This is a genomic window from Streptomyces sp. AcH 505 (assembly GCF_000818175.1).
Lineage (GTDB): Bacteria > Actinomycetota > Actinomycetes > Streptomycetales > Streptomycetaceae > Streptomyces.
In genome coordinates this window covers 1158284-1213553 of record NZ_JTIY01000002.1, presented here as the reverse complement: position 1 = coordinate 1213553, position 55270 = coordinate 1158284, and the positions used below count along the sequence as shown (strand labels likewise).

The window sequence follows — 55270 nt, the reverse complement described above, 5'->3', positions numbered from 1 at the left end:
GCTCGCGCCGCCGCTGATGCCTCGCGGCTCCCCGCCGACCGTGCCGCCGTGCTCCTGGCCGAAGCGGCGCTCGCCCCCGACCGGGACGCGATCCCGTTGCTGACGGACGTGGTCGAACAGCACGCGCACGACGGGTCCCTGCTACTGGAATGCCGTGTCCGGCTGCTGCTGGCCCGACGGCTGATCAGCACGGACCACCTGTCGGAGGCCGCCTTCCACACCGGGCTCACGAAGCGCCGCGCCGAGCAGTGCGGTTCGCAGTACCTACGGCACCTGGCCGTCGACGTCCAGCGTGCGATCGGCGCCCGTCATCCGCGCGTGTCAGGTGACACGGACGGCGAGGACGCCCCGGAGACCGGTCTCTCGCAGCGCGAGCGCCAGATCCTGCGCATGGTCTGCCGCGGCCTGTCCAACCGGGACATCGCGGGCGCCCTGTTCGTCTCCGTCAAGACCGTCGAAGCCCATCTCACCCGCGTCTTCCGTAAGACGGGCACCCGGTCGCGGGCGGCACTGGTGGCCACGTTCGCAACGGCGCGACCGGCCTTGGCGCTGTCCGACAGCCGGGGTCCTTCCGACCCCGCTCTACGTTCCGCGCCCCGCGGTTGATCGCTGTCCCGCTCTGCTCGGGCCGCCCACTCCAGCCCTCACTCCGGCCGCTCTGCCGGGTGCGGCACGGTGGCGAGTACGGGGCGCGGGCGCGGAACGTGCGGCGCCGTGCCGTCCCAGTGGCCCACGAGCGCGGCATAGCCGGGCTCCGTGCCCAGCAGTTCGGCGTGCGTGCCGCAGACCACCCGGGTGCCGTCGAGCAGCAGTACGCGTCGCCCGCGCAGGGCCGACGCGAGGCGGTGGGCGACGACGACGAGCGTGCCGGGCCTGGCGGCGAAGGCCGCCTCCACCACCGCCTCACTCGCCATGTCGAGGTGGCAGGTGGCCTCGTCGAGCAGGACAACGGGCGCGGTCGACAGATAGGTACGCGCGGCTGCGACGAGTTGCCGTTCGCCACTGGACAGCGAGGCCGCCGGATCGTCGAGCAGCACGTCGTAGCCGCCGAGCCGGTCCACCACGGGCCTAAGACCCACCGCGAGTGCTGCGGCGTCGACGGCCGCCGTATCCGCTTCGGGGGCGAGATAGCGGAGGTTGTCGCGGAGGGTTCCGCGGAAGACGTACGCCTCCTGCGGCAGCAGCGCGACAACGCCCGGACGCTCGGTCTCGGGGAGGTCGTCGACCCGCCGCCCTCCGATCAGGACCTCGCCGCCGGACGGCCGTTCCAGACCGGCGAGCAGCCCGGCCAGGGTCGACTTGCCGACACCGCTCGCTCCGACCACGACGAGGTGGTCGCCCTCCGCGATGGTCAGCCGCACGTCCTTCAGCACCGGTTCGGCGTGCGGCCCGTAGGCGAACGTCAGATTCTCGACCCGCACGGCGTGGCCCGTCGGCGCGTCCGCGCGTACCTGGTCCGGCGACGGGTCGTCGGACGGTTCCGTCACGGCGGCCAGCCGTTCCAGTACGACGTGGAGTTGGCTCCACAGTCCGGCCACCGTACCGGTCAGCATCTGAAGGGCGGGCACCAGGCTGCTGCTGACGTACAGCGTCGCTCCGACCACCTCACCGGCGCTGGCCGTCCCGCCGGTGACCAACGCGGGGCCAACCAACAGGAGCAAAAAGAGTGGGAGTTGGCCGCCGAGCAGGACGATGGGAACGCGCGCTGCGGCTGCCCAGGCAACCGCGACGGACGCCTGGGCGCTGGCCCGGACGCTGTGCTCGGCGCTCGCGCAGGCGAATTCCGTCGCGCCGATGGCAGCGATGTCCCGGCCGGCGGCCAGCACGGCCCCGGTGGACGCTGCCACGTCCTCCTCGGCGACGACCGCCGTTCTCCTGCGCCGGCTCACGGCCCTCATGGAGACGAGGAAGGCGACGAGCGCGGCGACGAGCGGCAGTACGACCACGGCGGCGAGCACAGGGGCGAGCGCGGCAAGACCGATGAGGGTGGCGACCAGGGTGACCGCGAGCGGACGGGCTGTCCGCATCAGCGCGCCCACAACCAGCCGCACCGTGTCGACCTGGCTGGTCATCCGCGACACACCGGCCGCGTCCGCGCCACTGCCGTCCCGGACGGCCTGGCGGAGTGTCGCGCCGACCACGGTGGTCACCAGCGCGTCCCGCATCGGCTCGATGCAGGCGGCCAGCGGGTCGAAGAGCGCGCGCTCCGCCACGGCCCTGGCGACGTACAACAGGGCGAGAAGCCCGATCCACATCAGCCCCTCGGCGGGTTCACCCGCGAGGAACCCCCGGTCCAGCGCTGCGGCGAGCGACCAGCCCGATCCCAGGGCAGGGCCTGCCTCCAGCACCGACCAGCAGGCGATACGCCGCAGGGGGCGGCCGGAGCCGCGCAGTGACTGCGCCAACAGCTGTGCCGCGGGGCTGCGGAGCGCCGTCGCGCGCAGTCTCGTGCTCACACCGGTGAAGGCCACGGCACCTCCCGCTCGGTCGCCGGATCAGCGTCGGCCGAGAAGACCGCGCGGTAGTCCGGGTGGTGCCACAACTCGCGGTGCGGTCCCACCGCGCGGATCCGTCCCTCGTGCAGCCAGGCGACGGCGTCACAGCGTGCGGCCGTGGTGACGCGGTGCGCCACGACGAGCCGGGTCCGCCCGGACAGCGCGCCGGTCACCGCCTCACTCACCTCGGCCTCGGTGACCGTGTCGAGCCCGGAGGTCGCGTCGTCGAGTACGTACACCCGGGCGGGCCTGACCAGCGCCCGCGCCAGCCCGAGCCGCTGTCGTTCGCCGCCGGACAGGGGCGCGTGGGCCGACGGCGTGTCGTAGCCTGCGGGCAGCCTGCGGATGAAGCCGTCGGCCCGCGCCGCCCTCGCGGCCTGCTCCACCGCCCGGCGGCTCACATCCGGTCTGCCGTAGGCGATCACGTCATGGACGCTCTCCCCGATCAGCGCCGGGCGCTCGAAGGCGTACGTCACGGCGTTCCGCAGTTCGTCGAAGGTCAGGTCCCGCACGGGTACGCCGTCGAGTACGACTTCTCCCTCGTCGGGGTCGCCCAGCCGGCCGAGCAGCCCCGCCAGTACGCTCTTGCCCGCGCCGGTCCTGCCGACCAGGGCCATCGACCGGCCTGCGGGCAGGGCCAGGTGTGCCCGGTCGAGGACCAGGGAACCGCCGGCGGAGCGGACGGTGACGTCCTTCAGCAGGACGGTCCCCGGCCCCGTCGTACCGGTGACCGGGCCGGCGGCGGGCAGGGGATGGCCGAGGGCGCCGGCGATCCGGCCGGCGGCCGCGCGGGCCTGCGCGAGCGACAGCAGGGCGTCCACCTGCTGGAGTGCGCCGATGGCGAGTTTGACGTAGCCGGCCACGGCCAGGAGCTCTCCCGGGGACAACCGGCCCTGTGCGACGCCGAGTCCCGCCACGGCGAGTGCCAGCGCTTCGGTGAGCGACACCAGTAGCCCGAACTGCCAGACAGTCGACTTCTGCAGCCGCCACATCGCGTGTCCGGCGGCCGACACGGCACCCAACGGGGCCAGGACGCGTTCGGTCTCCGTGGCCAGTGTTCCCGAGGCGCGGATCGTCCTCGCCCCGGTCAGCGCGCCGAGCAGCCGGGTCGCAAGGTCCGCCTGCGCACCCAGATAGGCGCTCTGCGCCTCGGTCACCCGGCCGACGAACCGCCGGGCTATCAGCACCGACAGGGGCACGCCCAGGGTGAAGGCAGCCGCGGTCCGCAGGTCGATCGCCCAGAGGGCGCCGAAGCCCGCGAGCGCCCCCGCCAGTGAGACCGCGGACTGCGCAGCCGCCGCGGGCAGCGCGCCGGCCTGCGGTGCGGCCTGGGTGATCTGGGTGACCGCCTCACCCGGGGGAAGCGGCGAACGTGGCTGGAGCGCGAGCAGTTGCCTGATGATCCTTCCGCGCAGCAGGCGCGTTCCACGCCCCGTTCCGGCGGCTCCCAGCGGGCCCATCACCGCGTCGCACAGCGCGATGGCGGCGACGGCGGCGCCCCACAGGAGCGCCCGGCTCCCGTGCCCTGCGCTGTCGCCGTCGAGCACCGCGTTGACGGCCGCGGAGAGCAGCGCCGGGACGGCGATCGAGATCCCGACGCGGGTGACCATCACCAGCACGAGCAGCGTCAACGGCCGCCGCGTGTCGTGTGCGACGTCCTTGAGCAGGCGCCCGCCATGGGTGGCGGAGTCACGCTGTTCGAGGGTGGTCACCGCTCGCCTCCCCGGTGCGCGCGGACAGCATGCGTGCGGCGTACCGCAACGTACTCAGCAGGGAGGGCATGCCGGCGGAGACCGGGGTGCCGTCATGTGCGGAGACCGCGGGTGCCATCGGGACGACATGATGACCGTCCTGCTCCAGCAGTTCCAGGTTGCGGCGGACCGACGGGCGGGCCAGGGCGCCTTCGGGGATCGCGGGGGCGAAGAAGGTGGGTGCGGATGTGCAGATGACCGTCGTCAGGGCCAGGCTGTCGGTCATCCCCGCAGCGCACTTGGCGATGAAGTTGGTGGTCGCGGGAGCCACGATGACCAGGTCGGCCCACTCGGCGAGCTCCTTGTGCGGCACCACGCCCTGCGAGGTGTCCCAGTCGGGGCCTTCGACCGGCGACTGCGCGACGGCGGCCAGCGCCTGACGGGACACCAGGGACGCCGCGGAGTGGGTCAGGCATACCCGCACCGACCAGCCGTACCGCGTCCGCGCCAGCATGACCCACTCGGGCAGGGCGGTGACGGAGATGCCGCCCGCCGCGACGAACAGCAGATGCCCACGTGGCAGGACGAGCGGTGGCAGCCCGTCGCGTCGTGCGCCGCGCAGCTGTGGCGTGGGGTCGGTTGTCACCGTTGCTCTCCGCTCTTCTCCGGTCCGGTGACCGGTGCGCTCCCACTGGCCGCACCGGTCACCGGCCTCACGTCAGGTCAGTTGGTGACGTTGCAGCTGATGGCACAGGTGCTGCCACCGTTGCAGGTGTGTCCCTCACAGAGGATCAGCGACTGCTCCTGGGCCTCCTCGCCCGTCAGCAGTTGCAGGGCATCGAGGTCGCTCTCCATGTCTTCTCCTTCTGGGATGGTTCTCGGTGGTTCTCGGTGGTTCTCGGTGGTTCTCTGTCGGTGGGCGTGGGTGCCCGTCAGCGGGTCAGCCGGTCAGCCGGTCACTGAGCAGGTGCCGCCCGGAGAGCAGGAAACCCCGCAGGTCACGGTGCAGGCGATGGCGGTTTCCTCGGCCTCGGCCGGCAGTAGTTGCAGCGCTTCGAGCTCTGTTTCCATGAATGGTCTCCGTTCCGGTGGAGGGCACCGCGGACGCGGTGCCCGGATCGACGGGCCAGCCGCTCCCAGCGGCTCAGCGGGGGGTGTGAGCGGATTCGGCAGGCAGATCGGCCATCCACGGCCGTGGTCCGCCGTGCGTGAGGCGCAGCAGGAAGGAAACAGCGCCGGCCAGGCCGGTCTGCGCGTCGGGGCGTACTGACGTTCCCGACTCGTCCGGTACGACGAACAGCCCGTCGCGGAGCACGGCGCGCAGCCGCAGGACCGAGGCCAGGTCGCAGGCCCAATCCCGGTAGGGACCTTCGGGTACGGCGTCGGCGAGATCGAGGAGGAAGTCCCCGTCGCCGGCGATCCCGTGGCAGGCAGCGGTCGAAGCGGTCGAGCGGACGGCGTGCACCGCCGCACCGGCCTGCTCCGCGAGGCGCAGGTGAGCGCTGTCGCCCGTCGCGCGCCACAGGCGCAGCAGAAACGTGCCGATCCCTGACGCGCCGGAACACCAGTGGTACAGCAGGCCGGTCCCTGGCTCATGATCCAGGTCGGAGCGCCAGCGCGCCCCCCACGGGCCCAGTTCGGCTTCCGCCGCGAGGGTGGCGCCGGCAGCGACGGCCAGATCCGTGTACTCCTGGCGCCCGGTCGCCTGACCCGCCCCGAGCAGGAAGGAAGCCACACCGGCCACGCCGTGCCCGAAACCGAGGTGCCGGATACCGGCGAGGACCGAGTCGAAGTCCTCGGGTACGGGCCACACCGTCCGGCCACGCACCGTCTCGGCGCGAGCGGTCAACCCGTCGGCGCAGGTGATGATGCGTTCGAGGAAGGCGGGCTCGCCGGTCGCCTGCCAGAAGTGCAGCTGGGCCAGGCCCGCCCCGGCGGCGCCGTGGCACACATCGGGGTTGGGCCACTGTACGGGCACGGCCAGCGCCAGGTCGGCCGCCCTGCGGGCCATCGTCGGATCGTCCAGGCGGCGCGCCGCGTCGTACAGCGCCCAGGCCGTCCCCGCTCGGCCGAAGTACAAGCCTGGCAGCAAGCGCGGCACGTCTTCGCGCCGTTCGTCGGTCCACTGCGCCAACCGCTCCAGGGAATGCCGCAGTTCGTCGCGGTCGACGAGTTCGGATGCCCGGCCCAGCACGGCCAGCACGCCCGCCGAACCGTGCTGGACGGCACACGGGTCGGTGGTGTCTCCGAAGGAGCCGCTTTTCCAGAGCCGTTCACCGGGGTGCGGACGGAGTGCGTGGACCAGGTAGGTAAGGCCGTCGTCCACGAGTCTGCGTACGTCGGGAAGGGCGCCGGCGGGTTCAACCGCTGGGCGGTCAGGTGACGCGGCGGTTGCCCCTGCTGTCGGCGTCCGACCGGCCAGGTAGTCACTCACCTGCTCTTGATTCCAGCGCAGTTCGGGGTCCGCCACCATCAGGCCGAGGATCGCGGGCGCCAGTGCCGGCACGGCCGGGCGCTCCGAGCACATCAGGGCCAACAGGGCGCTGACGCGCTCCTCCGGTGAGCGGGCGGCGCGGCTGCCCTCGGCCCTGTCAGCCGCGTCGTCGTCTGCTGTGTCGTCATCCGTCGTGTCGTCGTCCGCAGCGAAGGCCGGGGCCACACCGGTGGTGAGGTAGCACAGGACAGCGCCCAGTGCGAACAGGTCGACGGCGGGCCCGTGGGCGGGGCCGATGCGCGGCACCGCACACTGTTCCGGCGCTCCGAACCCCGGTGTGTAGGCACGATAAGTCCACTCGTCCGGACGTCTCGCCCATTCGGGGTCGATCAGCCAGAGCCGCTCGTCGTCGCCCACCATGATGTTGTTCGGGCTGAAGTCCTGCAGGACCAGGCCGCGTTGGTGCACTTCACCCAAGAGCCGGACCAGCCGGGCCGCCATGGAGAGCGCCGCCGCCGGGTCCACACCGGGCGCGGCGTCGGCGTACCGGTCCCGGACCCACCGGGCGAGCGTCTCTCCGCTGATCAGAGTCTCCACCAGGAAGGCGTGACCGTCCTTCTCGAACTGATCGACGACATCGGGACAGAGCCCGTTCAGCGCGGTCAGCATGGCGGCTTCCCTGCGGAGCTGATCCCGTGCGTCACTGCCCGTCAGCCCTCCCGCGACGTGGGCACGGGCCTGCTTGACGATCACCTCGGCCCCGGTGTGTTCGTCAAGCGCGCGGTACACACCGCCCCGTGCCGAGTGCCGAATGGCTTCCTTCACCACGAACCGGTCGGCCAACAGCACCGACGAGGGCGCCGCCGGCGCCGCCGAAGCACGACCGGGCGTGCCTGCCAGAGGCAGTTCGGCCCAGGGCGGCGGACAGAACCACGGCTTGCGCGGATCAGGTACGGCGGCCCCGCCGGGCTCCCGCAACCGGGCCTCGAAGGAGCCGTCGTTGGTGAGCACAGGAACGCCCCGGAAGGCGCCGTACCGGTAGTGCACGAGACTGCCCTTGCGCAGCGGCCGGTCGGAGAGGATCGCCGGTCCTGGCAGTCCGGCGGTCGCAGCGTCGATGCGGTGGGCCAACTCGCGCAGGTGGGCGTCGTCATCAGGGTATGCGGTGAGGAACTTGCCGCACTGCGCGCGGTCGTAGGACGCCGAGGTCATCTCCTCGACCAGCTCAAGACTGCGGGCGTATTTGAACGAACAGCCGCCCGCCGCGAGGATCCGCGCAGCCCGGTCGAGGACGTGCGGCGCGGACAGCGCGGTCGCCGAGACGTGCAGCTTCCACCCCTGGACGCGCTCGGACGCCGAGGGCCGCGTCACCCGGCACCAGAAGTCCTCTTCCTCGACCGCCCATCCGGCCGCACCGACATCGTCGAGAGCCGCTCGCACCAGATGCCGGAGGGAGAGGGACGACACGGCGCGGCCTCCTGTCTTCTGCTTCGACGGTCCCGGGGAGACCGGGCCGTCCCACAGTGGCCCTCGACGCGGGAGACGAGCATTGGGGAAACCCCTACATTGCGGCGTGCGGCGCTCCGACCCGGTCGGTCAGCGGCTCGGACCCGGCTGGTCGATCCACACCCCCGATGTCACGACCTCAGCCCAGCGGCCGGGGAAGACCCGCTCAAGGAGGAAGTCGTGGACGTCCTTCTCCGGGTCGGCGCAGGCGTCGCATTCGGTGTCACGGACAGCCTGGGCGCCTACGGCGGCGCCGGGGTGGTGGCCGCGCCAGGTGCGGTCCGCGCGGGCTGGGGCAACGGCCGTCAATCCGAGTCTCCAGCGCCCAAACCTGTCTCGTCTGCGCTCATGACCCCACGGGGCGGCGCACCGGGCCGACGAGGGTGGTACCCGTTTTCCTACCGAAAGGCCCTCTCTGGTTGTTCCCCGCCTGCGTGCCGATGCTGGATCCATGAACATCACCTTCATCACCGGGGCCAACAAGAGCCTCGGTTTCGAGACCGCCCGGCGCCTCACCTCCCTGGGCCACACCGTGCTCCTCGGCGCCCGGGACCCGGAGCGCGGCCAGGCCGCCGCCACCGAGCTCGGCGCCCGTTTCGTGCAGATCGACGTCACCGACGACGCTTCCGTCGCAGCGGCCGTCGCCGACATCGAGGCCCGCGAAGGGCGCGTCGACACCCTCATCAACAACGCCGGCGTACCCGGACCGGCTGTGCCCGCCGAGCAGCTCACCACGGCCGACGCCTCGCACGTCTTCGAGACCAACGTCGTCAGCATCGTCCGCGTCACCACCGCCTTCCTGCCGCTGCTGCGCAAGGCGCAGCACCCGGCCGTGGTGAACGTCAGCAGCGGCATGGGATCACAGGCCCTCACCCACGACCCCGAGCGCGTGGAATCACAGTTCTCGATGCCGCTCTACACCGCCTCCAAGGCGGCGGTGACGATGCTGACCACCCAGTACGCCAAAGCCCTGACGGACATCCGGGTGAACGCGGCCGACCCCGGCTTCACCGCCACCGACTTCAACGGACACCGCGGCACCCAGACCGTCACGGAGGGCACCGACGCGATCGTGACACTCGCGACCGAACACCCGGACGCCGGAACGGGCCGGTTCATCGACCGCCTCGGCCCCGTCAGCTGGTAAGGAATACGACCATGACACTGATCAATGACGCAGACGTCAGCGTCCCAGTCACCGTGCAGACCCGCACCACGCTCTCTCCGCGAGAAGCGTTCGACATCATCGTGCCGATCGACCTCTCCCGCGTCTTCACCGGCTGGGGCCCCTTCCCCGGCGTCCGCGGCGCGAAGAACCAGACCGGGGCGTGGGACGCGGCCGGCCAATCACGCAACCCGGACCTCACAGACGGCTCCACCGCCGTCGAGCGCCTGACCCAGTACACGGCCCCGCACTCCTTCGCCTACGAGATCACCGACTTCACCAACGCGATGCGACGCCTGGTCAGCGGCGTGCGCGGTGAATGGACCTTCAGCCCCGACGGAGACGGCACCCTCATCCGCTGGACCTACGAATTCAAGCCGCTGCCAGGACGCGCCCCGCTCCTGCGCCGGGCCGTGGCACCACTGTGGCGGCGCTACATGATTGACGGCGTGAACAAGGCGGCCCGGGTGGCGGAAGAGATCGCCCACCGACAGTGACTCACCCGCGGTCGGTCCGCACAAGGTCCTGGTTGAGGCGGGCGATGTCCTCGGTGAGGAGCTCGGCCCTCGGCTAGGAGCAGCTCGACGGCGGCGTCGATGTACCTCGTCGCCCGGAGCACGAGGGCGCCTGGGGCTGTCCCTGCTGAACAATCCCGGCTGACGCCCGCCGTGGCTGATGTGTGAGGGCAGGGTCCGGCGGTCAGTCGATCCCGAGTTGCTCACCCCGGGCGGCCGTCGCCTTAGCATCGCCACGAACCGGACGGGCCCGTGACCTCTTCCTCCGCACGCGCTGGCTGGCTGGCCGGGCCAGGGTGCGAGCACCGCCCAAATCACCCTGCTGTCCGCCGAGTTCAGCGAACCCAGGTGTGTGCGACAGGGTGGGAGAACTGGGTCTTGTCAGAGGCAGCGGGTAGAACCGAGTAACTGACAACCCACGGCGATACTCGCGAGGCCCCCTGATGCGTCCTGCCCTGCCCCTGCCCCCGGCCGATGACGGTCCGCGAGTGTCCGGCATGTTGTTGATCCGCACCCACCACAGCGACGACGACGCGTGGCGTGACGTGCTCTCCCGCATGGGTGAACTGCCCGGTCTGGTCGCACCGCGCGGGGGACACGAAGCCCGCGCTGTGCCGCGGGAGCCCATCCCCCGGCGCCTGATCGTCGTGGACGACCGCGCTTGGCAGGGCGCCACCCCCGAGGAGGTGCGCGAGATCCTGGCCGCAGACGGGAGGTGGATACCTGATCTGGTCCTGCTCGCCAACGACAGGACCACGGCCAACCCTCACCTACGTCCGCTGCTGGCCTTCCGCACCACCGATGGGGACACGTTCCGGATCACGCCCCGTCAAGCGGCCCTGACCTACCTGGTGCTGCACCGCCCGTACCAGGAGATGACCCTGGAGCATTTCGAGGAGAGGGCCCCCGCCGCACCCGAATGGGAGCCCGAGAAGGACGAGACCGCGGAGGACTGGGAAGACGACCTCCCCGATCCCATAGGCGCCAACCTGGAGTCGCTGAATCGTCCACCGCTCTATGAGCCCCCGACCCGCGCCCTGCCCGTGCTCACCCAGGAGAACTTCGGTCTGCTCGTGCGCACCGACTTCACCGATGCCGCCGCCTGGGCTTCACTCCTCGACACCACGTACCGCCCAGGGCCGGGCTATGGCGACCCCATCGACGACTTCAGCGACTACATCGACACCGTGGACGACCCGACGTTCCAGGACTCCAGCCCGGAGCAGCTCATGGCGCTGGTCCGCGACAGCCAGGACCCCGAGCAGCTGACCGCGGACGTCGTGGTGATCGCGGACGGGACCACCATGCGCGATCCCGGCCACCGCGTGCTGGTCGTACCCCTGGAGGGCCCCATCGGGCACGCCTTCCGGATGGACCCCGAGCAAGTCGGGAGCATGGTCGGCAATCTGGCGATCGGCAACATGGACATCGAGGACTTCATGGGCGACTAGGTCCTGTCCGCGATCAGCGCCGTGGGGCGGCGGGTCATGTCGTGCCGATCAGGAGGGACCGTGACGAAGCACTGAACATCGGCGTCGATGGAGACCTCACCGAGAAGGACCTGGCTGACGGCCACGGCGACGCGTTCCTCGGCCTTCCGCTCCTCACTCTCCGCTCTACCGGAGGCACGTTCCGTACGCCATAGTGGAACAGGGGAATCGACCCGGGGGGATCTTCATGATCGAGCAGGCGTACGTCCAAGCCGTCGACCAGACCACACCGACGATCCAGGCCATCAGGGCGCGGATCTCGCAGGCGGTGGATGCGACGCCGGGCCCCGCCCTCGACCGCCTCAAGTTCTGGTTGCAGATGCCGACAGATTCCATGTTCATGGGAATGATGGACAACGACTGTCAGGTGCGCGCTCGAAGGGTGGGCGCTCTGTTGAGCCCCGGAGCAGGGGGGTTGTACGAGCCCTCGGACCTCTCGGTGCCGTTGACGACAGAAAGCAAATGGGCCGCTGTCAGCGAAGCCGTGAAGGCCGACCGTGCCGTGTTCATCAACGGTTCGGCCGGGCACGTGGGCGGGAGCGAGAGCAAGTTCAACAACAAGCACAACACAGGTTTTCATGTGATCGTCTTCTTGGCCGTCGGGCAGGAGCCCTCCGCACGCCCCTACTATCTGGGCTTCGACCCGGACGTCAGCGCCACAGTGGAGTCTCGGGCGAAGTGGAAACCGTTGGTCGTCGGCGGCACCGAGACGGCGGCGCGAAAATTCGATGACGCGAAGAGCGTTCAGGTCCTCAAGGCCATGGTCCTCGGCGACTCGCAGGACGGCTTCGGCCCGCTGGTCCGCAAGTACTACGTCGACACGGACAAGGCCTTCCCTAAGATCGCCCGCGGCTGAGCGCGCCCCAGGCAGCGACCCGCCGGCGCAGCCTTCGGCGCGCTGCGCACGCTGCCGGGCGTCGGACCCCTCCCCCGCAGGCGCGGAGTGCGGACTCGTTGAGCTGCTGGTTTGCACCAGTCCGGGTCGGTGTGAGTCTTATCGGAGTTGGCGTTACTCATCAATGTCTGCCGCGACCGATGAGTCTTGTGCGGATCCGTGGTCGATACGGCTGCATACACCGACAGCGGTGGGCCCGTGCTGGGACGTACCAGTACGGGAGAAAGCAGATGGAGGCAGTGATGAGCGTCGACGACACCACCCCCGGGCACGCGATCCGGACAGGCGGGCAGGGGACGCGGGTGAACGGTCCCCGGGTGTTGGTGGCGGGGGCAAGCATCGCGGGACCCGCGCTGGCCCACTGGCTGCGCCGGTGGGGAGCTGAGGTGACCGTGGTGGAGCGGGCTCCCGAACTGCGTCCCGGCGGCCAGGCGGTGGACGCCCGCGGGATCGCCAAGGAGGTCATCGGGCGCATGGGGTTGGACGCGGCGGTGCGCGCGGCGTGCACCGACACCGCCGGCGCGCACACCGTGGACACGGAGGGGCAGGTGCTGGAGACCTTCCGTGCCGACGACGACGGTGGCGACGGGTTCATCGCGGACATCGAGATCCTGCGCGGGGACCTGTCCCAGGTCCTCTACGACGACACCCGCGACGGCGTCGAGTACGTCTTCGGCGACCGAATCGCCGGGCTCGCCCAGGACACGGACGGGGTCGACGTGGTCTTCGCGGGCGGCAACCGGCGGCGCTTCGACCTGGTGGTCGGGGCAGACGGGCTGCACTCGGAGCTGCGAGCGATGGTCTTCGGGCCGCATGAGCGGTTCCTGCGCCACCTCGGGCACGTGCTGGCCTTCTTCAGCGTGCCCAACGAGTTCGGGCTGGACCGCTGGCTGCTGGAATACCAGGATCAGGAGTCCGGGCGCTCCGCCCTCCTGCGACCCATCCAGGACGCCACCCGGGCGATGGCCATGTTCTACTTCGACGCGGCCGACTTCGCCGTCGACCACCGTGACGTCGCAGCCCAGAAGGCCCTGCTGCGGAAGCGGATGGCGGGCATGGGCTGGTTGACCCCGGACATCCTCGCGCACCTGGACGACACTCCGGACTTCTACCTCGACCAGGTCGCCCAGGTGGCGATGGACCGCTGGTCGAGTGGACGGGTGGGGTTGCTCGGGGACGCGGCGTTCAGCTCGTCGCCGATGTCCGGGCAGGGCACCGGGCTGGCACTGGTCGGTGCCTACCTGCTGGCCGGAGAGCTGGCCGCCGCCGGCTGGGACCCCACCTCAGGGTTCGCCCGCTACGAGGCGCGGATGCGCTCGTTCGTCGAGGCCAACCAGGAGATCGGCCGGCTGAACGCCCGCAGCCGCGACCTCCCCGGGCCGGACGCCGAGCCGCGCCCCGATTTCGCCGGCGAATGGTTCACCGAGTTGGTGGGGCGCGCGATCAACGGCGCCGAACTGCCCGACTACGCGGGAGTGGCCGAACTACACAACATCCCCGCCCAACCCCCAACAACCCACTAACACCACTCCGCACACGACACCCCGGATGCCCCCGGCGCCTGGTCGTCAGCGAGGCTCACGGCAGTGAACTGCCAGTTCTACGCAGGCGTTTGCCCCAGCGACCGCTGTCCGAGGCGGTAGGGTTCGTTCCCGGTCGGTGGGTGGGGGGCACGCTATGTCCGGTGTAACTGTGGCCGACGTATGGCGCGCCAGACTTCTCCTTGGGATACGGCCCTGTGCCAACGGCAGGGCAGTGCCCCGCGCCGGCTGATCGGGGACGACCCGTACGCGACCTCCAACTGCTCGGTGCGGAAGGCCGTCGACCGTCTCCCCAAGTCATCGTCCGGCAGCGTCTCGGCCGACCTGAACCGCCGGATCGTCATTTCCCAATCGGCGGGAAACCGCCCGGCCCTGCGGATGACTGCCGAAGCCCCGGCCGGGAGGCACATCCCCCAGCCAATACCGGCCACAGCGCTCCCGAGCCCGCCCGACGGCAGCTGCTGAAGGGCTTCAGGCGCTCGCATCGTATCGCTCGGGGGGGGCGAGCACCGTGGCGAGCGGTCCGAGAACGACGCGAGGAACGGCACTCCTGCAGTGACTTAAAGCAATGATTCAGTTTCAGTGAGTTACGATTACGTCGGCCAGCTGGTCGTTGCCGTCCTGGCGTACTCGCAAGGAGTGTTCGTGAAGCTTTTCCACCGTCCCCTTCAAGCTGCCCTGGCGGCAGTGGCGTCAAGTGCCGCACTGGCCATGATGGCGCTCCCGGGGCCGGCTCACGCCGAGTCCGGTCGCGGTCCGGAAGCACGTCAAGCGGCCGCCGGCTCCCTTACCCAGTGCGGTTTCTTCCGGTACAGCGTCCGCGAGTCCCAGTTCGCCGGATACAACCACTGCGGCGAGACAACAGTGCGCGTACATGTCGACGTCAGAGGGCATGGCAGCACGAATGACTACCACCTGTGCGTCAACCCCGGCCGCACCCAGCTGCCTGGCGCGGGCCCGAACTATCTCAACGTGTACTACATCGGCGGAGCCGGCTGCCGGGCCGGAGAGCGCACCGCGCACACAGCCCACTGAATCCTTAGGTGTCAAGCATTTCAATCCTCGCTGAAATTGTTTGACGCTGCCGGACGCCTCGGCACATGTTTGCCCTTCACATCAGCGTGGGGAGAGGCACATGACCGAGTGGGTACTGGCATTTGACGCCGACTGCCGATTCTGTGAAGAAGTGGTAGATCGGGTTCGGGCCTCCGTCGACGGCATGTTGACCACTGCGGGCCTTACGGAGCCCCGTATTCGCGGCCTGCGGGCGCGTGCCCTGGGGGAAGGGGCCCCATGGGCCCCGACCCTGTTGGCGGTCAACGGCAATCAGGTGCGAGCCTGGACCGGAACCGCGCTGTCCCTGCGCCTGGCGCGGCTGTTGGGGCCTGCGGACTCGCTGCGGGTGGTACGTGCACTCCGCCAGCTCGATGTGCTGCGGCCCCCGAGCCGTCGAGGCATCCTCAAGGCCGTGCCAGGTCTGGCCCTGGGAACGTTTCTGGTCACCGGCGGCCTGGCCGCGTCACCCGCGCAAGCCATGACCCGCGCGAAGGGCAGCAAGGCGTCGCGATGGGTGAAGGCCCATCTCGACCGACTGCCCTCCGGCTACGCCGAGTTCGTCTCCTACCCCGCCGACTATCGGCGCGCCATCTACGGCGCGCTGTCGGCTTCGGCTCGGAGCGATCTGTGGGTGGCGCACTTCGCGAACTACCGCAAGACACACCCCGGTCTGACGGCCGAGCAATCCGCCGTCCTGGACGACGCGACGCGGACGGCACCGCAGATCATCGCGGGGCGGCGGCAGGGAGAAGCCGCCGAAGGCCTGGAAGGAGCGGCTCTGGCGGTGTTCGGCGAGAGCGAGGCGCGGGCGATTCTCCGGGTGTTGGGCCCTGCCGACACGCAGAGCGTGTCGCCTCGGAGCGATCAGAACGTCCAGCTCGTCGACTGCAATTCCCAGTGCGCGGGAACTGGAAGCTGCGACACGGTGTGCTACGCCTCACCGTATTACTGCAACTGGACGGATTACGGCTGCGGTCCACTGTGGCTGGGACCATGCAGCGGATTGTGTAACTGACGCCCCCTGCTGGGAGCTTGCGCCCGCCCAGGAGCGGCTGGTCGCACCCTCGCGGCAAGTTGGTCGGGGGGCGATCGTGGCCGTGGCGTGCCGCTCCCGTCGTCGGTCACATGCTCGACGCGCTTCTCGCCGTGCGCGACGAACTTCCCTGCGTCAACGAGGTACCCGCGGTGACGGTCGCGTCCACTCTGCCGCCCTGGGCGACCAGGGTTCCAGCAGGCACGGCTCGCACCGAGAGCGCCTACCTGCTGGCCGGCCACGTCGGCGCCCGTTGATCGGGCAGACCCCGTGATAGAAGCCCCAGGCCCGCGATCCGGGGCTTCTCCCGGGGCTTCTTGCTGTGCGGGCCTCTCTCAGAGCCTGCGCAGCGGGAGGTTCAGTGCCTCTGCCGTGAAGCGGGGCTTGCCCGAGGGCAGTGCGCGGGCCGGCCAGGAGAGGGTGACGGTGCGGCTCTCCCCCGGCAGCAGCCACAGGTAGTTGTCGCTGTAGCGGGTCGGGAGCACCCGGGTGTCGCCGCGCGCGTCCCGTACGCCGAGGCGGACCAAGGCGGCAACCGAGGAGCCCTCGTTACGGAGGGTGATCGCCGCCTCGTCGCGGGCCTTCCGGCGGACCGTCGTACGCAGCCGGGCGGGCGCAAGGTCGTTGACGGCCCGTACGTCGGAGGCCGCGCGGTAGCGCAGGTAGGAGTTGTCGGAGACCTCAGTACCGTGCCGGTCCGTGAGCGTCAGCCGCAGCAGGTGCGGGGTGGGCAGCGCTGCGGAGAACGGCACGGTGAACGCGGCCACCGAGGAGGACGCGGGTACGTCCAGGGTGCGGGTCTGCGCTCCGGCGAGCCGCTTGCCGTGCAGGTCGACGAGTTGGGCGGTCACCTTCGCACCGGTCAGGTCGGCGGCGGTCTGGTTGACCGCGTGCACCTGCCAATCGGCCAGGCTCGCCTGGACATGCAGCGGCTCGCACGCCTTGCGGGCGCCGTAGTAGCTGCCGTTGACGTCCAGGTCGTAGTCGTAGGTCTGCCAGACGGTGCTGTGGTGCGCCGGGTGGGACATCCACAGCAGCACCCCGGAAGCGTCGTCCCACATCTGCGCGTTGTACGCCTCGAAGATGGCGCGCATGCTCTCGTAGTTGACGAACTGCGCGCGGGCGCAGAAGTCGTCAAGGCTGTCCGATGTGCCGAACCGGTCCTCGATGGCGGCGCGGTACGTGTCGGGGTTCTGGCCGCCGCGGGTACTCCAGTCGTGGTGGTACCAGACGTCGCCGATCGGCCAGGACGGCTGGTCGGCAGCCAGGTGCCGCATGCTCTCGGCGACCGGCACGGTGGGTATGCCGATCTCGGAGTGGAAGCCGTAGCTGCCGATGGAGTAAGTGTCGCCCGAGAAGTATTTCGCGGGGTCGATCCAGGAGTACGGGCCGTGTCCTGTGACGATGCCGCCCGCGGAGTTGCCCTGGTAGAGGATGCCCGGATGCACCTCGATGACAGCGGCGCGCAGCCCGGCGTCGATGGCGGCCGGCGGGTCGCTCTCGTTCGTGGCGCACCACACCGCGAGGCAGGGGTGGTGGCGGTAGCGCAGGACGGTGTCGCGGGCGATGTCCAGGAACAACGGGAGGCCCGCGTCCGGCGGGAAGATCGCGTCGCCCTCCCAGAAGTCGTTCCACACCAGGATGCCGTTGCTGTCGCAGGCGGCGAAGAACTCCTCGCGGTTGCTGGAGCCGATCCAGTTGCGGATCATCGTGAAGTTCATGTCGCGGTGCATTCCGACCGCGTCGTCCATCCGGTCCGGCAGCATCCGGCGCAGCAGCTCGTCGAAGCCCCAGTTGCCGCCGCGGGCCAGCACCCGTGTGCCGTTGACCGCGATCTGCAGCTGGGTCCCGGTGTTGCTGACGGACTGCACGTCGGTCCAGGCCGTGCCGTCGTCGGAGACCTGCACGGTGAACGTCAGGGCGTAGGCGCTCTCCCAGGTGACGACGACCTGGTCGAAGGCGGCGGAAGCACCGAGGTCGACCTGGATCCACTGGTCGTCGGAGTACCCGGAGGACCAGCGGGTGGTGTCACTGCCGTCGACGGCGTTGGCCGGCTGGTCGGCGTCGTTGTCGCTGGAGGAGGCGGTCGCCGTCCTGTGCAGGGCGAGGTCGGTGCCCGGAGTCGCACTGTCCACGACCGACAGGGTCCACATCGACACACCGAAACCGGTGGCGCGCTTGCCGCACTGGACACGCACATAGCGGGCCTGCTGCTTCGGCAGGTCCACGGTCTGGGGCGCGGAGTGGCCGTTGGGCTGGATGACGATCGGCTGCTCGTAGTGGTAGTCGAACTGGCGCAGGCCGACCTTCACGGTGCGCCGGTCGGAGGTGCGGCCGACGGCGGTGGCGGTCAGGACCAGGTCATGCAGCGTCGGGGCGCCGTAGCCGTTGGGCCACCACAACTGCGGCTTTTTGATGCGTAGTTGCGGGTAGCGCGCGGGAGTGAAGGTGATGTCGCGGTGCTCGCCCGCCGCCAGGGTGACGGTGCTGCTCACTCGCGCGCCGTGCAACGTCGCCGAGACGGTGGTGGTACGTGAGGCACTGCTCGCGTTGCGGACCGGGACGACGACGGTCACCTCGGCGGTACCGAGCACGGACGTACCGGACGGCACAGACGACCCGGCGCCGGCGGGCAGGCCGGGCAGCGCCGTGTCCACCCGCGGGTCACCGACCACCACGTCCCCGGTCGAGCGGAGGCGCACATGGTTCCAGATGCCCGCCGCGCGGTCGCGGACCGCCGGCATCCAGTCCCAGCCGCTGATGGACAGGTACGTGGGCGAATCCGCGGCAGCGGCGGTCGAGTTGAGCGTGGAGATCCCGGAGGGCCCCTTGTCGCCCGGGTTGCCGGGGTGCGGCATCGGGGCGATGCTCACGGCGACGACCTGCTCACCGCGGACCAAGGCGTCGGTGACGTCGAAGGTTGCGCGTGCGACCGGCGAGGTCACCTCGCCCACCTTGTGGCCGTTCAGCCACACCTCGGCCTGGTGATTGATCCCGTCGAACTCCAGCCAGACGCGGCGGCCCCGGCCGGTGGCCAGGCCGGACGGCAGCTCGAAGGCCCGTCGGTACCACCAGTCGTGCCGGGACAGGGCCTCGGGCGCCCGCATATTGTTGAAGCCGACCGTCGGCTCCGGCAGGTGCCCCTGCTCCACCAGCGACGCGTGGACGGTGCCGGGCACCGTGGCCGGCAGCCAGCCGCTGACGTCCACGCCGGGGCCTGACAGCCGTGCGCCGTCGGCCGAACCTGCCCAGTCATCCATGGTGAGCGTCCAGCCGGACTCCAGCGGTACGGTGCCGTCGGCGGCGGTCTTCAAGGCAGGCGCCTCGTGGTGGCGGCTGCCCCAGTCGGTCCAGCCTGTCGCCGGCGGCCGGTGCGCCTCGCACCTGCCGTAGACCTCGAAGCTGTTCAGGCCCACCGGGTTGTCGTTGGCCCGCTTGGTCGAGGTCATCCGAATCCACCGCGCCGTCACCGGCTTAGGCAGCGTGATCGTCACCGTCCCGCCGGCGCCGGACGTCGTCTCGTACACCGAGCGCCAGGCCTTCCCGTCGTCCGACACGTCGAGGGAGAACGCCACGGCGCTGCTCGACAGCGCCTCGAAGCCCGTGGTGTGCAGGAACGGGTTGACGCCGTCCGCCGGGGTGAAGCCCGGGTCGGAGCTGTCCGCCTCGAAGACCAGCACCACCGACTCGATGGTGCTCGGCGCCTGCAGGTCGACGCTGATCCACTGAGGGTCGCCGGCTGTCGCGCGCCAGCCGGAGCCCCGTACGCCCGGCTGTCCGAGACCGTCCACCGCGAACGAGGCGGGGGTGGGCGCCCAGTCGGTCGACGACGCCGCCACCGGGCGGTACCGGGCGAGGTCGACCGACCCCTTGGCACCTGCGGACGGGGCGGCGCCGGTGTTCGCCTCCGTGGCGTACGCGGCGGCCGCGGGCAGCGCCGCTGACAGACCGAAGCCGGCCAGCAGGGTGGCGTTGGCCCGCAGGAAGGTGCGGCGGGAGGTGTCGGGGTGCTGCTCGGGCATGTCGGCTCCGATGTGCGGGATGCGAGGTGGCCTGCGAGGTGCGGGGGCGTCCGAGGGCAAGAACCGAGGGGGACGCCTCGGGGGACGCCGTGGTGGTCGTGGTGCGTGAGGGGGCCGGTGGCGCCGGGCTCACCGGCCCCCGAGAACCCCGCCGGAGGGCCGGGGCAACCAGGGTCAGCCGCCCAGGAGTTCCACCTCCGACAGGGTCGTCGCGCTGTCACCTGACGCGAAGTCGACCCGGTAGTAGCGGTGGCTGCCGGTCGGGGCGGACGGGGTGAATGCCCTCGTCTGCTGGCGCCAGTTGAACTGTTCACCACTGCGCGTATCGGCGACGGTCCAGTGCGTACCGTCGTCCGAGGTGCTGAGTGTCCAACTGGACGGATCTGCGCCGGTCTTGGCTCCGCTGGTCAAGGTGTACTGATCCAACTGCCGGCGCTGGTCGAACCGGTACTGCACCGAGGACGGTCCGGCCGCCAGGGTGGTCTCGGTGGTGGAGGTGTTGTCGAACAACGGGGCCGGGTCGGTGCCGCCACTCGCGGTGGCCGTGCCCTTTCCGGTACCGGTGAGGTCGGCGGGCGGGACGGCGGCCTTCGATCCTGAGGTCAGTGACGGCGGCGCGTCGGCCGCTGCCGTACCCCAGTTGGACGGGCGCGGGCCCATCTGGAAGTCGATCCGGCCGCCGTGGGTCAGGTCGGCGTGGTCCAGGTACGTCTTGCCGTACTTCTTGCCGTTGACCGTCAGCGACTGGACGTAGATGTTCCGGTCGGAGTCGCCGTGCGCCGTGATGGTCAACGGGCGGCCACCGAGCGGGTGGATGGTGACCTGGTCGTACAGCGGCGACCCGATGGCGAAGGTCGGCGAGCCCGACTGCAGCGGGTACAGGCCGAGCGCGTTGTCGACGTAGAAGGCCGACATCGAGCCGTTGTCCTCGTCGCCCGGGTACCCCTGGCCGACCGTGCTGCCGGTGAACAGCCGGCCCATGGCGTCACGGACGTACTTCGCCGTCTTCGCCGGCTGGCCGACGTAGTCGTACATGTACGGGACGTGCATCGACGGCTGGTCGTTGAACGCCCACTGGCCGAGCGCGTCGTCCCTGGACTCGAACATCTCGTGGTACGGGCCGCCGAACCCGCCGCCGTACTGGGCGGTCTCCGGCGTGGTGAAGAACTCGTCGAGCTTGTCGGCCAGTTTGGTGCGGCCGCCGTACAGGTTGGCGAGGCCGTTGCCGTCCTCGGGCGCGGCAAAGGCGTACGTCCAGCCGTCGCCCTCGGTGTAGTCGGTGGAGTTCCAGTCCAGCGGGTTGTACGTCTCCGGGGTGTGCTCAAAGGTGCCGTCGGCGCTCTTCGGCTGGAAGAAGCCGGTGGACTTGTCGAAGAGGTCGACGTAGTGCTGGGCGCGGTCGTAGAAGTACCGGTAGTTGTCGAGGTATTCGCGGTGGTGCGGATCGCTCGCCTTGGTGGTCCGGTACAGCTTCTGCGACATCTGCGCGATGCCGTAGTCGGCGAGGTAGTCCTCCAGGGACACCGAGGCGCTGGAGCCGGTGGTCTGCGGGGTGTAGCCGAGGAACGTCGAGTGCTGGACGTCGGGGCGCCCGGTCAGCCCGGACGACGGCACGGTCGCGTCCTTGACGGCGGCCTCGTAGGCGCCGCGCACATCGAAGTTGGTCACGCCGCGCAGGTAGGCGTCGGCGATCGCGACGTCGGAGTTGGTGCCGCTGAAGCCCAGGTAGCCGGGCGCTGTCCACTGGCCGATCCAGTCGGCGTCCCGGTACTGCTGGACGAAGCCGTCGATCATGTCCCCGGTGAGGTCGGGGTAGAGCAGCGAGTCCAGCGGCCAGGCCGTCCGGTACGTGTCCCAGAAACCCTCGTTGGCGTACGGGCGGCCGGACTTGACGACGGCGCCGGTGGCCACGGGCGTAGAGGGGCCCGCGGCCGGCGAGTAGGGGCTGGCGTACTTGTAGACGGGCTTCGCCGTGGTGCCGGTGTTCTCGAACAGTTCGTTCGGGTAGAGGTTGAGCCGGTACAGGCTGGAGTACAGCGAGGTGAGCTGGTCCTGGCTCGCACCACGGACGGTGATGACGCCAAGTGCTGTGTCCCAGGCGGCCTGCGCGGCGGTGTGCACGGCGTCGAAGCCGCGCTGCCCGACTTCCTGTTCGAGGTTGCGCTCGGCCTGGTCGACACTGATGAAGGAGGTCGCGATACGCATGCTGAGCTGCCGGTTCGCACCGAGGTCGAACGAGGTGTAGCCGCTGACCCCGGCGCCGCCGCCACCGGTGAGGGAGCCGGTGCCGGTCATCGGCCGGTCGAAGGTCGCGTAGACGAACATTCGCGGGGCGCCCCAGAAGCCGGCGACGTCCGAGTAGCCGGTGACGGTGCCGCTGGCCTTGTCGACGGTCAGACCGGCCTTGTCGTTGACGTTGTCGAAGATCAGGCTGTCGTCACCAGTGGGGAAGGTGAACCGCACGACCGCCGCGTGGTCGGTGGGCGTCATCTCGGTACGGATGCCGTTGTCGAACGTCACACCGTAGTAGTCGGGTTGCGCGGTTTCGTGGTCGTGGCTGAACGCCAGTCCGCGCTTGGTGCGGTCGGCTGTCGTCGGTGTGGCGGTCCCCGACGGCATCACCTGGAACGTCTGGTGGTCCTGTACCCAGATGCTGGGCTCGTGACTGACCCCGAACGCCTGGATGACCGGCTTGTTCGCCGCGTTGTTGTCCTGCTGATAGGTGTAGATCGAGCTGGTCGTGCCGGCGTTCGTCTCCGGGGTCCAGAAGTTGAAGCCGTGCGGGAGCGCGGTGGCGGGGATGTTGTTGCCGCGCGAGTAGTCGCCGGAGGAGTCGGTCCCACGGGTGGTGGTCACACATGTCGCAGGGTGCGCGCAGTCGTTGTCCGGCGGGGCGGCGCCGATCTCGATGTCGTCGAGCCAACCCGTGAAGTGTGACGGGCCGTTGGGGTTGTCGTAGGCGACCAGGACGCGGGTGATCGTCTTGCCGGCCGCGACCTTGCCGATCTCGGAGTCGACCGCGTTCCACTGACCGGCGTGCAGGATCTTCGCCTTGCCCTGGTCGGCGGCCGAAAGGCCCTTGCCGTACTGGTCGGTGGCGCCGTACCGGCTCAGCCGGGTGCCGTCGCTGAAGGTGAGGTCGACCGACACGTACGTGCTCGGATACGTCAGGTCGTTGCCGGTGCGTTCGGGAAAGAGCTTGTACGACAGCCGCGTCTCGCGCTTCACCGGGATCGACACCTGATAGATCTTGTCCTCGGCGGAGCCGTGGTTGGCGAGTTGCCAGCCGGCGTACTTGAGGGCGTGGGTGCCGGTGAAACCGACGTCCTTCTTGATGGTGGGGCCGGCCGCCGGGCCGCTGCCGACGGAGGTCGTCATCCCGGCCTTGCCGCCCTGGCCTTCGGCGAGCACCAGTTCGGCGAGCTGGGTGTGGCTGTCACCGTGATTGGCGCCGACGGCCAGTCGGTAGCGGCTGTACATTCCCGGGTGGCTGACGGTGAAGATCCTGGTCTGCCCTCGCTGGGCGAAGTCCTGGCCGCCGCGGCTGTCCACGGCGTGCCATTGCCGGCCGTCGTGCGAGCCTTGCAGCACCCACGACTTGGGGTCCTGGGCGGGAGAGTCGGGCGCCGACGTCATCGCGTAGCGCGTGACCCGCGACGAGCCGCCGAGGGTAACGGTCAGCGCCGGAGTGCTGCCGTCGGCCTGCCAGGAGGTGGCCGCATCACTGTCGGCGGCACGCGCCGCGACATGGTCGGGCGGCATTTCGGAACTGGCGGTGACCGAGGACACCCGCGCCATCACCGAGCCGGGCAGCCCGCCACCCGAGTCGGGCACGACCCCGGTCACCGAGAGGTGGCCGCCGGGGCCGTTCTCGGGCGTGCTCCCCCAGTCGGGTGCCCGGTCGGTCGTCTCGAACGACGTCGAGAAGGTGCCGCGAGCCGTGCCGCCGCCGGGAGCCGCCTGCGCGCCGACCGCGGGCAGCACGGCCAGCACCATCCCGGCGACCGCCACCGCGACAGCCGATGCCCGGCGTCTGGAGGCGAACGGACGGGCCCGGGACGGGCGGTCAGGGACAGTCATAGCCAGGCTCCTCAGCTGGGCGGATTGCTTCAGACACACGTGGCGGGCAACTGTCATGGGGAGGAGGGCACTTGCTGACAACGTTGCCATCGCCGGTAGTCTCAGCTCCGATGGCAACGTTGTCAACATCTACGGAAAGGCTTAGCAGCCGAATTGCGGGCGACGATGACGGCCGACCGGTGGCTACTACACGGACCGTTACCGCAGCCGGTGCAGCTGATCGACGACGTCACCGTCACCCTGGTCCGGCCCCGGGAGAATGACTGGCCTTCAGCGAGTCATGGGTGCAGGCGCATGAAGGCGGTGACGTGGTCTTCGCGCGGAAGTGCGGGCGGCTCCGTGAGGAGCGACCTGCCGTCCGCGACCGTCTCAGCGTGCAGTCGGGGCACCCAACTGCCGGGCCCGGCGTTAAGGACAGTTCGGCTGGAGGGTTCGGCCGACTCGGCCCTTGTCCTGTCTCGGGATCTAGAACACGTCCCGCAGGGTCTGCAGAAGGCGGGCGATGTTCGTCTCGTCGCGGCGGTAGTAGGTCCACTTGCCCCGCCGCGTGGCGACCACCAGCCCTGCTTGCCGCAGCATGGCGAGGTACTGCGAGGTGGTTGACTGCCCCAGACCTGCCCGCTGCTGAATGTCGGTCACGCAGACACCGATCTCGACGTCCTCGGGCTCCTGCCCGGCGAAGCTCATGGGCTCCTTGAGCCACACCAGCATCTGACGGCGGGCCGGGTTGGACAGGGCCCGGAACACAGCCAGCAACTCCGCCTCCGAGAACACATGATGATCGTAACGCATATACATATTGGTGATTCGCGATATCTCGATCTAAGCTTACGGCATGTCGACTTCGATGCGTGTGATGGAACTCGTCCGCTTCGGTGACGCGGACACCGCGTTCGCCGCCCGAGAGCTGCCAAGGCCCACTCCCGGACCTGGGCAGGTGCTGGTGCGCGTGCTGGCCACGTCCGTGAACCCTCTCGACCTGCAGACCCGGCGCGGCGACTACCGCGACCAGGTGGCGCTGCCCGCCGTGATCGGCAATGACGTGTCCGGCGTGGTGGTCGAGACCGGCCCTGGAGCAGACGACTTCCAGCCGGGCGACGAGGTCTGGTACCTGGCACCGACGTTCGCCGGGCAGGGAACCTACGCCGAGTTCCACGTGGTCGACCAGGCCCTGGTCGCCCGCAAACCCGCACGGTTGTCGCACGTCGAGGCCGCCGCTCTCGCGCTCGTCGGCGTGACGGTGTGGGAGGCACTGGCCGAACGCGCCGGGGTGCGGGCCGGGGAACGGGTCCTGGTGCACGGCGGAGCGGGCGGGGTCGGCTCGGCCGCGATCCAGGTCGCCGGCGCGCTGGGAGCCGAGGTGGTGACCACCGCGCGGGCAAAGGATCACGAGTTCGTCACCGGACTGGGAGCCGACATCACGATCGACTTCTCGGCCGGCGACTACGTACCGCAGGTCCGCGCGCTGGGCGGAGTGGACGTCGTGCTGGACACGGTGGGTGGGAACACCCTCTCCCGCAGCCCGGAGGTCCTCGCCGACCGAGGTCGCGTGGTATCCATCGTGGACATCCCCGAACCTCAGAACCTGCTCGCCGCGTGGGGCGTGAACGCGACCTACCACTTCCTCTTCGTCAGCCCCGGCCGGGCGAAGCTCGATGCCCTCGGACGGCTGGTCGACCAGGACAAACTCCGTCCGGTGATCGGCGCCGTGCTACCGCTGGCCGACATCGCACAGGCGCACACACTGATGGAAGGCGGCCCTGCCGCCGAGGGCCGCAGACGCCCACGCGGCAAGATCGCCATCGCTGTGCACCCCCTGGACGAGGCACCGCGCCGGACACCCCCTTTGCCTTGAGCGGCTCAACCGTCCCGGCCCGGGGCGACGGCCAGCCGCTGGTGTCGGCTGATCTCCTCCAGCACAAGGTCGAGAGGCATCAGACGCTTTCGACAACGGCCACCGGCGAGCGGAGTCGATCACCGACCTGGTGCAGTCCATTGACCGCTTCAGAAGGCATAGCTGATGCGAGCCATGCGTACCGGGCACGACCGCCCGGTGCCCGGGTAGCGAGGCAGGCACCGGTCGGTCTCCGTTACGTGGTCGCCTGAGCGTCCAGGGCCATGGCGGACTCCAGCGAGACCCTGCGTGCGTTCTCCAGCGTCGCGATCTCCCAGCGGTCGTTCTGCCAGACCAGCGCGAACAGCTGCAGGAAGTACCGGGTCGGCGGGGGGTCCTCTTCACCGGCCATCACCATGCCGAAACGGTGATGCACCACGGCGCAGCCCGGCCCGATGAGCCGGGCGAACTCCACCTGGCCGTGCACGAGCCGCGAGCCCTTCAGGACCGTGTCGAAGGCCGGCTGCTGAAACGCGATCACCGTGTCGCGTCCCTTGTGGAGCGTGCCGTCGAAGTCAATGAGCTCCGCGTCGTGGGCGAAGTCCGCGGCGAACGCGGCCGCGTCACCACGGTTCCACCCCTCGATCATTCGGGCAGGGACATCACGCAGGGTGTCGAGCGACGGATCCATTGTTCAAGGCGCCTTTCCGATTGCCGTCTTGTCAGCCACCATCCTTGCCCGCTCCGGCGAGGTGGTCATTGACGATCGGCGCACCATCATTGGACACGCGTGCCCCCGGGCTGTGCCCGAAGGTGGCCTTGAACAGGCGGCTGAAGTGCGCCGGGTCCGAGAAACCCCACGAAGCGGCCACCGCGGCGACCGTGGTGGTCCTGCGGGCCAGATCCGCGCGGCACCGCTCCAGACGCCGCCGGCGGATCAGGGCAGCCACGGTCAGGGGCTGGTCCTGGAAGAGCTTGTGCAGCCGGCGCAACGACACATGGTGTGCCGCGGCCACCTTGGCCGGGGTGAGATCCCGGTCGGACAGTCTCGCCTCGATGAAGCCGATAACTCTCGTGCGCAGTACGTCGTCGTCGACCGGGCGGACGTCACCCAGGCGGGACGCCAGCGTCACCGCGATCAGTTCGATCACCGCAGCCGCCGACCGGTCCGCCTCGTGCGCACGGAACCCGTCCACGCTCCGCGTCATGTCCCGGACGAGCGAGGACACCAACGCTCCCGGGCCCCGGTCACCACGAATCCCTACACCGACCAGCCGCGCCGCGTCGTCCGCCCCCAGCCGCAACAGGTGCCTCGGCATCAGCATCGTCACGTGGGTGGTCGCGGAACTGGCGAACCGCACCGGCCGCACCGGGTCGATGAGGACGAGGTCTGTGGGGCCCAGCACGGCGGTGCTGCCCCCCTGCTCGGCACGCACATGCCCCCGCGTCACCACCTCGACCTGCCACAACTCGCTGTCCCGTGCGCGTGCGGAGCGGGCGTCGCGGAAGCACTCGCCCTCCGGCGTCACCAACTCCGTCAACCGCAAGGGGCCCAGGTCACGGCTCAGCACCTCGGCCCGGAAGTCCTCGCCCGTATGCCGATCCCCGCGCAGCGGCGGCAGATCGCTGCGCTCAAGCTTCTCCAGAAAGCCCTCGGCGCTTCCCAATCCGGCCTCGGCTCGCGCCACGCCGCTCACCCGCGCCCCATCACCGTCCATTAGGGCAGTCTTCCACCTGCACCACTGCCGTACTCCAGTCACGGCGACCGGACGTGGGACCTGGTCTTCCACCTGCGGCTGACCGTCCTTCCACGACCAGCGCTACCCCGCCCGAACTGGCGGCTTCCGAAGCGCGCACGAGCCTGATTACGCAGTCAACAATCCCTGGCCGTGCTCACATTGCCGGTCACGGTCAGCGGATTTACGCTTGCACCAAGGGCAAGAGGCTTGAGCCGGCGCTGTCAGATCAGCGGTCCGCCACCGCGCAGCCGCCGCTTGAGCACCCGCATCACAGGCGATCCGGGTGCTCCCGCAACGCAATCCCGCATCCCCAGTGACAGCGACAAGGTGCGGCGGGAAGGACTTGACCATGGGAACCTTGTCACCCGGCTTCCAGGGACGTCCGAGATCTTCCGACGGGCGGCTGCCGCCCGGACAGTACGAGGCGTACGACTTCCCGGTACTGTCCGCCGGACCCACCCCCCGGGTCAGCCGCGACACCTGGCAGTTCACGGTGACCACCGAGACGGGCGCCGAGCAGACCTGGTCCTGGAAGGACCTCATGGGGCTGGCATCCGAGCGGCCGACCGTGGATCTGCACTGCGTCACCAAGTGGTCCAAGTTCGAAACCCACTGGCAGGGCGTCTCGCTCGACCTGCTGCTCGCCGACGTCGAGACGGCCGCCGAGTTCGCCCTCGTCCACGCCTACGGCGGCTACACCACCAACCTCCCCCTGGAGGACCTGCTCGACGGCCAGGCGTGGATCGCCTACGGCTACGACGGCGAGGACGTACCGCCCGAGCACGGCGGGCCGGCCCGGCTGCTGGTGCCGCACCTGTACCTGTGGAAGTCGGCGAAGTGGGTGCGCGGGATCCAACTGCTCCTGGAGGACGAACCGGGGTTCTGGGAGAGCGCCGGCTACCACGACTACGGAGACCCATGGCGCGAACAGCGGTACCAAGGCGACTAGGCGACCGGCTGCGCTGGCGGGTGGCCACACTGACGCAGCGGCGGGCGGAGACTCCGGGCGCGAGCACCCTGCTCCTGGACGTTCCCGGCTGGCCCGGACACCTCGCCGGCCAGCACGTGGACGTGCGGCTGACGGCCGCCGACGGCTACAGCACCCAGCGCAGCTACTCGATCGCCTCCCCACCGGGCGCGGAGCAGGTCGAGCTGACGGTCCAACGTGTCACGGACGGAGAGGTGTCGCCGTACCTCGTCGACGTGTTCGGTGTCGGTGACGCGGTGGAGCTGCGAGGGCCGGTCGGCGGCTGGTTCGTGTGGCGCCCGGAGCAGACCGAGCCCGTACTCCTGGTCGCCGGGGGTTCCGGACTCGTCCCCCTGATGGCGATGATCCGCGCACGCCGTGCGGTCGGCGGCCGGTCGCCGTTCCGGCTCATCTACTCGGTGCGCACCCCGCGGGACCTGCTCTACCAGGACGAACTGCGCCACACCGACCCGGGGTTGGACGTGGCGTACGTCTTCACGCGCACCGCTCCCGACGGATCGCGTCGCCCGTCCGGGCGGCTGCGCGCCGAGGACCTGGTGACGTCCGGGTGGCCGCCCGACTTCGAGCCGACCGTCTACGTCTGCGGGCCCACCGGCTTCGTCGAGTACGCGGCCGATCAACTGGTCGGGCTCGGCCACGCACCCGGACTCGTCCGCACCGAACGCTTCGGTCCCAGCGGAGGATGACATGACCACGCTCCCCATCGACGCACCGTACGACAGCTACGAAGACGACGCATACGAGGACGGCAACGTCCTGGCCGGACCGCTCTCGGAGGTATTTGCCGTCGACCTGACCGCGGCAGTCACCACCTGCACCGGTTGCGGCAGCACGGGGCCCCTCGCCCGGCTGCGGGTCTACAGCCGTGGGCCCGGACTGATCGCCCGTTGCCCGCACTGCACTCACGTCGTGCTCCGGCTCGTCCGCAGCCCCGGCACCGCCTGGCTGGACCTGCGCGGAACCGTCAGCCTTTGCATCCCACTGGACGGCGGCTGAACAAACTGAGAGCGGCCGCAGCCCGGAGCCGAGTGCGGCCACCGCTCGACGCCCGCACGAAGCAGACGTCCGGCTACCGCTCGTCCGGTCCCGGATCGGCGACTGACCCGGGTCGGGCGGGTACGCGATCCGCTGGGTAACCCGTACTGGAACGCCGCTTCGGCGACTCGGAGTTCACCAAGGCTATGGAGTACGCCCAAAGCGCGGCGAGCCCGAACTCGGACACCCCGCTGCCCGCACTTGCGCGATTTCTGAGGTCGATGGACGAGACCGTGACCTGTGAGGCTGGGCCACGATAGTCTCGGAGGGTGACGGTGCGGTACTACCTGTACATCAGCGACGCCAAGGTCGACATGCTGCTCGGGCAGATCGACCCCGATTTCGAGCGACGGAGCACCACTGAAGCCGGCCTGAGTCTCAAGCTGTTCAACGTAAGGCGCAGCGTCGAAGCGCGTGTGCCCGACCGGACCGCCAAGTTGGAGCGTGTCCTGCGGCACCTCGACAAGAGCGGGCAGACCGGTTCGGTTGACGAGCCCGGACCGTATTTCCGCGGCAGTCTGTCCATGCAGTGGGGGCCACTGCCCAGCGAGAGCGGCGGGACGCTGGTGTACTTCGGCGGCCGGACCGGTCAGACGATCCTGGGTCTCGGCGGAGCCGGCAGCCACGTCCTGGGGTCCGGCGCCCCGCAGACCCAGGACTTCGCGCCGTCCTCGGCGCCGACGCTGCTGGCCGGTCTCGCCTCGGCATTGGCGGCGGACGGTGCCGAAATGCCCGCCGACCAGCCTTCGCTGGCCTGGGTGCACACCGCGGGGCGGCTGCTCCGAGGCCGCCCGCAGACCGTGGAGTTCGTCGCCCGGCGCCTGCTGACCGGGCCCAGCCCGTACCCCGAACTCGACGCCCGCCCCGGTATGCGGGTACTGCTCGGCAGCCCCCTGTACGTGGCCCTGGCCGACTGACGGCGCGGCGATGGCATCCACACTCTGGCAGCCCGGCGAGGTGGTCCTCGATCTGTACGAGGTACTCGACGACGTGCGAAGCGGCGGCATGGGGACGGTCCAGCGGGTCCGGCACCTGGGCTGGAGCGTGGACCTCGCGGTCAAGACACCCCGACCGGAGCAGGTCGCCTCGACGAGCGGCAGGCGCCGGTTCGAGGCCGAGGCGGGCACCTGGGTGGGCCTGGGCCTGCACCCGCACACCGTCAACTGCGCCTACGTCCGCACCGTCGGCGGCGTGCCCCGGGTTTTCGCCGAGTGGATCGACGGCGGCGACCTCGCCCAGGCCGTGACCGGCGGCCGCCTCTACGAGGGCGGGACCCGAGCCGCCCTCGCGCGCGTCCTCGACGTCGCCGTCCAGACGGCGTGGGGCCTCCAGCACGCCCACGACACCGGGCTGGTCCACCAGGACGTCAAACCCGCCAACGTCATGCTCGAAACCGACGGAACCGCCAAGGTCACCGACTTCGGACTGGCCGGGGCGCGCACACCGGACGCCGACGGGGCGACCGCGTCCGGCGTCACCTTCGGCGGCATGACGCGCCCGTACTGCTCGCCCGAGCAGGCGCGCGCCGCCGCCGGGCACCGGGAGATCCGGCTGACGTCCGCGACGGACGTGTGGTCGTGGGCGCTGACGGTGCTGGAGATGTTCACCGGCCACCGGCCGACCAACTACGGCCAGGCCGCCGCCGAGGCACTGGACGCACTGACAGCCAACGGTCCGGAGGATCCGCGGGTGCCGCCCCTGCCGCCGGCCGTCGCGGGGCTGTTGCGCCAGTGCTTCATGACGGCCGAAACGGCTCGGCCGTCCCGACTCGACGAGGTCGCCGGCATCCTGAGCGAGGTGTACGGCGACGTGCTCGGCACGCCGTACCCGCGGCCGGTCCCGAAGGCGGCCGCTCTGCTGGCGGACGGGCTCTCCAACCAGGCGCTGTCCCTGCTCGACCTCGGCCGCACCGAGGAGGCCGAACAGCGGTGGCGGACGGCGATGGCGGCGGACCCGCACAGCCTGACCGCCACTTTCAACTTCGGCCTGCACCAGTGGCGCAAGGCGCGCAAGACCGACGCGGAACTCCTCGCCGAGCTGACGTCCGCCCGTGAGATCGGCGGCGACGACGCCCTGGGCGCGCGGCTGATCGGACTGGTGCACCTGGAGCGCGACGACCGCGAACACGCGGCGGAGCTGCTGGGCCCGGCCGCCCCTGGTGAACCGGTACCGGCCGAAACCGCGGAGGCACTGGCGGAGTTGGCACGAGATCCGGGGGCCCGCGCGGTGGTCCTGACCGGCCACGAGGGGACGTCGGTGAGCGCCGTGGCAGTGACGGCCGACGGAGGTCTGGTGCTGTCCGGGGACTACCAGGGGGTCCTCCGGCTGTGGGACACGGACAGCGGCCGCTGCGTGCGGGAGCTGACGTCCGAGGGTTCGCACGTCGTGGCAGTCGCGGTGGACGGCGAAGGGCGAATCGGTCTGGTCGGCCGCGAGGAGGGCCTGCCGGAGGCGTGGGACCTCTTGCGCGGCGAGCGGCTGCCTCTGCCGACGGGCCCGGTCGCCGAGGGCGTCACCTCGGTCGCACTCAGCGCTGACGGGTCGATCGGCACCACCGCGCACACGGACGGCACGCTGTGGTTCTGGCACCTGGACACGGGACGGCTTGTGGGCCCGGTCCCGAGCCGGACGGAACACATGACCGCGCTCGAACTCGGCGACGGCGGTGCCATCGCCGTGACCGCCGGCGGGCTGGGAGAGACGACGATTCGCCTGTGGGATGTCGGTGCGGGCGTGTGCCGGGCCGCTCTCACCGAGCCGCGGTCCGATCCGCTGCGCTCGGCGTGGGGCGGCTTCGTGCGAAGGGCCGCGGTGGCCCCGGGCGTGCGATACGCCCTGCAGATGTGGGACGGGCCGATGGTGCTGTGGAACGTGGCAACCCGCCAGATCGCCACGCAGGTGCCCCACGACGTGACGGACGTCTCCACGCTCGCGCTGACACCCGACGGCTCGCTCGCCGTCGTGGGAAGCGGTCAGCCGCTCCGCGTCATGCAGACGGCGACGGGCCGCTGCCTGCGCACGTTCGACGACGGCATGTCACGCCACACGTCCCACCTCGCGATGAGCGGCGACGGAAGCCGTGCCGTGCTGACCATGCTCGACGGGCGGATCAAGGTGCAGCCCCTGCCGGTCCCCCGCTACCGCGCCCCGTGGGCGTACGCCCGGCCCCGGGCCGCCGGTGAACTGACCGATCACGCCGGGCGGTTCCGGGCCGCGATGCGCGAGGGCGAGCGGCTCTTCGAGGCAGGCCACTACGCGCAGTCGGCCGCCTGCCTGCGTACCGCGCGGGCCGTGCCGGGCCACGCGCGCAATCCCGATCTGCTCAACGCCTGGAGCATGCTCGGGCAGCACGGGCGGCGCACGGGACTACGCGGTGCCTGGCAGAAGTTCGACTTCACCGGGCGTCTCGGCAGTCCCTCGGCGATGGCCTTCATCGGGGACGGGAGCGTGTTCCTCGCCGGGCTTTTCCCCGACCGGTTCCTGCTGTGCGACGCCGCCGACGCCCGGAACAACCGCATGATCCCTTCACTGGTCACAGCGTCCGCCGCTCCGTTGATGACGAGCGACGGGACCGCCGCGGTCGTCCCGGGCCGGTCGGAGACCGCCCTGCTCGACCTGAGGGACGACCGGACCGTCCTGCTGGACCGTGAGGACATCCGGGCGGTGGCCCTGTCCGACGACCGTGCCTGGCTGCTGACCGGCGAGGAGAGCGGAACGCTGTGCCTCTGGGACGTCGAGGACGTACGGCGGCAGCCGCAGTACGCGGACCCGTCCTCCGGTTTCCGGGGCCACCAGGGGCCGGTGGGCGCCGTCGCGATCAGCCCCGACCGCCGGTACGGGGCGTCGAACGCCTTCAACGGCGCCGAGGAGGACCGGCGGCGACGGTACGACCTGGACGAGCTCTGCGGCTGGGACCTGGCGGCGGGCCTGCGGCTGTGGCGGCACACCGGGCGCCCCGCCGGGGCGCACCTGCGCTTCGCCCCGGACGGCCGAAGCGTGCTGGAATGGGGCCAGTTCGGCGTGCACGCCTACGACGCCGCGAGCGGCCGCCGGATCTACTCGGTGGAGGGCCCGTACAACATCGCCACGCTTCAGATCTCCGCGGACGGCCGGCGTGCGGTGATCGCCGGATACGGCACCTTGGTCGTCCTCGACCCGGCGACGGGCCGCGTGCTCCGCGAGATCCCGGACCCCGGCCTGATCAACACCGTCGCCGTCACCGTGGACGGCCGGTTCGCCCTTTCCGGCCTCGCGGACGAGGACGTCCACCTGTGGGACCTGGACCAGGGGCAGCGGCTGCGCGTCATTGAAGGACACCGCGGCCAGGTCTTCGGCATGGCCCTGAGCGCCGACGCCCGCCAGCTGCTGGTGACCGAACTCGACTACACGCGCTGCCTGGAACTCGACTGGGAGTACGAGTGGTGACATGCCGTCCTCCGTCACCCTGACCCTGCACGGCGCGCCCGCAGCCGCCGAGTACGTCTTCGGGGACCGCACGACGTGCCTGGTCGGCCGCGCTCGCGAATGCGGTATCCGGCTGGCCAGATCGCAGAAGGACGCCTCCCGGCACCACTGCATGCTCGACGTCAATCCGCCGCACGTGCGGGTACGGGACCTCGACAGCCGCAACGGCACGTACGTCAACGGGCAGCGCATCCCGTCCGGTCCGGCCGGGCGGGACCTGACCGACGGTGACGAGATCGCCGTCGGCGACACGGTGCTACGGGTCTGTGTCCAGGCCGGGGAACCCGCGACCGTGTCCGCCGAGGCACGAGACCCCGCCGACGCCGTGCACACACTCATGGCCGCAGCCGAGGCCGGAGAACCGGACGCGGCCGGCATCCGCGGCTACCGCCTCCTCCAGGAACTCGGCCGCGGCGGACAAGGCATCGTACATCTCGCCCAGGACGAGCAAACCGGCGAACTCCGCGCTCTCAAGACGCTGTTGGCGCACGGCGCCCTCGACCCCGCCGCCCGAGACGGCTTCCTGCGCGAGTTCGCCTGCACGCGCGCCCTGCGCCATCCCAACATCGTCGCCTTCCTCGGCGGCGGCGCGCACGGCCGCACCTTCTACTTCACCAGCGAGTACTGCCGACTGGGCAGCGTCGCCGACGTCGCCGCCCGAGCCGGTGGCAGGCTGAGCGTCGACCAAGCCGTGGGCGTGGCCCTCCAGACGCTCCGCGGACTGCACTACGCGCACGCCGCGGAGGTGCCCGTACAGCTTGCTGACGGGACGTCAGCCACCCACCGGGGACTGGTACATCGCGACATCAAGCCGCAGAACCTCCTGCTCACCGGCCGCAAAGACCACGCGACCGTCAAAATCGCCGACTTCGGCCTGTCCAAGGCGTTCGACAGCGCCGGCCTGTCCGGCCACACCCTCACCGGCGCGATGGGCGGCACCCTGGCCTTCATGCCACGCGGCCAGGTCATCGACTTCAAGTACGCACGGCCCGAGGTCGATCTGTGGGCCACGACGGCCAGCCTGTACTGGATGCTCACCGGTTCGCCACCGCGCGACTTCCCCGCCGGCACAGACCCGGTCGGCGTCGTCCTGCACGAACCGCCCGTACCTGTACGGGACCGACTACCCGCGCTGCCGCGCCGACTTGCCGCGGTCATCGACACCGCTCTCGTCGACAAGCCCCACATCGCTCCCACAACGGCAGCCGAATTGGCGCACGCAATCCGTCAAGCCCTCTGAACCGTATCGCTCCTCCGGAGTCAGCTGAACTACGCGCTGCAGCCGCTTCGGGGTGCTGTTGAGAAGGGTGCCGTTCCCGCTCCCACGATCTCCCCGTCCAGTCGTAGATGCGCGGAGACTGCCAAGAATCTGAAAAAGCCCACCGAAGCCCTTACTCGCTCTGACAGCGGCCAGTCGTCCCCGTAAGTGATCGAGCGCACCATCACGCAACTGACCGGGTATCGTTGGCTCAATCACCGCTACGAACACGCTCCGGCAGTGCGGCCTCCGCCCAGGTCAGGTCGGCGGAGTCCTCCAGGGTGTGCGGCGTGCCTTCCAGTGCCGCGTGGAGCGCTGCGCCGCGGCGGGGATCGCCAGGCATCGTGACGAGGCTGAGGGTTCGGCCCCTGGGGCCGTCCTGAACGCCGAGTACCAGCTCGCCGGGTGTGGTCTGGTCTGTCAGTGCGGCGGTGAGTACCTTCCGCAGCAGAGCCGTTCTGGCGGGAGTGTCGGGAGGTGCGGCGGCGTCGTCCGCCTGGGCGTGGATCGTCACCTCACAGCCCGCTTCGCGTGCGCGGCCGACCAGGTCGCGCAGGGGGCCGTCGAGGACGCCCGGCAGGTGCAGTTCGTCGCGGATGGACTGGGCCAGCCGGTCCGCCCGAGCGCGGACAGCGGCCGGGTCCGGTCTGTCATCGGCGCCGTCTCCTGTGGCGATCGTATGGAGGAAGGGCACGATCTGCGCATCGATCTCCCGCAGTCGACGACGGTGCTGTTGCGCTCTCGCGCGCACGGCGGACTCGGTGGCGACAACGATCATGCGGTGCCGGTGGGCGTTCAATACCGCCTCGCCCAGGGTGACCAGGGTCCGCCGGATGACCAGGCCCATCACCACCCCCGTCGCGGGAGCGAACATCGTGGGGAGTGCCATGGCTACCGTACTCACGACAGACTCGTCGGCCGGCGGGTTCAGGGCGATCAGTACAACGATGCCCACTTCCTCGCACGCGAGTGCGAGAACCGTCTGGCGGACCGGACGCACGATGACGAGCAGGGCCAGCAGCGGGGTGACCGCGCCGATCGGCCACGAGCGGTAGTCCCTGACGGCCTCCGGTGGGATGACCAGCAGACAACTCACCGCACCCGCGACCGCGACGGCCAGCAGCGGAACGGCCACCCGTCCGGTGATCCGCCGGTCTGCTCTGGCGAGTAGCACGCAGGTGGCCGCCGCCAGCGCCAGGTACCAGACGAGATGGCCGAGCAGCGTTGGCGTCCCCACGGTCTGGATCACCGCCACGACGGCCATGACCACCAGGTACGGCAGGCACACTGCCGCCAACGCATGGCGTACGTCCCCCGCGGCGGCGCGCAGCGTCTCCCGCTGGCCGCGTGCTTGTCCCAGCGCGTTGTCGGAGGCGTCCGGTACGGGGGCGGCCCACCGGAGGTGGACCGTCGTGCCATGTCCGGGTCGGCTTCGTACGTCGGCCACGCCGCCGATGTCGGCCATCCGCCGGCCGATGGAGTCGCGCAGGCCCAGGGCGGTCCGGCGGACCTGGGACGGCACGAAGCCGCGGCCGTCGTCCACCACGGTCAGCTCCAGGGCCTGGTGATCCCCGCTCAGCCGGACCACGACGTGCGCTGCGCCGGCGTACCGTACGTTGCGCAGCGCCTCGACGGCCGCTCCCGTGCACGCGGCGGCCACGTCGTGGGGCACCAGCAGCTCCGGCGGGAAGTGCGTCGTCACCCGCGGCCGCGGGACGCCGCTCACCGATGTGGCCGTCAGCCCCGTCAGCAACGGTACGAGGTCGACGTCTCCGCTGCCCTCCGCGCCGGCCGCGCCGCCCGAACCGGCCGTCAGTGCCACCAGCGCGCGGCGGGCCTCGGCACGCTGTTCCCCGGTGGGTACGCCGCTCATGCCCGCCACGCGCAGAGCCGACCCGACATCGTCGTGCAGGAGGCGCTGGAAGTCGCGTCTGCCCCGCAGAGCGGCCCGTTCCCGTGCCGCGGCCTCGCTGGTGTCCTCGTCCACGCGCATCGCGGTGTCCGCACGGTCACCTGCGGCGCGAAGGACGGGGGCCAGTACCGTCGCGGCCACCCCTGCGGCGAGCGGCGGCCAGATCCCCTGCAGGGCACTCCCCACACCCTCCTGCCACCCTGCGGCTGTCTGCCCCGCAAGAGCGAGCACCGCCATGGGCAGCCCCTGGGCGCGGGGCAGGTACGCGACAGCGAGGATGACCGCGGCCGCCGTCGTCATACAGCGCAGGCCGACCACCAGCTCCGCGTAGGGCTGTACGGCGTAGATCGTGTGCACGGTGACCGCCACGACTGCGGCTGACCAGGCATCGACCGGTCCGATGCGGACGAAGGCTCCCCGGTAGGCCCAGGCCGTCGCGGACGCGGCGAAGAGCACGGTGACGCCCAAGGGCAGCGGACGCCGGTCGTCGGAGACAGCCAGGGAGACGGCCGTGAGCCACCACGCGATGGCGAACAGCAGCGACAGGCCCGCGAACGAGCGGCGAAGGGCGGTCTCCACTCCGGCGCGATGATTGCCGCGTCGGGTCACCTGTCGGCGTCCGGGGACGACGTGCCGGGTCTGCCCGAGTCGCTCGGGCCGAGGTCGATGTGGCCGTCGACCATCGAGCGGTACACCAGCTCGGAGGTGCTGGCCGGGCGGGTTCCCTCGTCCTTGGCGAAGGCCTCGATGGCCCTCCTGCGGTGAGTCCTGACCGTCTCCTCGGTCATGTATAAGCGACGGGCGATCACCGTCGGCTTGAGTCCGCGGGCCAGCAGCTCCAGCACCTCCAGTTGCCGGGGGCTCAACCGCACCTTTCCCCGCCGGTCGTGGACGATCTGATGGGCCAGCCGGCTGGACACATATGCCTTGCCCGCGTGCGCTGCCCTGATGGCTTCGGCGAGTTGGGCGTCCGGGTCTTCTTTCAGCACCAGCCCGAGCGCCCCTGCCTCGATACCCCGGCGCACCACCACGGGGCGGTGCTCGCGACTGAACAGCACGACCTGCGGACCCCACTCACGCAGGCGCCGCACGTTGGCGGCGACGTCGCTGCCGTCGTTCAGCTCGATGTCCAGAAGGACGACCGACGGGAGCGAAGTGACCCTGGACGGCAGTGCATCGACGTTCACGGCGCTCCCCACCCAGTCGATCTCGGGTGCTTCCCCGGCGAGGCATGCCTGGATGCCATGGAGGATGACGCGGTGATCGTCGACCGCAGCCAGGCGCGGTCCGGTCGAGGCGTCGCGGTCAGCGGGCGATCCGTGCGTGTCGTTCATGACGATTCCTCACCCCGCGGCCCGTCGGCCACCCGGCCGGACTCGACAGCCCGCAAACAGGTCTACCACCCGTGCGTACCCGGCGTCTGTCCCCATGGCCGGGGACAGACGGGCCCCCGGCTTCAGGGCGAAGGTGTGAACCGGCCCCACTCGCAGGCCTGTTCGCCGCCACGGCGGACGGAGGGACGGGAGCCGAGGGCGTACCCCATCACTTCAGGAGGATGTTCATGGGCAGGTTCACCAAGCGCGTCGGCAGCTTCGACTCGCCACACTCGATCGAAGACACGTTGCAGGTCCTCTTCAGCGGCGTGGCCGAGCAACTCAGCATCCCCTCGCCGACCGTGTCGGAACCCGGGGTAGAGGCAGGCGTCCACCTGAGCCGCCTCGACAGCAGCGGCTTGACAGTAATCGCGGGCAACAAGATCGACACGTACTTCATGTTCTACATCGACCTCACGCCCACCACCGGCGGCTGCACCGGCGAGGCGTACTTCGACCGGCGGATGGGAGCGATTACCCGCTGGATGGGCAACGCCATGGGCCTGACGGGAGGCCTGTCGCTGGCGTTCCAGCGGTCCAGCGTGCGCACGCGCGGCTGGACCATTGCCTGACACCGCAGGAGGAAGAGCGATGAGCGAGACGAAGTGCAGGTGCGGTCAGCAGCTGGAGCGGTGCTGTTCGAGGGGGTGCGGCCGCTGCACCTCGGGGCTCCGGTGCCCCCGGCACGGCAAGGACTGGACCGTCACGACCGGCGGCGGCCTGTTCAGCGCGGGCCGATCGGGCAGCGGCGCCAAGTGCCGCAAGGACCAAGTCCCCGTCGTCAACTGCCCCTACTGCCGCGGGCAGCAGGGCAAAACCTGCAACACCTGCGGCGGTACCGGTCAGACGTGCCCGAACCACGGGCGCTTCTGGACCTGAGCAGAAACACATCCAGCCTGACACGACGCGGTGCGGCACCATCCGGGCCGCACCGCTGAGCGCCGTCTGAGCCAGGAGGCCAGTTGGCAATCTGAGACGCCCAGTAAGGCCGACGTGCTCGACCATCTCCTGACCGTCGAGGCCGTCGGCGACACCCGTGAACCTTTTTTGGGCCTGCGGGTAACAACGGGGTGGACAACTCGCCTCCGAGCGAGCCGCTGACCGGATGGAGTGACCGGCGTGAGCAATGCAGAGACCACCTTCAGCAGTGACAGCCTCCTCGTAGCGGTGGAGGTGCTCGGGAGCGTGCGCGACCGCTCCGACGGCGCCGACCCGCTCAGCGCCACGGCGAACGACTTCGATTGGGGTGTCGTGGCGCTGAGCCCGCGGACCGGGGCGCCTCACCGCGTCTGAGAGCAGGCTTCGCAGGACCACAACGGGGCCGCGCAGCCGGGGGGTTGCGCGGCCCCGGCACGAGGCCGACACCGTTCGCACGCCAGGAGGAGCAGTGGAGCACAGACTCGTCACCGGTATCGAGGAAGCGCTGAAATGGGACGGTCCACGGCACCTCGGCGCCGGGTTCGCCCGGGGCGGACTCGGTGACCCGGTGCTGACACCGCGCCTGCTGACCCCCACCCGGCTCCTGGACCTCGCGATGCGGCGGAGCCTGGCGAGTCCGCGGATACGCTGCTTCCGGGACGGCCAGGAGCTGCACCCCAGCGCGTACCTGACACCGGAAACGGGCGGCGCCGACCAGACCGTCGGCCTGGTGAACACGCACCGCCTCGGCAGCCTTCTGCGTGAGGGGGTGACGATGGTGCTGGACCGCGCCAACGTCTTCGACCCCACACTGGAAGTGGCCTGCCGGGCGCTGCAGTGGTGGTCGGGCGAGAGCGTCAACATCAACACCTACCTCACCACGAACGGCGCCGACGGCTTCGGCCTCCACTGGGACGCGCACGACGTCCTCGCCATCCAACTGTCGGGCCAGAAGGACTGGGAGGTGCGGGGTCCGTCGCGCGCGGCGCCGCTCCACCGCGATGCGGCGGACAACGACGAAGCCGGCGAGGAGGTCCTGTGGACCGGCACCATGAATCCGGGCGACGTCATGCACATCCCCCGCGGCTACTGGCACAAGGCCGGTCGCAGCGGCCGCAGTTCGGGGCACAGCCTGCACATGACGGTCGGGTTCGGCGTGCGCAGCGGGGCGTCCTGGCTGGCCTGGCTCGCCGACTGGTCCCGCGAGGACGAACTCTTCCGCCGCGACCTGGACCTCGCACCGGGATCGGAGCAGCACCGGGAGCTCGTCGAGAAGGCCGTTCGGCTTGTGGGTTCCCGTGCTCCCGCCGACTTCCTGGCGGCGCGCCAGCAGGAGGCGGCCCCGGCCCGGCACGTCCCCTTCCTGGAGACCTTCGGGCGACTCGAATCCGTCGTCTGCGTCAGCGAGTTCCGTCCCCGGCTGCGTGATCTGGGCGGTACGGCCGAGGTGTTCTCGTCCGGCAAGAAGCTCACGTTCAAGGCCGCCGCCCTGCCGGCCCTGCGCCTCCTGCTCAGCGGCCGACCGGTGCGTCTGGACCAGGCGGCGGCCGTGGTGGGAGACCACGTCCACGCACTGGCCGAGACACTGGTGGCGCACGAGTGGTGCGCACCCCTCATACCCGAGCTGTCCTCGGGCTACGCCGGCCTCGTACCGGACGCGACCGCCTGACCGCCGGAGTCCGGGACCGCGGGGGCCGGTGCGGGTACGGCTGTGCGCCGCGCACCGGCCCCTGCGTCTGTCCTTGCTGCCCTTAGCGCGCCTGCGCCTGCGCCTGCGCCGCAGGATGATGCCAACCGGGCAATTTTGGTTCCACCATGGGCGGCAGGCCGTTGTCGCCGTGGTCCGCCTACGGTGTCCGTCTCTGTGCCGCTGTTTCAGTCCTGGCAGGTCAGCTGGGTCAGACCCCAGTCCGCGTGGTCGGAGTTCTTGCCGTCGCCGCCGTCTCCGGCGGAGAGGGTGAGCGTGTGCACCTCGGTGACGTCGACGGTCAGGTCGACCGCGCTGTCGCCGCCCTTCAGTACTCCGGTGGCGGCGAGTTGCCGGCCGTTGTCACCAAGGACGGTGAACGTGACACTCCCCTGCCCTGCCGTCTCGTCGTCGACGCCGACATGGGCCTCAAGACGGGTGCAGCGGCCCTGGAGGTCGATCTGCACCTGTCCCGGCGCGTTCATGCCGAGGCCCTTGGCGTACACGGTCCCGCCTATCGTCAGCGGCTTCCCGTCCTGCCCGCCGGCCTCGCCGTTGGACTGGTCCCGCTCCACCGGCCCGTAGCCGTTGGTCTCGGTGAGGAACGGCTGATCACTGGCGTAGACCGTGCCGTGCAACGGGACGGAGACCCGTACGACGTCTTCGACGTGAACCGGCGGGGCCTTTCCCCCGGCCGGGTTGGCGTAGGTGACCACGACAGGCACGTCGACCTCGCCGCCGGGCTGGTCCTTGCCGACCGTCACGGTCCAGTGGCCGCTGAGCGCCTTGCCCGCGCGCAGCGAGGCGGCGGTGACGTCGCGGCCGGTGGCCTTCCAGCCGACCGGGAGCCGGTCGCGGTCCAGCGTCATACGCACCTGCCGCAGTGCGGAGCCCTTCGGGAGGACGAACGTCGCGTCGACGCCGGCGGAAGCTCCTGGGCTGACAGTCGTGGTCGCAGGGTCGAGGGTCAGGGAGGTGTCGGGCGCGGTGACGACGGGCTGATCGCAGCTGGTGCGGCCCTTGGCGGCGGGGCAGGCAAGCGCTACGAAACCGCCGTCTGCGGCCGCGGGGACCGAGACGACACTCTTGTCGGTCACCGTACTGACGGTACGCCGCAGTTGGCCGTCACTGTCGCCGATGGTCTCCAGGAGCCACGTGCCCTTGCCGAGGAAGGTGAGTGGCGCCTTCATCGTGTCGCTCGCGCCTGCCAGGATGCCGCCGACGAACCAGCGGTCCCCGTTGCGGCGGGCGATGACTGCCTGCCGGTCACCGACGGGCTGTTGGCCGGGTCCTCCCGAGACGAGATGCGTCTCGTCCCAGGTGGTGGGGAGTTGTTCGAGGTAGCGCTCGGCCACCGGCTGCGCGGCGAACCCCTCTGGATTGTCGCCCAGGCTGGTCCAGCCGGACTCGTAGACCACGGGCAGCGCCAGTTCGTGCGCCAGGGAGTCCTTGCGGCCCGGTCGGGAGAACCATGTCGGGGTGTAGTCCATCGAACCGACGATGTTGCGGGTGAAGGCGAGGAAGATGTCGCGGGTCGGGCTCTGGCCGTTCTCCTCCCCGCGAACCGCCTCGACGCTCATCACCTGCGGCCACGTACGCTGCAGACCACGAGGGATCGTGGCGCCATGGAAGTCGATCATGAGCTTCTGCTGAGCGGTGTCGCGCAGGATCGCGTCGTACCACTGGAAGGTCGACTGGGAGTCGGAGTCCATGTAGTCGACCTTGACCCCCGCGACACCCCACCCCTTGATCTTCGCGAACCAACTGTCGCGCTGCTCCTGTGTCTTGAGGTCGGTCCAGGCGAACCACAGGATCACGTCGACGCCTTTGGCCCGCGCGTAGCGGACCAGCTGCGGGACCCAGCTCGCCTGCCATCCGGCGTCCACGAGCGTGTACTGCAGCCCGTGTTCGGCCGCGTAGTCGACGAAGTCCTTCTGCCGGTCGAAGTCACCGGGGCTCGACCCTTCGCTCAGCCAGGACCAGTCGTCGACGCCCGGCCGGATCCACGAGGTGTCCTTGACCTTCGCGGGCGGCGCGAGGTCGTCCACGAGTGTGGAGCCGACCAGCGTGTCCAGGCTCCCCACGATCGCGGTACGCCACGGCGTCGCGAGCGGCCCCTGGGAGGTCACGGGGGTGTCGTCCGCCAGTGCGACCGAGTAGCCGGAGCCGCCCGCCACGTGGTCGAGATGGCTGCCGGAATACCGGCCGTCGACGTCCGCCTCCGTCAGGAGCACGTAGGTGCTCCCCACCTCGAACAGCGTCGGGAAGCCGAACGAACAGGTGTCACCGCCGCATTGCTGCGGCTGCGCCTCGTTGGCCGCGCCCGCGGTGGTCTCGGTCCGCTCGGTCTCGTAGCTGTTCGAGTACGGCTGGACCCAGGCCTTGGCGTCCGTCGGAAGCTCGAACGTCGAGGCCTCACCCGTCACCGTCACCGGCCCCTGGTCATCCAGCAGGTAGCGGTAGGCGACGCCGTCGTCAGACACGCGTACCACCACGCCCAGCCGCGCGCCGTCGGCGCCGCGGAAGGTGAACGTGGCCTCCCGCATCGTGGCCGAACGCCGCAGTTGCTTGCCTGTGGTGGTGTTGTAGGACTCGTGGACCGTGCGCTCACTCGTCTTGACCAGCCGCAGCCCGGTCGTCAGATCGTGCTGGTCGGTACGGATTCCGAGCCGGCCCGGCAGCAGCGCCGGTACCTTGTCGCGGTCCACCGCGAGGTGCAGTTCGCCCGCGGGGTCGAGGTCGAGTTCCGCGTTGAGCGCCGAATCGCCTGGCCCGTTCACCGTCCAGGATCTCGCGGGGGTCTGCACGGCGGTGGACGGTGCGGCGGCTGCCACAACCACCATGCTGCCCAGCAGCCCCGACAGCGCCACGCCGGTCACCGCCCGCCAGAGTCCTTCTCGTCTGCCTCGCATGTGTGTCCCTCGTCTTGAACCGCCGAACGCCGCGCGAGCCGAACGCCGTTCAGCGTCCATCACAGCTTCGACAGTCACCAGTTGAACAACAGCAAACTTTTTCGAATGTTTTCCATCGCATATCACCGGACTCCAACATCACAGTCAAGAGTCCGGACCGATTTCGCTGCGGTTTCCCGCGCCGTCGAAGCCCGCCCACTCAGACGTTCTCCGACGACGTTCGCGGGCGTGGGCCCCACCTCACGTACACGGTGAGGCCAACGGCGGCGAGCACTGCCGCAACCACGGCTGCCGGTGAACTGTCAGATGCCTGTGTCTGCCAGGTCAGTGCTTCACCCGCGGTACCTGTGCCCGGATACGCCGTCGCGCCGAGCGTCCACCCGAGCGGCAGGAACCACGCCCTGGCGCTGCCGGTCGCGGCCGCCGCGAGGGCGGTCAGGCCCAGCAGACCGGCCGTGTCGCGGACGACGGATCCGAACGGTCCGAACCGCGTGGCGGTGAGCAGCGTGGCCGGCAGGACCATGAGCATGCATCCCAAGGCCGCGGCCAGGTGCGATGTCCGCAGCAACCCCCACGGCCTCGCCGCTGTGCGGTCCAGCGTGTCGTCGGGACCGCCGAGGGTCGAGGTGACAGCGGCCACGAGGAGCAGCACGGTCAGGGCGAGTACGGTGCTGCTCACCTCGCCCGCGTCGCTGAAGACCGCCGCCGGCAGCCATGCCAGGGCGGTCGCCGAGACCACCGCGCCGAGCGCCGTCGGCACCCGGCGCGAGCGGACGTAGAGCATGATGCCTCTCATCGGGCACTTCGGGTCAGGAGGCCGCTGGTGTCCTGGCACTTCTGAGCGGCCCGGTGGACGGCGGCAACCCTGCCGCCAGCCTCGGCCGGGGGCAGGGCCTTCAGCCCCTTCCAGAGCGTGACGGTCTCCGGTTCGTCGAAGTCGAAGCCGTTGAGACCGGCGACCGGCTCCCGGTCGAGCAGCCAAAAGGCGGCAGCGCTGGCGAGATCGATGTCCCGGGTCTCCGCGCAGCTGATCGGGGTGGCGAACACCTCGGTGAGCATCCTCGGCAGGAACTGGCCCGGGTCGGCGAGATGGCCGTGCTTGTCGAGCGTGATGTCCATCAGCGCGGTGCCGGCCCGCGGCCCCGGCGAGGTGGGAGGAAAGATGGTGCTCGTGTCCTCGTGTGCCGCGACGATCCCCGTCGCCGGCAGGAGTCGCAACGCCTGCCGGGCCTTGGGCACCACCTCGGGCAGCACACCTTCGTGCGCCCGGCTGACGCAGACACGCGGAGTGTCCGTGGTGCACACCAGTTCCTGGGCGACCGGGTCGAGGGTCTGCCGGTCGTAGGCAGCGCCGGTCGGCGCGACCAGGGCCGTGACTGTCGCGCCGATCGCCAGCGGCACCAGTGCGGCGAACGCGAGCCTACGGTTCCGGACGGCGAAAAGCATGACGCCGGCCACCGCGACTGCGGCCATCCACAGAGCCTGGGCACCGCTGACTCCGCCTCCGACGGTGTCGTAGTCGCTGAACCGGCTCATCCCCATGCTCGGCGAGAACGCGACCACGAACCCCTGATCCGAAAGGAGATGGGGCGCGAGGACCTGCAGTATGTAACCGACCACGGCCAACGCGGGTGCGGTGGCGAGCGCCGGCACCAGCCGTCCGACGGCCAGCCCGACCCAGACCGAGGCGATCATCGTGATCAGCCCGACGGCCGTGACGGCGAACGCGGCCGGCGGCAGATAATGTGCCGTGCCGGCGATCCGTGGGGCCGCCGCCAGGAGCGTGACCAAGTACGCGACGAGGACCGTCAGCCCGGTCGCGGCCAGGATCGGCACGATCCGCCGAGATCGCGGGCGCGGCGCGCTGGCGAACAACTCGGCGACGTTCGCCCGGTGTTCGCGATAGGACTGCCACGCACCGGCGGCCATCGCGAGGGGCGACATCACCGCGAGATATTCGCGCTGAGTCATGACCAGCGCCATCCACCCGTTGGCCCATCGCCCCGTGGTGGCCTGGAGCACGATCGTGCCGCCGACGGCGATCAGCAGCGCCGCGCCGAGAGCTACCGACCGCCGGAGCTCGATGCCGAGGATACGGATCATGCGTTGCTCCTGTGCTGACGCAGAAGCGCGGAGTACCCGCGCTCCGCCGGACTGTCGCCCGCTTCGTCCTGCCCGCCGAGGGCAATCAGGTCGTCGGGGGTGCCCTGGAAGAGTCGTCGGCCGTCGCTCATGACGATGACGTCGGTGCACGCGGCGACGACGTCCTCGACGAGGTGGGTGGAGACCAGCACACAGCTGTCGGAGCCGAGGTCACGCAGCAAGTCGCGGAAGTCGAGCCGCTGTTCGGGGTCGAGTCCGACGGTGGGCTCGTCGAGCAGCAGCAACTCGGGGTCGTTCACGACGGCCTGGGCGATGCCGACCCGGCGCAGCATGCCGCCGGACAGGGCCTTCATCCTGGTCTCGGCCTTGCCGGTGAGCCCCACCCGCTCGATCGCGCGTTGTACGGCGTCGGGTACCGCGGCTTTGGGCATCTCCTTGAGCCAGGCCATGTACGCGACGAACTCGCGGACGGTGAAACGTGGGTAGAAGCCGAACTGCTGCGGCAGATAACCCAGTCCGCGACGCACCTGCCGCAGGTCGGCGCGGCCGTCGACCTGCGCGCCGAGCAGCGTCAACGAGCCGCCGGCTGGTTTGACGACGGTGGACAGCGCGCGTATCAGCGTCGTCTTTCCGGCACCGTTCGGGCCGAGCAGACCGTGAACTCCGGTTTTCAGTGCCAGGTCGAGGCCGTCGACGGCCAAGTGCCGGCCGGCCCGGACCCGCAGCTCACGCGCGTGGACCCGCCAGGGATGAAGAGTGGGGGCTGTTTCGGCAGCGCTCACCAGTCGCATGGTGTTTTCTCCTGCTCGGGGATCTAGTTGCCGCTGGTCAGGCGGCGGAAGCGAGTGGCGGCGAAGGGGACGGTCACGGCGAGGGCAGCGACGGCCGCCCCCCAGGCGGCGTTGCTGCCCGGCCGCAGCACCGGGGACAGCGATCCGGTCGCGACGCTCGGCAGCAGGACCGCCACGCACCAGGCCACCGCGAGTCCGACCGCCGCGTGCCGGACGCCGATGAAGGCACCGAGCGCGAGGGTGGCCGCAGTGAACGCCAGGCACGGCAGCAGGACAAGGCCCAGTGAGGTTCCGGTGCTCACCCCCGCCACCAGCAACGCCGGAAGTACGACGACGAGCACCGCGAGCGTGCGCCGCAACACCATGGCCAGGCCGGCCGCGGGCGTGGTCGCGATCAGTTCCCAGACCGGGTCGGTCCGTCGGCTCCAGGCCACCGCGACGCCGGGCAGCGGAGCCACCGGAGCCAGCAGCAACACGAGCGACGGCAGGCCCGGTTCAGCGATGTCGAGGAGTACGCCGCAGCCCAGCACCGCGACGGTCATCGCGAGCCAGGGCAGCAACGTCCGGACAAACAGGCGTCGGTGAGCAGCCCCGGCACGTGTGCGGCGCCGGGCCGGCAGCGGGCTCGTACTGATCGCCTGGTCGAGCGAGAGAGCGACCCGGTCGAGCAACTCCGCCGTGGCGGGAGTGACTTCTTCGGCCAGGCGCTCACGGCACTGCGCGCACGCGTCGAGATGGATCTCGACCGACCAGAGCGCGGCGTCGTCGAGTCCGCGCCCGCCCTGCGCGTAACAGGCCAGAACCATGGCAGTGGGATGAGTCATGAGAGCGTCTCCCGCAACGCGATCCGGGCCCGCCGCGCGCGGGTCTTCACCGTGCCCTCCGGCACGCCGAGCAGCACCGCCGTCTGCCGGACCGACAGATCGTCGAGCACCATCGCCTGCAACACCTGCCGCAACTCCGGTGGCAGCCGCAGCAACGCCTGCTCAAGGTTCTGGTCGACGCGGTTCGCCAGCACCTCGTCCTCGGCGGCCGGCACGGTCCGCTCGACCAGGTCAACAGCAGGCAGCCGCTCCTGCCTGGCGCGCTTGCGGAACGCGTCGACGAGACGGTTCGCGGCGATCGTCCAGAGCCAGCCGACCGCACTGCCCCCGGTCAGGGAACCCGCGTAACTGCCGGCCGCCCGCCAGAGCGCCAGGTAGGTCTCCTGGAGTACGTCGGCGACGACGTCCTCGTCAGCGCACCGGCGGCGGAGCCGGACCGCCAGCCAGGGCGAGGTACGCCGGTACAACTCGTCGAACGCGGCGCGGTCGCCGCCGGCGACGCGGCGCACGAGCTCTGCCTCGTCGAGGTCTGCTATGCCTTTCACACCCAGCAAGACGTCCCGACGGCCGAATCAGGTTCTCGGCCGCTCCGGCGCTCACCGCGAGCACGGCGCTCCGCGTGGTTGGGGATGAAGCCCTACGGCTGCGCCCCGACCTTGCTCGCCGTGACCGGTACGGGCGGTCCTCCGGCGCCGGCCATTTCGGCCGGCGACCACGACGTCGACACATATGTCGAACTCATCCTCAACGAGATCGGCGTCCCTCAACGGATGAGAAAACATGTTGGCCGGCCGCCGACGAGCTGCGAGGATGCGTCTGTTTCGGCAGGCGGAGGATATTTGTTCGTTTTCGTGTGTGCGGGATGCGGCGCCGAGTTGACGGCCCCGCTGTCCCAGGTCTCACTGCCGGTTCACGCCCGTCAGAAGTACGGGAACGGGACCCAGCTGCCGGTGCTCATGCAGTCAGGCACGTTTGCCGTGGACCCGGACCCCTGGGGAGGGCCGTGGCGGATGTGGGACGAGATCGAGCCGGGCGAGGCAGAGGCACGCGGCATCTACGCGCCGGTCTACGCCCTGTCCGACAGCACACCCGGGGCGAGTGTCATCGCGCCCGGTGATGTCCGTGGGACCCGGCTGATTCCCGAGAAGCGCGGCGGTGCCTGCTGTGGCCTCGACGGGGCCGACGGGCCCAACATGGCTTGCGAGGCATGCAACCTGCCCGTGGCGACAAGGGTCGACGACTGTTCGCTCTGGCAGACGGTACGGCTCAGCTCGGACGCCGTGCGACGCATCCCCGTTGACGGTATCCACGCCGCGCCCCTCTCCTGGGCGGAGCTGGCAGAGAAGGGTGAGAAAACGCCCCCGTTCGAGCCGATTGCCACGTGGGGAGGACGGTTGGGCTCGAACCACTACTGGTCGTGGAGTCCGCAGTGGGAGGCGGCAGCCGGCCACGCGCTCGCACACCTCCTGGTTGCCTCCCAAGGGCAGCCGGTGAAGGTCCCGGGCGGTCTGCCCACGGACGTCTTCCAACGCGCACTCGACGCCCTGCTGCCGCCAAGCCTCCCGAAGCGGCGCGCCGTCCTGGCTGGACCGGGACAGCCCTCCCCGGACGCGGGCCTCGGCATCCTCCTCGTACCGGTCCATCCCCAGACGGGCCAGACCTGGACCCCCGCCAGCCCGATCGCGCCGGCATACCTGGTACCCCTGCCGTTGGGTGTGTGGCTGTGGCTGGTCTCTCCCCAGCCATACGTGCCGGTTCCCGCGTCGGGCCGCGTACCCCAAGACGTCCTCCGCGACGACCCGCTCCCGCTGCTCCCCAACCACCTGTTCCGGACCGACCGGGGAACGTTCCAGCACACCTTGGTCCGGCTACCGGCCGTGCGCAGCCCGTGGCTGCGCACCATCCTCCAGAACCTCATGGAGGGCACCTCGGCCGACCTCTTCTAGCCGGCCAGCAATCGAACAGCGCCGGACTCTCCACCAAAGCGGCATCTGCTGCGCACATCCCGGGAGCCAAGCGAGTGGGGTCATGGCGCCTCGGCGCATTCGTCGACGAACGCGCAAAGCCGTCGAACAAGGCTCAAGAAGAAGGGGGTGGGGTCCGAGTCGCCCTGCATGTGAGGTGCATCGTGAAGCCACTGCTGCCACAGGCCATCTGGTTCCCGGAAGCGGTCGGCTCGACCAGCTCCAAGATTCAGGTCGATGAACTGGAGAGCGCCCATCACGACGGTTTGGTCGTATCCGAGGTCGGGCCGGCGGAGGTAACGATCAAGGTAGGCGGCGAGCAGATCAGCATCGCGCGCCGTTCCGAAACTGGCCAGGGCCACGCCGTAGGCCAGCCCGACACAGCAGACCTCGCTGGCCAGCAGAAGCTCGCCGAGGCGCTCACGGAACTCAGTCCGGCGCGAGACAGCTACGAGCCAAGCCGCGGTTCTCCGTTCTCTCCAACCGCCCTCAAGAAGCGTGGTGATCTCAGCCGGGGTGATGAGTCCCGCGTCCTCACACAGATCTCGCGTAAATCGGTCGTACTCCGGACTTTGCATGCGTAGCAAGCTGCCGCCGAGCTTCAGGTAACGCCGCTCGGGTGTGACATAGCGGCGTACCAGGGCCAACAACTCGGCATCGTCACGAGGATCGCGTGTCACACGACCGATCTTGCCTTGCTGGTGCGGAACGGCGCCAGCCCCTTCCTTGCGCTGCGGGGCCGCCCTTGAGCAGCGCGCGGCACGCGAGGGCGGGTGACGCCGGCGATGGCAGCGCCGTCCGGCATCGCCGGCGCGTGGGCCGCGCCCGGCACCCCCGCCGAGCTGAGCCAGCCAGTACCGAAGTCGCGCTCCGGTGGCGGCCCGGCTTCGCCAGATTTCTCTGAACTCCGCGCTGAAGAAGGGCAGTTCGGGGGCTTCAGTATGCTGATAACGCAGTTGGTCCGAGGTAAGGAATACCGACAGTCACAACGAAATGGATCAGCAACTGACATGTCAATGAAAACACTAAGATGGATCTTGGCGGTCGCCGTCACTCTCCTCTTCGCGGTGTCCTCCGGTGGCACCGCCAGTGCGTACACCCCGCCGACGAACCTCATCAACCTCGCCACAGGCAGATGTATGGTCGTGCCCGCGTCGAGCGAGACCGACGGCACCCAGATAGTCGAGTGGCAGTGCACCAGCAATCCCGACCAGGACTGGTCGCTGACCCTGATCGCGGGCACTGCCGACCATTACCGGATCAGCAACGCCAACAGCGATCTCTGTCTCGCCATCCCCGGATCCAGCCAGCTCGACGGCGTGCAGGCCGTCCAGGAGCACTGCGTGGCGAACCAGGCCAACCAGACGTGGATCCGTGACAGTTGGGGGCGGTTGTGGAACGTGAACTCCCAGAGGTGTCTGGCGGTCCCCAGCTCCTCCGCCACCAATGGCACCCGTATCATCCAGTGGCCCTGCTCCGACAACTACAACGAGCGATGGCTGTGGACCGATGACTCGACCGCATCCACCTATGCCCGTCTGTTCAACCAGGGCAGCGGATACTGTCTGGCTTATCCCACCCAAGCCGATGTCACCGGCGTCACGATGATCCAGTGGGACTGCAGTTACAGCGAGACCAACTTCTGGGGCCTCATTTCTGTGCCCGGCGGCTTCCACGTGGTCAACCAGGCGACCGATGAATGCCTGGCCCTCGCCAACGGCAGTACGAGTGAGGACTCCGAGGTGATCCAGTGGCCGTGCGGCGACCAAGCCGACCAGGTCTGGGAGCACGTCGGCTACCAACTCGTCAACAAGAACAGCGGCTTGTGCCTGACGGTCCCGTCCTCGAACACGGCAGCGAAGGCCGTCCAGCGGACTTGCTCCGGAGACAAGGACCAGCAATGGCTCTGGTGACGCGTGCGCGGGTGTGGCCCGCCCTCCCGATCGTTCTGGTACTCGCTGTGCTGACCGGCCTCCTCCTGCCCCGTCTTGCCACAGCGTCCACCCCCGACCCTGACCCCGCCCCCAACTCCGCAAGGGCTGCCGTTTCCTCAGCCTCCGTCTTCGCGCCCAACTTCACCGACGTGTCGACGGTCTACTCGGACACGGTGAGCCATGGTGACGGCACCCGGGTCCCCGACATCATCAGCACCAGCGAAACCCACGCGGTCGTGGCGTGGCGGGAGGGCATCGTCCCCAACCATGTCGACCAGGGCTACATCCGCTACTCCTACACCCTCGACGGTGGCGACACTTGGAGTCCGCCCCAGATGCTGGTGCAGGAGACGGACAAGATGACGTGGAACGACGTTGTCCTCTTTCAAACGGGCAACCAGCTCTTCGCCTACGTCACCGGGGACACGGCCAAAAGCTCGCAACATCATGCCGGCGCGACAACCGCTGTGGTCGTCATGCGCAGCACCGACGAAGGGCACTCATGGCTGCCCTACCCCCTCACCACCGACCTGGCGCACCTCAAGGAAAACATCGTCTTCTCAGGCCGCCCGCTCCAGTTGGGCCCGGACAGTTACGTCATGCCGTACTGGTCCACCGGGCGGGAGAACGGGGTGCTGACCTCCGACGACAGCGACCTGAAGACCTGGACGCCAGGCGGCCATCCGACGAACGGGGCCACGCTGCCGGGTGAGAACCAGATCGCCGTCTCCCAGGACGACGACGGCAACGGCGACGTCCGAGACCTCGTCATGGTCGCCCGCGCGAACGGCAACGCTGCGAAGGCCACAAGTTCGGACGGCGGGCGCACTTGGGGTCCGTTCAAAGAAGACCCGGCCCTGCCGAGCCACAACATCGCCAAAGACTTCTTCACCACGGACAGCAACGGGCAGTACCTCTACATCTACAACTCAGGCACGGCGACCGTGGGGCAGACGGGGTATCGCGACAAACTCGCCTACAAGGTCCAGCCCAAAGGCGGATCCTGGAGCGCCGAAACACCCCTCGTCGACACGGTATTGAACGACCCACCCCAGCCCGACGGTGCCGACTGGGACACATACCCGATGGCGGACGAGTACGCACCAGGCAAGTTCTACGTCGTCTGGGAAGCCGACACCATGCACATCATGGTGGGCAAGCTCGACGTCTCGGGCACCGCCAAGTGACCACCCACTCCCCGTGGACGGTGAGCAGCCTTTTGAGCCGGTGCAGCCAGCGAGGCGCGCTCGACCACCCGGCGCACCTCGCCCGGTCCGGAACCATGGGCGACATCCTGTCGCCTGTGGTTGGGCCGGAGACGGATACGTAAGGCAGCGCGGGCCCCTACCGAGAGTTCGGTAGGGGCCCGCTGCCCAGACGGTTGCAGGGGCCGGGACCCGTCCCTGACGAAGCGGTGTGCCGCCGGCATCACCTACTGTCTGCTGCCGTCCGACGGTCCGGCATCACAGCAGGTGCCGTGTGAAGAACTGGGCCGCGGCGTCTCCCGCGAACTGCGGGACGCCGGTGTGACCGCCCATATTGGCGTGCAGGGACTTCTCCTCGGAACCGAAGGCGTCAAACAGGTCCAGGGCTGCCTGCCGGTCGTTACCCTCGTCGTCCCACTGCAGCAGGACATGCAGCGGAATGGTGACCTGCCGGGCTTCCTCGAACATCACGCGGGGCACAAGGCTCCCCGCGAACAGACCGGCGGCCACGATGCGCGGCTCGACCACCGCCAGCCGGACGCCGATGGAGATCACTCCCCCCGAATACCCGACCGGACCGCCGATCTCCGGCAGCGACAGGAAGACGTCCAACGCGGCCTGCCATTCCGGGACCGCCTTGTCGACCAGCGGGAGAACGAGAGCGTCGACAATCTCGTCGCTGACCGGCCCGCCGGCCTGCATCGCGCGGCGCAGCTCGGCTCGGGCCTGGTCGAGGGCGGGCCAACGAGGCCGGTCCCCGCTCCCGGGGAGCTCGATGGTGGCCGTGGCGAAGCCCGCCGCCGCGGAGTGCCGGGCCCGGGCCACCAGCCGGGGATACATCTTGCGCAGCCCGAGCGCGGGGTGGCCGAGCAGGATCAGTGGGACCGGAGCGGAAGCGGACGGGGGCATCCACAGGATGCCGGGGATCTCTCCGAGGGTGAATTCGCGTTCGAGGACGCCGTCGTCGAGGCGTCGCTCGGAAGTTACATGCATGGTCGTGCCTTTCGGGAGTGCGCTGCAACGGCGCTCCCGGACGACCTGTCTATCGCCCGACCGCGACCCCGGAGGGGAGCACCCATGTCGATACTGCGTTCACGGGTACCACCTCCTCGATCTCTCGCACGGCCTCCGGAAAAGGTAGCAGTGGTCGGCCCATCAGCATGGGCCATTTACTGTTCCGGCGATCTCAGAACGGGAAAGATGGCTGCCCCGCCATGGAACGGGAGGCGCGACGGCGTGGACGTTTACGAAGCAGTGGAAAGTCGCCGGGCGGTACGGGCGTTCAGCGACGAGCCGGTACGCAAGGAGATACTCGAACGCGTGCTGACCGCGGCGGCGCGGGCTCCGTCGAGCGGGAACCTCCAGCCGTGGCATGTGTACGTGGTGACGGGCTCGTACTGGTCTGCGGTGTCGCGGTCGGATACGAGAACGACGGCGCGCCCCGGCTGCGAACCGGGCGGGCGGACCTGACCGAGACGGTGAGTTTCGTCGGAGCGTGACGATCAGGCGGCGGACCGCCGGCGACGGACGGCGCAAAACGGCGCGTGGCTCCTGGCGGGGCTGCGCACTGTCGTCGCGCCGTCCTGTTCGCTCCGGGGCGGGGTCGACGCGTCCCTGCGACTGGTCGCCGCATGCGCTCGGTACGCGGTGCGGAGCGCAGGTCCGTACGCCAGTACGCGGCTACGTATTCGGCTCGGCGCACGCCTCGGCCAGGAGCGTGGCGATCTCGGTGACGAGTCCGGCGAGGGGGTCGTGGGTGAGTTCCGTCATCCGGAGCCGGCCGTTGACGGTGACGACGCCGAGGAGGTGTTCGCCGCGCAGCTGAGTCAGCTGGGCGGGGCCCCAGAGCGCGGCGAGGATGCCCGTACCGGATGCGTGGGGCTGTGCCACGCCGAGGTTGGTGATCTGGATGTCGGCGGTGGTAGCGGCGGCCATCATCGCCTCGACGCCTTCGGGGCTGTCCGGCGCCTGCTCCGCGAGGACAGCTGACCCTTCGGCGATGGCCTGCGGGGTGCGCTGGGCGGACAGTGCCCGGTGATGGCTGCGGGCCAGCGACCACAGGTCGTCGCCGTCGCGGCCGTCGCTGGCCGTCTTGGCACCGGCGAATCGTACGACGGTCTCGGCAGGGAGGCCGACCGCCCGCCGCAGGTCCATCGGGCTCAGGACGCGTACGAACTCCCGTCCCCTGCGGTGGAACGCCAGCGAGGCGGCGGCGCACAGCGCCGCGTGCACCGACGACTGCTCGCTGCGGGCGCGGGCGACCAGCCGGGAGGTGAGTCCGCTGTCCAGGGCGAGGGACGTCAGATGCGGCGTACGGCCGGTGAACGGCAACAGCTCCCCGGTCGCGCCCATGCGCGCGTCAGCCTCCGGCGGCGCGGCGGCGATTCCGTCCGGCGCAGCGGCGCC

General features: G+C 70.0%; 44 protein-coding genes and 2 pseudogenes. 22 read left to right on the top strand and 24 right to left on the bottom strand.

What is annotated here, in order from left to right; genetic code table 11:
• Positions 1-606 (top strand): helix-turn-helix transcriptional regulator (locus tag HY68_RS41260; RefSeq protein ID WP_206742986.1); only part of this gene is annotated, 606 nt, incomplete at its 5' end.
• A 38-nt stretch (positions 607-644) separates the two neighbouring features.
• Here the strand turns inward: HY68_RS41260 and HY68_RS35355 are convergent.
• From HY68_RS35355 to HY68_RS44400, 7 genes are all read right to left on the bottom strand, one after another.
• Positions 645-2471 carry an ABC transporter ATP-binding protein gene (locus HY68_RS35355; RefSeq protein ID WP_052457481.1) on the bottom strand — a complete coding sequence of 609 codons (1827 nt, stop codon included), beginning with the start codon at positions 2469-2471 and terminating at the stop codon, positions 645-647.
• A complete protein-coding gene (locus HY68_RS35350) occupies positions 2453-4207 on the bottom strand; it encodes an ABC transporter ATP-binding protein (protein WP_078864096.1) in 1755 nt (584 codons plus the stop codon). Before HY68_RS35350 ends, HY68_RS35355 begins: the two co-directional genes overlap by 19 nt.
• Positions 4185-4832: a flavoprotein gene (locus HY68_RS35345; protein WP_052457480.1), complete on the bottom strand. Its 648-nt coding sequence runs from the start codon at positions 4830-4832 to the stop codon at positions 4185-4187. The genes HY68_RS35350 and HY68_RS35345 overlap by 23 nt, the downstream gene beginning before the upstream one ends.
• 77 nt (positions 4833-4909) lie before the next feature.
• Positions 4910-5041, bottom strand: coding sequence for an ALQxL family class IV lanthipeptide (locus tag HY68_RS44405; protein WP_198533492.1), 132 nt, complete (start codon positions 5039-5041; stop codon positions 4910-4912).
• A gap of 93 nt (positions 5042-5134) precedes the next feature.
• Positions 5135-5257, bottom strand: a complete 123-nt coding sequence (locus HY68_RS46120; RefSeq protein WP_277816784.1) for a hypothetical protein — start codon at positions 5255-5257, stop codon at positions 5135-5137.
• A gap of 73 nt (positions 5258-5330) precedes the next feature.
• Positions 5331-8087 carry a class IV lanthionine synthetase LanL gene (gene lanL / locus HY68_RS35340; RefSeq protein ID WP_041999793.1) on the bottom strand — a complete coding sequence of 919 codons (2757 nt, stop codon included), beginning with the start codon at positions 8085-8087 and terminating at the stop codon, positions 5331-5333.
• A gap of 129 nt (positions 8088-8216) precedes the next feature.
• Positions 8217-8435 carry a hypothetical protein gene (locus HY68_RS44400; protein WP_041999789.1) on the bottom strand — a complete coding sequence of 73 codons (219 nt, stop codon included), beginning with the start codon at positions 8433-8435 and terminating at the stop codon, positions 8217-8219.
• 142 nt (positions 8436-8577) lie between these two features.
• On the opposite strand from HY68_RS44400, the gene HY68_RS35330 reads away from it, so the two are divergent.
• From HY68_RS35330 to HY68_RS35320, 3 genes are all read left to right on the top strand, one after another.
• Positions 8578-9273 (top strand): SDR family NAD(P)-dependent oxidoreductase, encoded by a 696-nt coding sequence (locus tag HY68_RS35330; protein WP_041999786.1) that lies wholly within the window; start codon positions 8578-8580, stop codon positions 9271-9273.
• A gap of 11 nt (positions 9274-9284) precedes the next feature.
• On the top strand, positions 9285-9788 hold the full coding sequence (locus tag HY68_RS35325) for an SRPBCC family protein (protein WP_041999783.1): 504 nt from the start codon (positions 9285-9287) through the stop codon (positions 9786-9788).
• A gap of 515 nt (positions 9789-10303) precedes the next feature.
• Positions 10304-11257: a hypothetical protein gene (locus HY68_RS35320; RefSeq protein ID WP_241778905.1), complete on the top strand. Its 954-nt coding sequence runs from the start codon at positions 10304-10306 to the stop codon at positions 11255-11257.
• On the opposite strand, the gene HY68_RS46115 is transcribed toward HY68_RS35320, so the two are convergent.
• Complete coding sequence (locus HY68_RS46115; RefSeq protein WP_277816783.1) at positions 11254-11382, bottom strand: hypothetical protein; 129 nt, start codon at positions 11380-11382, stop codon at positions 11254-11256. The two genes, HY68_RS35320 and HY68_RS46115, sit on opposite strands and share 4 nt — an antisense overlap.
• A gap of 101 nt (positions 11383-11483) precedes the next feature.
• On the opposite strand from HY68_RS46115, the gene HY68_RS35315 reads away from it, so the two are divergent.
• The 3 genes from HY68_RS35315 to HY68_RS35300 all read left to right on the top strand — a co-directional run bounded on the left by HY68_RS35315 (position 11484) and on the right by HY68_RS35300 (position 15803).
• The gene (locus HY68_RS35315) at positions 11484-12152 is read left to right on the top strand and encodes a hypothetical protein (protein WP_041999778.1); all 669 of its coding nucleotides are present in this window, start codon (positions 11484-11486) and stop codon (positions 12150-12152) included.
• A gap of 281 nt (positions 12153-12433) precedes the next feature.
• The gene (locus tag HY68_RS35310) at positions 12434-13714 is read left to right on the top strand and encodes an FAD-dependent monooxygenase (protein WP_198533491.1); all 1281 of its coding nucleotides are present in this window, start codon (positions 12434-12436) and stop codon (positions 13712-13714) included.
• Between the two features lie 1153 nt (positions 13715-14867).
• A complete protein-coding gene (locus HY68_RS35300) occupies positions 14868-15803 on the top strand; it encodes a bacteriocin fulvocin C-related protein (protein ID WP_157874497.1) in 936 nt (311 codons plus the stop codon).
• A gap of 353 nt (positions 15804-16156) precedes the next feature.
• On the opposite strand, the gene HY68_RS35295 is transcribed toward HY68_RS35300, so the two are convergent.
• From HY68_RS35295 to HY68_RS35285, 3 genes are all read right to left on the bottom strand, one after another.
• The gene (locus HY68_RS35295) at positions 16157-19843 is read right to left on the bottom strand and encodes a discoidin domain-containing protein (protein ID WP_041999768.1); all 3687 of its coding nucleotides are present in this window, start codon (positions 19841-19843) and stop codon (positions 16157-16159) included.
• A gap of 174 nt (positions 19844-20017) precedes the next feature.
• Positions 20018-23923, bottom strand: a complete 3906-nt coding sequence (locus tag HY68_RS35290; protein WP_052457478.1) for a GH92 family glycosyl hydrolase — start codon at positions 23921-23923, stop codon at positions 20018-20020.
• Between the two features lie 465 nt (positions 23924-24388).
• A complete protein-coding gene (locus HY68_RS35285; protein WP_041999765.1) occupies positions 24389-24697 on the bottom strand; it encodes a metalloregulator ArsR/SmtB family transcription factor in 309 nt (102 codons plus the stop codon).
• A gap of 61 nt (positions 24698-24758) precedes the next feature.
• Between HY68_RS35285 and HY68_RS35280 the strand changes: the two genes are divergently transcribed.
• On the top strand, positions 24759-25778 hold the full coding sequence (locus tag HY68_RS35280; RefSeq protein WP_041999762.1) for a zinc-binding dehydrogenase: 1020 nt from the start codon (positions 24759-24761) through the stop codon (positions 25776-25778).
• A gap of 235 nt (positions 25779-26013) precedes the next feature.
• Here HY68_RS35280 and HY68_RS35275 read toward each other — a convergent pair whose 3' ends face one another.
• Both HY68_RS35275 and HY68_RS35270 read right to left on the bottom strand, forming a co-directional pair.
• Complete coding sequence (locus HY68_RS35275; RefSeq protein ID WP_041999760.1) at positions 26014-26448, bottom strand: SgcJ/EcaC family oxidoreductase; 435 nt, start codon at positions 26446-26448, stop codon at positions 26014-26016.
• A 31-nt stretch (positions 26449-26479) separates the two neighbouring features.
• Positions 26480-27475: a helix-turn-helix domain-containing protein gene (locus tag HY68_RS35270; protein WP_041999757.1), complete on the bottom strand. Its 996-nt coding sequence runs from the start codon at positions 27473-27475 to the stop codon at positions 26480-26482.
• Between the two features lie 370 nt (positions 27476-27845).
• Here HY68_RS35270 and HY68_RS35265 point away from each other — a divergent pair, with 370 nt between their 5' ends.
• From HY68_RS35265 to HY68_RS35240, 6 genes are all read left to right on the top strand, one after another.
• Complete coding sequence (locus HY68_RS35265) at positions 27846-28445, top strand: sulfite oxidase-like oxidoreductase (RefSeq protein WP_041999754.1); 600 nt, start codon at positions 27846-27848, stop codon at positions 28443-28445.
• Positions 28415-29170 (top strand): ferredoxin reductase, encoded by a 756-nt coding sequence (locus HY68_RS35260; RefSeq protein ID WP_041999751.1) that lies wholly within the window; start codon positions 28415-28417, stop codon positions 29168-29170. The genes HY68_RS35265 and HY68_RS35260 overlap by 31 nt, the downstream gene beginning before the upstream one ends.
• A 1-nt stretch (position 29171) precedes the next feature.
• Positions 29172-29480 carry a DUF6510 family protein gene (locus HY68_RS35255; RefSeq protein ID WP_041999748.1) on the top strand — a complete coding sequence of 103 codons (309 nt, stop codon included), beginning with the start codon at positions 29172-29174 and terminating at the stop codon, positions 29478-29480.
• Positions 29481-29788: 308 nt separating this feature from the next.
• A complete protein-coding gene (locus HY68_RS35250; RefSeq protein ID WP_041999746.1) occupies positions 29789-30436 on the top strand; it encodes an SAVMC3_10250 family protein in 648 nt (215 codons plus the stop codon).
• 10 nt (positions 30437-30446) lie between these two features.
• Positions 30447-33944 carry a serine/threonine-protein kinase gene (locus HY68_RS35245; protein WP_041999743.1) on the top strand — a complete coding sequence of 1166 codons (3498 nt, stop codon included), beginning with the start codon at positions 30447-30449 and terminating at the stop codon, positions 33942-33944.
• A gap of 1 nt (position 33945) precedes the next feature.
• Positions 33946-35223 (top strand): FHA domain-containing serine/threonine-protein kinase, encoded by a 1278-nt coding sequence (locus tag HY68_RS35240; protein WP_041999741.1) that lies wholly within the window; start codon positions 33946-33948, stop codon positions 35221-35223.
• Between the two features lie 229 nt (positions 35224-35452).
• Here the strand turns inward: HY68_RS35240 and HY68_RS35235 are convergent, their stop codons facing one another.
• Together HY68_RS35235 and HY68_RS35230 are read right to left on the bottom strand one after the other, a co-directional pair.
• Positions 35453-37732 (bottom strand): sensor histidine kinase, encoded by a 2280-nt coding sequence (locus HY68_RS35235; RefSeq protein ID WP_041999738.1) that lies wholly within the window; start codon positions 37730-37732, stop codon positions 35453-35455.
• A gap of 26 nt (positions 37733-37758) precedes the next feature.
• Positions 37759-38487, bottom strand: coding sequence for a response regulator transcription factor (locus tag HY68_RS35230; RefSeq protein ID WP_052457477.1), 729 nt, complete (start codon positions 38485-38487; stop codon positions 37759-37761).
• 227 nt (positions 38488-38714) lie between these two features.
• Here HY68_RS35230 and HY68_RS35225 point away from each other — a divergent pair, with 227 nt between their 5' ends.
• From HY68_RS35225 to HY68_RS35220, 3 genes are all read left to right on the top strand, one after another.
• A complete protein-coding gene (locus HY68_RS35225) occupies positions 38715-39098 on the top strand; it encodes a hypothetical protein (RefSeq protein WP_157874495.1) in 384 nt (127 codons plus the stop codon).
• 547 nt (positions 39099-39645) lie between these two features.
• Complete coding sequence (locus tag HY68_RS43055; RefSeq protein ID WP_157874494.1) at positions 39646-39819, top strand: hypothetical protein; 174 nt, start codon at positions 39646-39648, stop codon at positions 39817-39819.
• A 94-nt stretch (positions 39820-39913) separates the two neighbouring features.
• Positions 39914-41113, top strand: a complete 1200-nt coding sequence (locus HY68_RS35220) for a cupin domain-containing protein (RefSeq protein ID WP_041999731.1) — start codon at positions 39914-39916, stop codon at positions 41111-41113.
• Positions 41114-41319: 206 nt separating this feature from the next.
• On the opposite strand, the gene HY68_RS35215 is transcribed toward HY68_RS35220, so the two are convergent.
• The 6 genes from HY68_RS35215 to HY68_RS35190 all read right to left on the bottom strand — a co-directional run bounded on the left by HY68_RS35215 (position 41320) and on the right by HY68_RS35190 (position 48306).
• Positions 41320-44043, bottom strand: a complete 2724-nt coding sequence (locus HY68_RS35215; protein WP_241778862.1) for a glycoside hydrolase family 97 catalytic domain-containing protein — start codon at positions 44041-44043, stop codon at positions 41320-41322.
• Between the two features lie 199 nt (positions 44044-44242).
• Positions 44243-44839 carry a hypothetical protein gene (locus HY68_RS35210; protein ID WP_041999726.1) on the bottom strand — a complete coding sequence of 199 codons (597 nt, stop codon included), beginning with the start codon at positions 44837-44839 and terminating at the stop codon, positions 44243-44245.
• The gene (locus HY68_RS35205; protein WP_041999722.1) at positions 44836-46146 is read right to left on the bottom strand and encodes an ABC transporter permease; all 1311 of its coding nucleotides are present in this window, start codon (positions 46144-46146) and stop codon (positions 44836-44838) included. Before HY68_RS35205 ends, HY68_RS35210 begins: the two co-directional genes overlap by 4 nt.
• A complete protein-coding gene (locus HY68_RS35200) occupies positions 46143-46937 on the bottom strand; it encodes an ATP-binding cassette domain-containing protein (RefSeq protein WP_041999719.1) in 795 nt (264 codons plus the stop codon). Before HY68_RS35200 ends, HY68_RS35205 begins: the two co-directional genes overlap by 4 nt.
• A gap of 23 nt (positions 46938-46960) precedes the next feature.
• Entirely contained in the window at positions 46961-47761 is an 801-nt protein-coding gene (locus HY68_RS35195; RefSeq protein ID WP_041999716.1) for a hypothetical protein, read from the bottom strand.
• Complete coding sequence (locus HY68_RS35190; protein WP_042000832.1) at positions 47758-48306, bottom strand: RNA polymerase sigma factor; 549 nt, start codon at positions 48304-48306, stop codon at positions 47758-47760. The genes HY68_RS35195 and HY68_RS35190 overlap by 4 nt, the downstream gene beginning before the upstream one ends.
• 294 nt (positions 48307-48600) lie before the next feature.
• Between HY68_RS35190 and HY68_RS35185 the strand changes: the two genes are divergently transcribed.
• Positions 48601-49707, top strand: a complete 1107-nt coding sequence (locus HY68_RS35185; protein WP_041999713.1) for a hypothetical protein — start codon at positions 48601-48603, stop codon at positions 49705-49707.
• 80 nt (positions 49708-49787) lie between these two features.
• Here HY68_RS35185 and HY68_RS35180 read toward each other — a convergent pair whose 3' ends face one another.
• On the bottom strand, positions 49788-50405 hold the full coding sequence (locus tag HY68_RS35180) for a DUF6000 family protein (protein ID WP_041999711.1): 618 nt from the start codon (positions 50403-50405) through the stop codon (positions 49788-49790).
• A gap of 330 nt (positions 50406-50735) precedes the next feature.
• On the opposite strand from HY68_RS35180, the gene HY68_RS39810 reads away from it, so the two are divergent.
• Together HY68_RS39810 and HY68_RS35170 are read left to right on the top strand one after the other, a co-directional pair.
• Entirely contained in the window at positions 50736-51638 is a 903-nt protein-coding gene (locus HY68_RS39810; protein ID WP_198533489.1) for an RICIN domain-containing protein, read from the top strand.
• Complete coding sequence (locus HY68_RS35170; protein ID WP_041999709.1) at positions 51626-52846, top strand: sialidase family protein; 1221 nt, start codon at positions 51626-51628, stop codon at positions 52844-52846. The genes HY68_RS39810 and HY68_RS35170 overlap by 13 nt, the downstream gene beginning before the upstream one ends.
• Positions 52847-53122: 276 nt before the next feature.
• Here the strand turns inward: HY68_RS35170 and HY68_RS35165 are convergent, their stop codons facing one another.
• On the bottom strand, positions 53123-53857 hold the full coding sequence (locus HY68_RS35165) for a hypothetical protein (RefSeq protein ID WP_041999707.1): 735 nt from the start codon (positions 53855-53857) through the stop codon (positions 53123-53125).
• A gap of 243 nt (positions 53858-54100) precedes the next feature.
• On the opposite strand from HY68_RS35165, the pseudogene HY68_RS41255 reads away from it, so the two are divergent.
• Positions 54101-54256 (top strand): annotated as a pseudogene (locus tag HY68_RS41255) (nitroreductase family protein); the annotation flags it as partial.
• The gene (locus HY68_RS46110) at positions 54232-54363 is read left to right on the top strand and encodes a hypothetical protein (RefSeq protein WP_277816792.1); all 132 of its coding nucleotides are present in this window, start codon (positions 54232-54234) and stop codon (positions 54361-54363) included. The pseudogene HY68_RS41255 and the gene HY68_RS46110, both read left to right, overlap by 25 nt.
• A 181-nt stretch (positions 54364-54544) precedes the next feature.
• Here the strand turns inward: HY68_RS46110 and HY68_RS35155 are convergent.
• A pseudogene (locus tag HY68_RS35155) lies at positions 54545-55270 on the bottom strand (peptide synthetase); the annotation flags it as partial.

What these genes read in the sequence shown, in the direction of transcription:
- HY68_RS44405 (WP_198533492.1), bottom strand. Translation starts at nt 5,041, where the DNA reads ATGGAGAGCGACCTCGATGCCCTGCAACTGCTGACGGGCGAGGAGGCC.
- HY68_RS46120 (WP_277816784.1), bottom strand. Translation starts at nt 5,257, where the DNA reads ATGGAAACAGAGCTCGAAGCGCTGCAACTACTGCCGGCCGAGGCCGAG.
- HY68_RS35330 (WP_041999786.1), top strand. Translation starts at nt 8,578, where the DNA reads ATGAACATCACCTTCATCACCGGGGCCAACAAGAGCCTCGGTTTCGAG.
- HY68_RS35325 (WP_041999783.1), top strand. Translation starts at nt 9,285, where the DNA reads ATGACACTGATCAATGACGCAGACGTCAGCGTCCCAGTCACCGTGCAG.
- HY68_RS35320 (WP_241778905.1), top strand. Translation starts at nt 10,304, where the DNA reads ATGTTGTTGATCCGCACCCACCACAGCGACGACGACGCGTGGCGTGAC.
- HY68_RS35315 (WP_041999778.1), top strand. Translation starts at nt 11,484, where the DNA reads ATGATCGAGCAGGCGTACGTCCAAGCCGTCGACCAGACCACACCGACG.
- HY68_RS35310 (WP_198533491.1), top strand. Translation starts at nt 12,434, where the DNA reads ATGAGCGTCGACGACACCACCCCCGGGCACGCGATCCGGACAGGCGGG.
- HY68_RS35300 (WP_157874497.1), top strand. Translation starts at nt 14,868, where the DNA reads ATGACCGAGTGGGTACTGGCATTTGACGCCGACTGCCGATTCTGTGAA.
- HY68_RS35295 (WP_041999768.1), bottom strand. Translation starts at nt 19,843, where the DNA reads ATGCCCGAGCAGCACCCCGACACCTCCCGCCGCACCTTCCTGCGGGCC.
- HY68_RS35290 (WP_052457478.1), bottom strand. Translation starts at nt 23,923, where the DNA reads ATGACTGTCCCTGACCGCCCGTCCCGGGCCCGTCCGTTCGCCTCCAGA.
- HY68_RS35280 (WP_041999762.1), top strand. Translation starts at nt 24,759, where the DNA reads ATGTCGACTTCGATGCGTGTGATGGAACTCGTCCGCTTCGGTGACGCG.
- HY68_RS35275 (WP_041999760.1), bottom strand. Translation starts at nt 26,448, where the DNA reads ATGGATCCGTCGCTCGACACCCTGCGTGATGTCCCTGCCCGAATGATC.
- HY68_RS35270 (WP_041999757.1), bottom strand. Translation starts at nt 27,475, where the DNA reads ATGGACGGTGATGGGGCGCGGGTGAGCGGCGTGGCGCGAGCCGAGGCC.
- HY68_RS35265 (WP_041999754.1), top strand. Translation starts at nt 27,846, where the DNA reads ATGGGAACCTTGTCACCCGGCTTCCAGGGACGTCCGAGATCTTCCGAC.
- HY68_RS35260 (WP_041999751.1), top strand. Translation starts at nt 28,415, where the DNA reads ATGGCGCGAACAGCGGTACCAAGGCGACTAGGCGACCGGCTGCGCTGG.
- HY68_RS35255 (WP_041999748.1), top strand. Translation starts at nt 29,172, where the DNA reads ATGACCACGCTCCCCATCGACGCACCGTACGACAGCTACGAAGACGAC.
- HY68_RS35245 (WP_041999743.1), top strand. Translation starts at nt 30,447, where the DNA reads ATGGCATCCACACTCTGGCAGCCCGGCGAGGTGGTCCTCGATCTGTAC.
- HY68_RS35240 (WP_041999741.1), top strand. Translation starts at nt 33,946, where the DNA reads ATGCCGTCCTCCGTCACCCTGACCCTGCACGGCGCGCCCGCAGCCGCC.
- HY68_RS35230 (WP_052457477.1), bottom strand. Translation starts at nt 38,487, where the DNA reads ATGAACGACACGCACGGATCGCCCGCTGACCGCGACGCCTCGACCGGA.
- HY68_RS35225 (WP_157874495.1), top strand. Translation starts at nt 38,715, where the DNA reads ATGGGCAGGTTCACCAAGCGCGTCGGCAGCTTCGACTCGCCACACTCG.
- HY68_RS35215 (WP_241778862.1), bottom strand. Translation starts at nt 44,043, where the DNA reads ATGCGAGGCAGACGAGAAGGACTCTGGCGGGCGGTGACCGGCGTGGCG.
- HY68_RS35210 (WP_041999726.1), bottom strand. Translation starts at nt 44,839, where the DNA reads ATGAGAGGCATCATGCTCTACGTCCGCTCGCGCCGGGTGCCGACGGCG.
- HY68_RS35205 (WP_041999722.1), bottom strand. Translation starts at nt 46,146, where the DNA reads ATGATCCGTATCCTCGGCATCGAGCTCCGGCGGTCGGTAGCTCTCGGC.
- HY68_RS35200 (WP_041999719.1), bottom strand. Translation starts at nt 46,937, where the DNA reads ATGCGACTGGTGAGCGCTGCCGAAACAGCCCCCACTCTTCATCCCTGG.
- HY68_RS35195 (WP_041999716.1), bottom strand. Translation starts at nt 47,761, where the DNA reads ATGACTCATCCCACTGCCATGGTTCTGGCCTGTTACGCGCAGGGCGGG.
- HY68_RS39810 (WP_198533489.1), top strand. Translation starts at nt 50,736, where the DNA reads ATGTCAATGAAAACACTAAGATGGATCTTGGCGGTCGCCGTCACTCTC.
- HY68_RS35170 (WP_041999709.1), top strand. Translation starts at nt 51,626, where the DNA reads ATGGCTCTGGTGACGCGTGCGCGGGTGTGGCCCGCCCTCCCGATCGTT.
- HY68_RS35165 (WP_041999707.1), bottom strand. Translation starts at nt 53,857, where the DNA reads ATGCATGTAACTTCCGAGCGACGCCTCGACGACGGCGTCCTCGAACGC.